The organism is Pseudonocardia aurantiaca, assembly GCF_039526725.1.
GTDB lineage: Bacteria > Actinomycetota > Actinomycetes > Mycobacteriales > Pseudonocardiaceae > Pseudonocardia > Pseudonocardia aurantiaca.
Window position 1 is genome coordinate 1 of the sequence record NZ_BAAAJG010000016.1, and the last position, 56652, is coordinate 56652.

Here is a 56652-nt window from a genome sequence, read left to right on the forward strand (position 1 = left end):
CTAGCGCCGGGCAGGGCCGGGCGCCGCCGTCGCGGCCGGACCGGAGCCCAGCACGGCGCCCCGGCGCCGGTCGAGAGCCCGCCCCCCGTCGCCGCGCCCGTGGCCCCCGAACCGCGGACCGAGTTGCCCCCGCCGGCCCCCGTGGCCGCGGCCGCAGCGCCCCCGCCCGGTGACGGCGGTCAGGCGGGCTCCGGATTCACCGAGGACACGATCGTGCGCGCCCGCACCGACCGCCCCGAGGGCGGCTGGCGGGGCCTGCTGTACACGGCCTCGAACGGGCTGATCAACCCGGGGATCGCGCCCGAGGAGCTCGCCCGCCGCGACATGGTGCGCCGGATCCGCCGGCCGCTGCCCGGCCCGCACCAGATCGCCGTCGGCTCGATCAACGGCGGCGTCGGCAAGACCACCGTCGCGGCGTGCCTCGGGCTCGTGCTGGCGGAGAGCCGCGGCGACCGGGTCGTCGCGCTCGATGCCGGCTCCCACGCGGGCACCCTCGCCGAGCGGCTCACCGGCGAGGTGCAGGTGACCGTGCGCGACCTCCTCGGTGACATCGACTCGTTGCGCTCGCTGGCGGACGTCGCCCGCTACACGAGCCTGGCCCGGCGACTGCAGGTGCTGGCGTCAGAGCAGGACCCGGCGATGAGCGCAGCGTTCGACCGTGACGAGTACGAGCGCGTCTGCGCGGTGCTCCGGCGGTTCTACGACATCGTGATCACCGACTCGGGCACCGGACTCGTGCACTCCGCGATGGAGGGCACGCTCGCGCAGTGCGACAGCCTCGTGATCGTCGGGACCCCCAACGCGGACGGGGCCGGGCGCGCGGACAAGACGCTCGACTGGCTCATCGTGCACGGCCACGCCGACCGGGTAGCGGACTCCGTCGTCGTGCTGAGCTGCGACCGCTCCACCAAGCACATCGACACCGAGGCGGTGCGCCGCCACTTCGAGGGGCGCTGCCGCGCGGTGGTCGAGGTGCCGCACGACCCGCACCTCGCCACGGGCGCGCGGATCGACCTCGAGCGCATCCGGCCCGCCACGCACGACGCCTTCCTCACGCTGGCTGCACTGCTGTCCGACCGGTTCGCGCAGCAGGCCGGAAGCCGGCAGACAGGCGCCCAGCCGCCGGCGCAGGCTCAGTCGAGCCGGTAGTCCGGCACCGGTTCCAGCGGGCGGTGCGGTGGCGCGAAGCGGGCGGCGGGCCGGGGTCGGTCCCGCTGGCACCGGCGTTCTCCGCTCCGGCGCCGGGAGGTCCCGCGGGCTTCGCCCCGTTCTACGGGGGGATGATCCCGCCCAGCCTGATGGGCAACAACCCGGCCGGCGCGCAGCTGCGGCAGCGCGCGGCTCAGAACCTCGCCCTGCGGGCCGAGACGGCGCAGCGGTTCAACGCGATCGCCTCGGGCAACCCGTCCGCGGCGCCGGCCGTAGGCGCGGCGTCCGGCCCGGCGGCTCCGGCTGCGGGGTACGGGTACCTGCCTCCGATGGGCGGCGGGATGGCGCCCATGGGCATGGGTGCGGCTGCCGGCGGGCGCGGTGGCAAGCGCGGTCGCAAGCGGATGGTCTCGGAGCCGGCGAGTGTCTGGGGCGCCACCGGACGGGGCACCCGTGGAAAGGCGAAGGAGCAGTCGACCGCCGGCACCGAGGTTGTGGAGGACGCCGACGTGTGGACCGGGGGGCCCACCGACCTCGGCCCCGGGGTGCTCGGCGGTCGCTGAGCAGCAGCAGTCCGGCGTCCGGGTGGGGTCGGTGATCGATGGGTCCCACCCGGACCCTCCTCTATAGCTCCGCGCGTACCCGCGCCAGGCGCTCGTGCCACCATGCGGCCCGCTGCGGGTCGGTGAGCTCGTACTTCTCGAGCAGCGTGGGATCGGGCGCCGGTGGCGTGCGTGGCACCCGCAGGTAACCGTCCACCGAGTGCAGCGCCGCCCCGTCGGCCACGACGTCGCCGTCGAGCAGCGTGAGCGTGCCGAGCCCGCAGGCGAAGTCGAGCTCGGGCAGCGCCCCCGCCAAGGCGAGCTGGGCAGCCAGGCCGACGCTCGTCTCCAGCGCCGACGAGACGACGCACGGCAGCCCGGCTGCCTCGGCCACCCGCAGCGCGCGCCGCACCCCGCCGAGCGGGGTGCACTTGATCACCGCGATGTCGGCGGCGCCGGCGACCGCCACCCGCAGCGGGTCCTCGGCACGCCGGATCGACTCGTCCGCGGCGATCCGCACGTCGACATGCCGGCGCACGGCGGCCAGCTCCTCGATCGTGCCGCAGGGCTGCTCGACGTACTCCAGCCCGCCCGCGGCCTTGTCGAGCAGGCGGATGTGGGTGACGGCCGTGTCGACGTCCCACACGGCGTTGGCGTCCACCCGGACCGCTCCCGCCGGCCCGAGGGCGTCCCGCACGGCCTCGACGCGGGCGAGGTCCTCGCTGAGCGACTCCGGGTGGTCGGCGACCTTGACCTTGGCGGCGCCGCACCCCGATGCGGTGACGATGTCGTGCGCGCGGTGCGGGTCGACCACCGGCACCGTGCAGTTGACCGGGATGCGATCACGCACCGGCTCCGGCCAGCCCACCGTGCACTGCTCCACAGCGGTCGCGAGCCACGCCGCGGATTCGGCGTCTCCGTACTCGGGGAACGGGCAGAACTCGCCCCACCCGGCCGGGCCCTCGATCAGCATCCCCTCGCGCACCGTGATGCCCCGGAACCGGGTGCGCATGGGGATGGCGTGTACGCGGGCGGCGGCGAAGTCGATGCCGCTGGTCGCACTGCTCATGCCGTCAGCGTGCCAGGAGCATCTCCCGCTCGGTGTCGGCGAGGATCGGGGTGGCCGCCACCACCCGGTGGCGGTCGAGAACGCCCAGCTCGCCGGGGCCGATCGAGTCCAGCTCGCCTGCGTCCGGGCGGCCGAGCACAGCGCCGAGCGGGCTCCCGTGGCCCTGGCCGGCGATGACCACGCCGTCGACGGCGGGCCAGAACTCCGACGCGGCGGGCACGCCCGCGGCGACGTGCACCACCGTGCACAGCGGGCGGTCGCCCAGCTCCACGGGAGGCGCCGCGGGCAGGTCCGAGCGGCGATGCGCTGGTCGCCGAGCACGCCCAGCCGGGTGACGGCCGGGCCGAGCGCCGGTAGCACCACCGGCGCCAGCTCGGCGTCGGCGCCGATGAGCACGCCTGCGGGCGGCACGGTGAGCACGGCGGTGACGTCCTCGGCCGCGCGCCATCGCACGGACGGCAGGGCATCGGTGGTGATCATGAGCGCACCTGGTTCACGAGGTCGGCGAGGGAGCGGGCGCCGCCGCCGAGGGGGAGGGTGGCCACCACACCGGCGCTCTGCTCCCCGGCCAGCGGGGTGGCGTGCCCGTCGCGCACCAGCGCGGCCGTGGCCTGCTCGACGAGCTCCCCGTTGGTGGCGACCACCCGCAGTGCGGCGCTCAGGGTGTGGTCGATCGCGTTGGCGGTGACGGACAGCCCGCAACGCGCTCGCCGTGGCTGCTCCCGGCCGGTCCCGCACTCGACCCCCAGGTGGCGGCCCGCGAGTTCACCGGGAGGTAGGAGAGCGGTGCGGATTTCGTGAGGCGCCTACTCTGGATGTCGTGAGTACGCACCACCCCACCCCCGGCCATCCCGACCCGGCGAGCCCGTGGGTCTTCGGTACGCGGGAGCTGGGCAGGCGCCCGGGGAGCATGCGGACCTACCAGCGCACCATCAGTGCTCCCGCCGAGCCCGCGCGGCTCGGGCTCGACACCATCGCGGTGCCTGCGGGCGAGCCGATCGAGCTGGACGTGCGGCTCGAGTCGGTCACCGAGGGCGTCTACATCTCGGGCACGGTGCAGGCAGCGCTGACCGGTGAGTGCGCGCGCTGCCTCGACGAGCTGACCGACGAGGTCGAGGTGGAGGTCTCCGAGCTCTTCGCCTACCCGGACAGCGTCACCGACGAGACCACCGACGAGGACGAGCTGCCCCGCGTGGTCGACGAGATGGTGGACGTCGAGCAGACAGTGCGTGACGCCGTCGTGCTGGCCCTCCCACTGGCTCCGCTGTGCCGCCCCGACTGCCCCGGTCTGTGCCCGGAATGCGGGGAGAAGCGGGCCGACCTCGCGCCCGACCACGGGCATGAGACACTTGACCCTCGATGGGCCGCTCTGCGTGAGCGCCTGTCCGCCGATTAGCGCCCCCCAGGGCCCCCGTACTGCTAGGAGATATGACGTGGCTGTTCCGAAGCGCCGGATGTCGCGGTCGAACACGCGCTCGCGCCGGGCGCAGTGGAAGGCCGCTGCCCCCACCCTCGTCACGTGCTCGAACCGCGCCTGCCGGGCCACCAAGCCGCCGCACATGGCTTGCCCCACCTGTGGCACCTACGACGGCCGCCAGGTCGTCACGCCGGCCTGATCCGCGCCGAATGGCGGATCGCGGCCCGCAGGGGCCCGTGGACGATCGCGGGCCCCTCGTCTCGTCCCTCGGGGTAGAGGTCTCCGAAGACCTGCTCACCCTTGCGTTGACCCACCGGTCCTACGCGTACGAGAACGGCGGGCTGCCCACCAACGAGCGGCTGGAGTTCCTCGGCGACTCGGTGCTGTCGATCGTCGTCACCGAGCGGCTCTACCGCGACCACCCGGAACTCCCCGAGGGGCAGCTGGCCAAGCTGCGCGCCAGCGTCGTCAACATGCACGCGCTGGCGGGTGTGGCTGCCGCACTCGGCGACGACGGCCTCGGTGCGCACCTGTACCTCGGTCGCGGCGAGGAGCTGACCGGCGGGCGCACGAAGGCGAGCATTCTCGCCGACGCCACCGAGGCCCTGATCGGTGCCGTGTACCTGGAGCACGGGCTGGAGACGGCCCGCTACCTGGTCCACCGGCTGTTCCACGCCCTGATGGAGGGTGCGCCGCTGCTCGGCGCCGGGCTCGACTGGAAGACGAGCCTGCAGGAACTGACGGCGTCGGCCGACCTCGGTGTGCCGGAGTACCGCATCACCGAGGACGGACCCGACCACCTCAAGACCTTCACCGCAACGGCCGTTGTGGCCGGCCGCGAGCTGGGCTCCGGCGACGGGCGCACGAAGAAGGAAGCCGAGCAGAAGGCCGCCGAGCTGGCGTGGCGCACGCTCACTGCCGAGGCCGCCGCAGGCGAGCACGCCTCGTCCGGCCCGGCCTGACCGGCTCTCGGATCCAGGCGACGTAGCCGTGCCCGAGCTCCCCGAGGTCGAGGTCGTCCGCCGCGGGCTGGCCGACCACGTGATCGACCGCAAGATCGCCGAGGTCCTCGTCGCGCATCCGCGCGCGGTGCGCAGGCACGTGGCGGGCGGCGCGGACTTCGCCGCGCGGCTGGCCGGCCGCACCATCACCGGTGCCCGCCGCCGCGGCAAGTACCTGTGGCTCGACCTCGACGGCGGCGCCCCGGGCGGCGTGGATGCGGGCTCCGCGTTCGGTCCGCCCGGTGACGCCGTGCTCGCGCATCTCGGCATGAGCGGCCAGATGCTGGTGGCCGACTCCTCGCGGCCTGACGAGAAGCACCTGCGCATCCGCGTCCGCTTCGCCGACGACGGGCCCGAGCTGCGGTTCGTCGACCAGCGGACGTTCGGCGGCCTGTCGGTGCACCCTCTGGTGCCCGCCGCGGGAGGTGGCCTGCTCCCCGAGCCGGTGGCCCACATCGCCCGCGACCCGATGGACCCCGCGTTCGACCTCGACGCCGCCGTCGCCGGCATCCGGCGCCGCCGCACCGGCCTCAAGCGTGCGCTCCTGGACCAGACCGTCGTGTCGGGCATCGGCAACATCTACGCCGACGAGGGCCTCTGGCGCGCCCGCCTGCACTGGGCCCGGCCCACCGAGTCGCTAACGCGCAAGCAGGGGCGGGAGGTGCTCGCGGCCGCCACCGAGGTGATGGCCGAGGCGCTCGCGGCGGGTGGCACGTCCTTCGACGCGCTGTACGTCAACGTGAACGGGGCGTCGGGGTACTTCGACCGCGCGCTCGCGGTATACGGCCAGGCCGACCGTCCCTGCCCGCGATGCGGCACGCCGGTCCGCCGCGACGCGTTCATGAACCGCAGCTCGTTCAGCTGCCCGCGCTGCCAGCCGAAGCCGCGTAACCCACACTCCTGACCAGCCGCACGGCCATTCAACCGGCATCGCGCAGCAGCAGGTCCTCGATCGTCTCCCGGCGCAGCATCGGCACGGCGGCGCCGCTCGCCACCGCGACCACCGGCGGCCGGCCCGTCTGGTTGTAGTTCGAGGCGAGCGAGCTGTGGTAGGCGCCGCTGCACGGCACCGCGAGCAGGTCACCGGCGGCGACGTCGGCGGGCAGGAGCACGTCCTCGGCCAGCACGTCCGAGGACTCGCAGTGCCGCCCGACCACCGTGACGGGCGCGGAGGGCAACCGCACCGGTCGCCCGAAGCGCCGCACCGGGTAGCGAGCGCCGTAGAGAGCGGGGCGCGGGTTGTCGCTCATCCCGCCGTCGACGGCCACGAACGTGCGCCGCAGCCCACGCTTCACCGCCGCCACCCGGTACACGGTCACGCCCGCCCTGGCGACGAGCGCACGCCCCGGCTCCACCGTCAGCCGTGGCACCTCCAGACCGGCGTCGCGGCACTCGGCGGCGACGATCGCAGGCACCGTGCGCCCGAAATAGGTCAGGTCGAACGCGTTCTCGCCCGCGGCGTACGGGACGGCGTGCCCGCCACCGATGTCGAGCTGCGGGAGCTCGACGCCGTGCTCGCGGGCGATCTCGGCGAGGAACGCGACCATCCGCCGCGCGGCTTCGGTGTACCGGCGCACTTCCCGCACCTGCGAGCCGAGGTGGCAGTGCAGCCCGACCAGCTCCAGCTCGGGGCGCGCGAGCACCCGGCGAACGGCGTCGGCGGCAGCTCCCGTGGCGATGGACAGCCCGAACTTCTGATCCTCGGTGCCGGTCGTGAGCCCGGCGTGCGTGCCCGCGTCGACGCCGGGTACGACCCGCAGCAACACCTGCTGGCGGGTGGGCGCGAGCGTCGCCAGCGCGGCGATCTCGTCGAGTGAGTCGATCACGATCCGCCCGACGCCGGCGGCGAACGCGATCTTGAGGTCCTCGTCGGTCTTCACGTTGCCGTGCAGCACCATCCGCGACGCGGGGAAGCCGCCTGCCGCGGCCACCGCGACCTCACCGCCGGAGCAGACGTCGAGCGCGAGTCCTTCCTGGTCGGCCAGCCGGGCCATGGCTTTGCAGAGGAATGCCTTGCCGGCGAAGGCGATCTCCACATCAGGCAGAGCCGCCCGGTAGGCGCGGCAGCGCGAGCGGACGTCGGTGACGTCGAACGCGATCACCGGGGTGCCGAACCGCGCCGCGAGGTGGGCGAGGTCGACGCCGCCGACGAGCAACTGTCCCTCGCACGTGGTGCGGGCCGTCTCCGGCCACAGGCCGGGCTCGAGCCTGCTGGAAAGGCTGGTGCGGAGGGACGGGATTAGATCGGCGAGAGTCACGCGTCTGTTGTGCTCCGCGCCGTGCCGTTCAGGCAGGGTGCTTCGCCGCACCTTGACGACCGCCGGGGCGCCCTTGACGGCGTCCTGATGCGGCTCCGAGGCGGCCGCTCAGAGCCAGCCGCGCCGCTTGAACACGGTGTAGAGCGCGAGGGCGAGCAGCACCATCAGCAGCAGCGCGAAGGGATAGCCGAACGGCCAGCTCAGCTCGGGCATGTTCTTGAAGTTCATCCCGTAGATCGACGCGACCAGGGTGGGGGCGAACAGGATCGCCGCCCACGAGGAGATGCGCTTGACCTGCTCGTTCTGGATGAAACCGGCCTCCGTGATGCGGGCCATCTCCTCGTTCTGACGCTGCGCGACGAGTGCGGCGTTGACCTGGAGGATGTTGGAGAGCAGCTCCCGGAACGCCTCGACGCGCTCCAGCACGCGGGTGGCGTGGTCGGCGACGTCGCGCAGCGCCCTGCGCAGCTCCAGGTCCGACTCGCTGGCCTGCCCCTTCAGGCGGGTCCGCAGCTCGTCGAAGATGTCGCGCAGCGGCTCCACCGCGCGCTGGAACTCGATGACCTCGCGACTGAGCTGGTAGATCCGTTTCGACACGCCCGGGTCGCCGCCGAAGACCTGCACCTCGATCTCGTCGATGTCGTCCTGCAGGCCGTCGAGCACGGGCCCGTAGTCGTCGACGACCTTGTCCAGCACGGCGTAGAGCACGGCCCACGGGCCGTCGTCGAGGAGCCGCGGGTCGGCCTCGAGGCGCTTGCGCACCTCCTTGAGGTCGGGTTCCTCGGCGTGCCGCACGGTGATGACGAAATCGGGGCCGAGGAACAGGTGGATCTCGCCGATCTCCACCACTTCGACGGGATCGACGTACCGCGCGGGGCGCAGCACCACGAAGAGCACGTCGCCGTAGCGCTCCAGCTTGGGCCGCTGGTGGGCGTTGACGGTGTCCTCGACGGCCAGCCCGTGCAGCTCGAACTCCTGGGCGACGGCCTGGATCTCGTCGGGAGTCGGGCGCAGGAGACCGATCCAGCAGAAGCTGTGCCCCTGGTCGGAGCAGGCGCGCAGCTCCTCGAAGGTGTGGTCGAGCGACTCGGGGACGGCGGCCCGGCGGCCATCGACGTAGATCGCGTTGTCGACGACGGACATGCCACCTCCTGCACTCGTGTACTGACCTCCGTGAAGCGTAGCCCGCAGGTTGGCACGCATCGCCGAACTCCTACAGTTGTCGCACTACCGCGCATCGCGTAGTACTGTGCACCGCACAGGAAGGGGGCCGGACATGGACACGAGCCAACTCCTCAAAGGAGTGCTCGACCTGGCGGTGCTGGCCGTGCTGGACCGCGCGGACGGCTACGGCTACGAGGTGGTGCGCGGGCTGCGCGCGGCCGGGCTGGAGGACGTGGGCGACGCGTCGGTCTACGGGACGCTGCGGCGGCTCTACAACGCGGGCCTGCTCACGTCATACGTGGTGCCGAGCGAGGAGGGCCCGCACCGGAAGTACTACAGCCTGAACAGCACCGGTCGCGAGCGGCTGCGGGATACCGCGAAGACATGGCGGGCGTTCGCCGAGACGATGGAAGGTCTGGTGGGGGCGGCATGACCGGCGCCGACGACAACCCGCAGGCGCCGACGGTGCAGGTCGCGCCCGGCCCGGTGGACGAGTACCTGGCAGGGGTGCGGGCCGCGCTGGCCGACCTGCCGGCGCACGAGGTGAGCGAGATCCTCGACGACGTCCGCGCGCACCTCGCCGACCTGACCGATGAGCTGGACGGCGACCCCGACTTCGCCGCGCTCACCGCCCGGCTCGGCACCCCCGCCACCTACGCGGCCGAGCTGCGCGCGGCGGCCGGATACCCCGCACCCCCGGCCGCGGCCGGGCCCGAGCGCCGCGGTGGCGGGACCGCCCGGCTGGCCGTGGCCGGCCTGGTGGCGTCCACGCTGTTCGTGACGTTCGGTGCGCTCGTCGGGCGGCCCGAGATCGTCCTGTTCGGCGCGCTGTTCACTCTGCTCGCGCTGCCGCTGCTGGGGCGCGACGGGCCGCAGGTGTCCAGCGTGGCCGCCCTGGCGCCGGTGCGTCGCTTCCGCGCGTTCCATCCCGGCGCCGGTACGGCCGCGGGATCCGTCGCCGACTTCCTGGCCTCGCTTCAACCGGCCTGGTGGCTGGCCAGGGCGTTCGCTGCTGCGGTGCTGTTGCTCGCCGTGTTCGGCTTCGGCGGGATCGCGGCCGCGCTGCTCACGCTGGTGGCCGCGCCGCTGTCGGTCTGGATCGGTCACCGCACCCGCCGTGACCGGCGCTGGCTGTGGGCGGTCGTGCCCCTCAACGGGCTCGCCGCGGCGGTGCTGCTCACCATGCTTTTCACGGTGGCGTTCGCGGCGGGCGGGTCGACGACCTACGCGTCGCCGTCGGCGTACCAGCCGGGGCTGTGGCAGGACTCCGAGCGGCAGATCCGCGACATCCGGCCCGTCGACTCGGCGGGCAACCCGCTCACGGGTGTGTACCTGTTCGACCAGGACGGCGTCTCGATCGACGTGTCGGGCGGCTCGATGTGTGGCAGCTACGACTCGAAGGGCCTGTTCTTCAGTGACCCGGCGGGGCCGCAGCACCCTTACCCGCGGGGCACGCTGGAATTCGACCCGACCACCGGAGGCTGCGTGCTAGTCCCGCCGGCGCCGCTGGTGGTGGCGGTGCCGTCAGCGGCGCCGACCCCGCGGTCGCAGGGGATTCCCGCCGCGCCTGCCCCGCCGCGCCTGCCGGCGCCCCCCGTCACGGACACACCGCCCCCGACGTCCGCGTCGCCTGCACCGGCCGTCACGGCCCCTGCGCCGCCCACGGGCTGACGACCTCGGCAGGCCCGTTGCGCCACAGCAGTGGCGCCCCGGACTGCTGTGCCGCGGGTCGTGCCGGCGTGCAGGGGGCCGCCGGCACGACCCGACATCGCCGGTCAGGCCCGGCCCTGGCGCCGTCCTCGCAGAACCGTCGCCACGGCGAACGCAAGGGTCGCGGCTCCCGCGACGACCGCGAGCGCGACGAGGTCGGAGCGGCCGCCGCCGAGCACACCGAACCGGTTGAGGACGAAGCCGTCCGCGCACGCCCAGCACAGCGCGGCAGCTCCCAGCGCGCCGGCCGCCGTGCCGAGGGCGGCGAGCGTCGCGGCGGCCGCCGCCGCGAAGACGACGCCCGCGACCGGGGATCCGCCGAACGCCCACGCGACGAGCGCCGCCACCGCGCCCGCGGGCAGGCCGAGCACAGCGCCGACGGGCCCGGGCACGACGAACGGCTTCTCGGCGTTGCAGAACGAGGAGGGAGCAGGTGCAAGCACACCCGCACCGTTGCTCGCCCCGAACGAGCCGCGCACCCGAGCTGACGGGACCCTGACACGCGGCATCGCAACCCTGACATCCCGCCTATCCGGCACCCCGCGGCCGCCACCCGAGCGGGTGAGACCTGCGGCGACGCCCGTAAAAACTGCGTCAGGATCAGCGCAGCGGGGCGTCAAGCCGCCGTCACGGCCGCCCACCGGTCCACCCGATCGAGCGCACGCTGGCGAGCCGATCCGCCGGACGGTCCGGCGGAACTGAGGAGCGCAAAGTGCCCGATCTTCTGTACGCGTTACTGCTGATCGGCGGCTTCGTGTTGCTGGTGCTGACGATGCGGGGGCTCGAACGCCTGTGAACACTGCAGCCATGATCGTCGGCGGGCTGATCGCACTCGGCCTGCTCGTGTACCTGTTCGTAGCCCTGTTGAGGCCGGAGCGCTTCTGATGTCCGACACCCTCGCCGGCCTGCTGCAGGTCGGCGCCCTCGTGCTGCTCCTCGCGCTCGTGTGGAAGCCCTTCGGCGACTACATGGCGCGCGTCTACAGCAGCGAGAAGCACTGGCGGGTGGAACGCGCGCTCTACCGCCTCGTCCGCGTGGATGCCTCCGCCGAGCAGCGGTGGAGCACGTACGCGGCAGGTGTGCTGGGCTTCTCCTTCGTCTCCATCGTGCTGGTCTACCTCCTGCAGCGGTTGCAGCCGTTCCTCCCGCTCGGCTTCGGCCGCGGCGTGAACGGCGACACCGTGCCGGCCGCGATGGCGTTCAACACGGCCGTCTCGTTCGTGACCAACACGAACTGGCAGTCCTACGTCCCGGAGACCGTGCTCGGCGACACCGTCCAGATGGCGGGGCTGACCGTGCAGAACTTCGTCTCCGCCGCCGTCGGCATGGCGGTCGCGATCGCTCTGGTGCGTGGGTTCGCCCGTTCGGGCACCGACCGGATCGGCAACTTCTGGGTCGACCTCACCCGGGGCACGGTCCGCATTCTGCTGCCGATCTCGTTCGTGTTCGCGATCGTCATGGTCGCGATGGGTGTGGTGATGTCGCTGCGCTCCGGCGTCAACATCACCGCCGTGGACGGAACGCAGCACACGCTGCCGCTCGCGCCCGCCGCGTCGCAGGAGGCGATCAAGGAGCTCGGCACGAACGGCGGCGGCATCTACAACGCCAACTCCGCCCACCCGTTCGAGAACCCGAACGCCCTGAGCAACTTCCTCGAGATCTTCCTGCTGCTGGTCATCCCGGTCAGCCTGACCAGAACGTTCGGCACGATGGTGCGCAACACCCGCCAGGGGCTCGTGCTGGTGTCGGTCATGGGCGTCATCTGGGCGGTCTTCGTGGCCCTCGCGTGGCTCTCCGAGAGGTTCCCCAACGGTGCGGCCGCACAGGCGGCAGGCGCGGCGATGGAGGGCAAGGAGGTCCGGCTCGGGATACCGAGCTCGATCCTCTTCGGCGTCTCCACCACCGGCACGTCCACCGGGGCGGTCAACTCCACGCTCGACAGCTACACCGGCGGGGCAGGCGGCATCGCGATGCTCAACATGCTCCTCGGCGAGGTCGCGCCAGGCGGTGTGGGCGCCGGGATCTACGGCATCCTCGTGCTCGCGATCATCGCCGTGTTCCTCGCCGGGCTGATGGTCGGGCGCACCCCGGAGTACCTCGGCAAGAAGCTCGGCCGCGTACAGATCACCACAGCCGCGATCTCCATCCTCGCGATGCCGACGCTCGTGCTGATCGGCGCCGGACTGGCGATCGCGCTCCCCAGCACGCTCAACGCACTGAACAACGGCGGCGAGCACGGCTTCTCCGAGGTGCTCTACGCCTACGCCTCGGCAGCGAACAACAACGGCAGCGCGTTCGCCGGCATCACCGTGACCAGCGACTTCTTCCAGTCGACCCTCGCCATCGCGATGCTGTTCGGCCGATTCGTGCCGATCCTCGCCTCGCTGGCACTGGCCGGTTCGCTCGCCAAGCAGCGCCGGGTCCCGGCCGGGGCGGGCACATTGCCCACCGACGGCGTCCTGTTCGGCGTGCTCGTCGGCGGCACCGTACTGCTGGTCGCGGCACTCACCTTCTTCCCGGCGCTCGCGCTGGGACCCATCGCAGAGGCTCTTTCATGACCATCGACCTGCAGGAACGTCCGACTCCTGCGGCCCCCGCGCCGGTCAGTGCGGGAGCGTTCAGCCCCCAGCAACTCGTCGCGTCCATCCCGGAGGCGCTGCGCAAGCTCGACCCGCGCGCGCAGCTGCGCAACCCGGTCATGTTCGTGGTCTGGGTCGGTTCCGTCGTTGTCACGGTCTTCGCGATCATCCAGCCGAGTGTCTTCTCATGGCTGATCGCGCTGTGGCTGTGGATCACGGTGCTGTTCGCCAACCTCGCCGAGGCCGTGGCCGAGGGCCGGGGCAAGGCGCAGGCCGAGTCGCTGCGACGCACGAAGAGGGAGACGGTGGCCCGCCGGCTGGACGGGTCCGGCGCCGAGGAGCGGGTGGCCGGCACCGATCTCCGGGTCGGCGACCTCGTGGTCGTCGAGGCGGGCGAGCCGATCCCCGGTGACGGCGACGTGGTCGAGGGCATCGCCACCGTCGACGAGTCGGCGATCACCGGCGAGTCGGCTCCGGTGATCCGGGAGGCAGGTGGCGACCGCAGCTCCGTCACCGGCGGCACCACGGTGCTGTCGGACCGGATCGTCGTGCGCATCACGACGAAGCCGGGGGAGACGTTCGTCGACCGGATGATCGCCCTGGTCGAGGGTGCGTCTCGGCAGAAGACGCCCAACGAGATCGCCCTGACGATCCTGCTGGCCGCGCTCACGATCATCTTCCTGCTCGCCGTGGTCGCGGTGGCGCCGATGAGCTCCTACGCAGGCCAGCAGCAGTCGCTGACCGTGCTGACGGCGCTGCTGGTGTGTCTCATCCCGACCACCATCGGCGCGCTGCTCTCGGCGATCGGCATCGCCGGCATGGACCGGCTCGTGCAGCGCAACGTGCTGGCGACGTCGGGCCGCGCCGTCGAGGCCGCCGGTGACATCGACACGCTCCTGCTCGACAAGACCGGCACCATCACGTTCGGCAACCGGCAGGCCACCGAGCTGCTCCCGGTGGGCGGCGCCTCGCTCCGCGAGCTGGCCGAGGCAGCGCGGCTGTCCAGCCTCGCCGACCAGACACCCGAGGGCCGCAGCATCGTGGCGCTGTGCGCGCGTGAGCACGGCCTGCCGGGCGAGGCCACGGCGGCCGAGGCCGTCGCGGAGTTCGTGGCGTTCACGGCCCAGACCCGCATGTCGGGTGTGGACCTCACCGCCAACCTGGGTGGGCTCTCCGTCCGCAAGGGCGCCGCGTCGGCGGTGGTCCGGTGGACGGGCGCGGAAAACCGCGAGGTCGACGCCATCGTCGACGAGATCTCCGACGGCGGCGGCACGCCGCTCGTCGTGGCGGAGGCGGCCTCGCCGCAAGGGGCGGACGCGCGGGTGCTCGGCGTGATCCGGCTCTCCGACGTGGTCAAGCCGGGCATGCGCGAGCGCTTCGCCGAGCTGCGGGCGATGGGCATCCGCACGGTGATGATCACCGGTGACAACCCGCGCACCGCCAAGGCGATCGCCGCCGAGGCCGGTGTGGACGACCACCTCGCCGAGGCCACGCCGGAAGACAAGATGGCGCTGATCAAGAAGGAGCAGGAGGGTGGCCGGCTGGTCGCGATGACCGGCGACGGCACCAACGACGCGCCCGCGCTCGCGCAGGCCGACGTCGGGGTGGCGATGAACACGGGGACGTCCGCGGCCAAGGAGGCCGGGAACATGGTCGACCTCGACTCCGACCCCACCAAGCTGATCGAGATCGTCGAGATCGGCAAGCAGTTGCTCATCACCCGCGGCGCGCTTACCACGTTCAGCATCGCGAACGACCTCGCGAAGTACTTCGCGATCCTGCCCGCCATGTTCGTGGCGATCTACCCGTCGCTCGGGGCGCTCAACATCATGCATCTGGCCACCCCGCAGTCCGCGATCCTCTCGGCGGTGATCTTCAACGCGCTGATCATCGTGGCGCTGATCCCGCTCGCCCTGCGCGGCGTCCGGTACCGGCCCACAACCGCGGCGAACCTGCTGCGGCGCAACCTCCTGATCTACGGCCTCGGCGGTGTGGTCACGCCGTTCATCGGGATCTTCCTCATCGACCTGCTCGTCCGACTCATCCCAGGGATCTGACCCATGACCACCATGCTGTGGCGGCAGACAGCCACCGCAATCCGCCTGCTGATCGCGTTCACGATCATCTGCGGGATCGCCTACCCGCTCCTGGTTTGGGGCGTCGCGCACATCCCGGGTCTCGCGAACCAGGCCGAGGGCTCGATCATCACGAGCGCGAACGGCACGCCGGTCGGATCGTCGCTGATCGGGGTGGACCCCGTCGCCGCCAACCCGGCCGCGGACCCGTACTTCCACACCCGGCCCTCGGCGTCGGCTTCGGACGTCCTCGGCCCGGCCGACACCACCACCTCGGGCGGGTCGAACAAGAGCACCGTCAACCCCGACCTGCTCGCCACGATCGACCAGCGCCGCGCGCTGATCGCCGAGCGGGAGGGCGTGGCCCCGGCGCTCGTGCCGCCGGACGCCGTGACGGCGTCGGGATCCGGGCTCGACCCCGACATCTCCCCGGCGTACGCGCAGCTGCAGGAGGCCCGGGTCGCGCGGGTGACGGGCCTGCCTCTCTCCACCGTCCAGCGCCTCGTCGCTGCGTCGAGCAGCGGACGCATGCTCGGCTTCCTCGGCGAGCCGACGGTCAACGTGACCGAGCTGAACCTCGCGGTGCAGCAGGCGACAGGCTGACGATGCCGACACCGGCCGGGCCGGTCCGTCTCCGGGACCGGTCCGGCCGGCCGCAGCTCCTCGGCGTCGAGCTGGACCTGACGAGGCTCTCAGCGCGAGAGCCTGGTGAGCGCGCGCCGGCTCAGGCCGATAACGTGCCCGGCGACGGCGGCCGGCGGGTGGTCGGGGAGACATCCGCCGTGTGGAGTCGGGCCGGGCCAACCCCCGCTGCCGCGAGGAAGATATGAGAGTGGCCGAGGTCGCGAGGTCACCGTTCGGTTCAGCAACTCGGGCACGTCCGCGACGACCGCCCGGGAGGAGATGGCGTGACCAGGCGCGGTGAGCTGCGGATATACCTCGGGGCCGCTCCCGGCGTCGGCAAGACCTTCGCGATGCTCGGGGAGGCCAGGCGGCGACTCGAACGCGGCACGGACGTCGTCGTCGGCCTCGTGGAGACGCACGGGCGGTCGAAGACCGCCGAGCTGCTCGACGGCCTGGAGGTCGTCCCGCGGCGCCCGCTCGGCACCCACCCCGGGCTCGACGAGATGGACCTCGACGCCGTCCTCGCCCGCAAACCAGAGGTCGTGCTGGTCGACGAGCTGGCCCACACCAACGCGCCCGGCTCGCGCCACCGCAAGCGGTGGAAGGACGTCGAGGAGCTGCTCGAGGCCGGGATCGACGTGCTGACCACCGTCAACGTGCAGCACCTCGAGTCGCTCAACGACGTGGTGGAGCGGATCACCGGCGTGCGCCAGCAGGAGACCGTGCCCGACGAGGTGGTGCGGCGGGCCGAGCAGCTCGAGCTGGTCGACATCACCCCGGAGGCCCTGCGCCGGCGTCTCGCGCACGGCAACGTCTACAACGCCGACAAGGTCGACGCGGCGCTGGCCAACTACTTCCAGCCGGGCAACCTGACCGCGCTGCGGGAGCTCGCCCTGCTGTGGGTGGCCGACGAGGTGGACGTGGCGCTGCAGCGGTACCGCACCGACAAGCGGATCAGCGAGGTGTGGGAGACCAGGGAGCGGGTGGTCGTCGCCCTGACCGGCGACCGGGAGAGCGAGACCGTGCTGCGCCGCGCCGCGCGCATCGCCAAGCGCTCCGGCGCCGCCGACCTGCTCGCCGTGCACGTCCTGCGGGGCGACGGGCTCTCCGGCCCACCTGCCGGGGCGCTGGTGCGGCTGCGGACCCTCGCCGACGACGTCGGAGCGAGCTTCCACACCGTCGTCGGCGACGACGTGCCCGCGGCCCTGCTCGACTTCGCCCGTGGCGCGAACGCCACCCAGCTCGTGATCGGCACGTCCCGGCGCTCCCGCATGGCGCGGCTGTTCGACGAGGGCATCGGAGCTCGGGTGATCCAGGAGTCGGGGACGATCGACGTACACATGGTCAGCCACGCCGAGGCGGGCCGCGGGGTGCGGCTCCCGGCGCTGCGCAGCGCGCTACCGGGAATGCGCCGGGTGCTGGGCTGGGTGCTCGCGCTCGCGCTGCCGACGGCGGCGACCCTGCTCGGGGTGCTCCTGCGCGATGTCATCGGCCTCTCCACCGACGTCGTGCTGTTCTTCCTCGCCACGGTGGTCACCGCGCTCGTCGGCGGGCTCGGGCCCGCGCTGCTGGCCGCGGCCGCGGGCGGCCTGCTGCTCAACTTCTTCCTCACCCCGCCGCTGTACTCCTTCACGATCGGCCAGACGGAGAACCTGATCACCGTGCTGGCCATGGCCCTGGTCGGGCTGCTCGTCGCGCTCGTCGTGGACCGGGCGGCGCGGCGGGCGCAGCAGGCCGCGCGCGCACAGGCGGAGGCGGCGCTGCTCGCCTCGTTCGCCCGTACGGTGCTCACCCGCACCGAGCCACTGCCGCGGCTGCTGGAGAAGGTGCGTGAGGCGTTCACGCTGCATTCGGTGGCGCTGCTCGAACGCCGGGACGGGCCGGCGACCGACGAGTGGGACTGCGTCACCTCCTCGGGACCGCTCGGCTGTGCCGCCCCCGAGGAAGCCGACGTCGACGTCGAGATCGAGGAGGACCTGCACCTCATCGGCAGCGGCCGGGCACTGCCGGCAGCCGACCGCCGGTTGCTGGAGGTCGTCGGCGGGCAGGCGCTGCTGGCACTGCGCAGCCAGCGTGCGGCCAGGGACGCCGACGAGTCGCGCCGCCGCGCGGAGGCCACCGAGATCCGCGGTGCCCTGCTCTCGGCGGTCGGTCACGACCTGCGCAGCCCGCTCACCTCGATCAAGGCCGCCGCCGGGAGCCTGCGCGACCCCAACCTGCGGCTCCCGCCCGCCGACCGCCTGGAGCTGACCGCCACCATCGAGGAGTCCGCCGACCGGCTCACCGCACTCGTCGACAACCTGCTCGACTCCTCCCGCCTCGCGGCCGGGGCCGTGACACCGCTGCTGGCACCGGTCGGCTACGACGAGGTGGCGCTCCGGGCGCTAGTGGGGCTGCGGGACGCCGAGCGCGTCAAGCTCGCGATCGACGAGTCGCTGCCCGACGTGCTCGCCGATGCCGGCTTGCTGGAACGGGTGGTCGCGAACGTCGTCGACAACGCGCTGCGGTACGCGGGCGGCGCTCCGGTGGTCCTCCGGGCGAGCGAGTACGCCGACCGCGTCGAGCTGCGGATCGTCGACTCCGGGCCCGGGGTTCCGCGGCACGCGCGGGAGGCTCTCTTCGCCCCGTTCCAGCGGCTCGGGGGGGTTAGCCCGAGCGATCGGGACGGCGCGTCGGGCGTCGGGCTCGGGCTGTCCGTGGCGCGCGGGTTCACGGAGGTGATGGGCGGCACTCTCGCCGCGGAGGACACGCCGGGAGGAGGCCTCACCGTGGTTGTATCCCTTCCGGCGGTGGTGATATGAGCGAGCTCGCGGGCGACGATCGGTACAACCGCCGGTCGAGCGAGCGGGGTTGGTAGGCACAGCGAAGGAATGTGATGAACACGCACCGGGTGCTGGTGGTGGACGACGACCAGCAGATCCTGCGGGCCCTGCGGATCAACCTGACCGCCCACGGGTACCACGTGCTGCTCGCCCCCGACGGCGGCTCCGCGCTGCGGACCGCCGCCAGCGGGCACCCCGACGTCGTCGTGCTCGACCTCGGCCTGCCCGACATGGACGGGGTGGACGTGATCGAGGGCCTGCGCGGCTGGACGACGGTGCCGATCATCGTGCTCTCGGCCCGCACAGGCGGCGCCGAGACGGTCCGGGCCCTTGACGCCGGTGCCGACGACTACGTGACCAAGCCGTTCGGGATGGCCGAGCTGCTCGCCCGGCTGCGGGCGGCCGTCCGGCGGGCCGCGGTCTCGGCCGTGGACGGCGAGTCGGTCGTCGACGCCGGCGACTTCAGCGTCGACCTCGCCGCGAAGCGAGTGGTGGGCGCGGACGGCGCGCAGATCCACCTCACCCCCACCGAGTGGGGTGTGCTGGAGCTGCTCGTGCGCCACCGCGGCAAGCTCGTGGGGCAGCGCGAGCTGCTGCGCGCGGTGTGGGGGCCGAACTACGGCAGCGAGACCAACTACCTACGGGTCTACCTCGCCCAGCTCCGCCGCAAGCTCGAACCGCAGCCCTCCCGCCCCAAGCACCTGATCACCGAGGCGGGGATGGGCTACCGATTCGAGGTCTGACCGGCCGTTCGAGAGCCCGGCGTCAGCGGCCGAAGTCCTGCACCCAGTAGTTGTCGTCGTAGCCGACGCCGATCGTCGTGAAGGCGCAGTTCTCGATGTTGCGGCGGTGCGGCGGCGAGGCCATCCACTCCCGCACCACCTGCTCGGCGCTGGTCTGGCCCTTCGCGATGTTCTCCCCGCCGGGCCGGGGGTGGCCCTCCTGGCGGATGCGGGTGTCGAACCGCGTGCCGTCCTCGCTCTCGTGAGCGAAGTAGTCGTTCTGGGCCATGTCAGTGGCGTGGTGCTGGGCGGACTGGGTGAGCCGGGAGTCCGGCGCGACGTCCGCGCAGCCGGCGTCGCGCCGCTCCTTGTTCGTCAGCTTGATCACGTTGGTGCTGAAGCGGGTCGCGGAGTCGTCGCGCCCCGCTGCATCCGACTCGTCGTCCGATATGTCGCCGGGATCGGTGTGCGCCACGAGCGCCCGCACCGGAACGGCCTCCGGCGTTGTTGTCGGAGGCAGCACCTCGGGGAGTGGGGGGTTCAGGATGGCCGGTGCCGGATCGGCGGGCACTGCCGCGGCGGTGGGGAGCGCCGCCGCGATCGGTGCCGCGGTCCGCCAGGGCGGCCGGGTGGTCGTGGGTGAGGTAGGTGGGGAGTCCTTCGCTTCGCCGAGGAGCGACTGCAACGACGACGGAACCACGGTGGCCGGGGCTGCGACCGCGACGGTGCCTATCAGCATGCTCCCAGTTGCGATGCCTAGGAGGAGCGCCCCGCCGCGTCGTCCAAAGGTGATCACGAGACGGAAACTTAACACCATCGTGCAGACCCGGGTTCACCCGATCGTGGATCTGGCACGCATTCCTCTGACCAGGTACAAAGATCGGATTCCGCAGGTAGAGGGCTCGGTGTCGGGGAGCGTCTACGTGAACGCGGAGGGTGATGGAGCCCCCCGATTGCCGCATCCTGTAGTCCAGCGGGGTGACGCGGCCGGGATCGTAGGTGAACACGTCGCCCACACGACCGGGCGGGTGCCGGGCTGCCTGCACGGATCGCCGGGTCCCGCAGGTAATCTTTCCCGATCCCCTGCCCCGTGGAGTTCCCCCCGTGCACCTCAAGAGCCTGACGTTGAAGGGCTTCAAGTCCTTCGCCTCGGCCACGACGCTGCGCCTGGAACCGGGGATCACGTGCGTCGTCGGCCCGAACGGCTCGGGCAAGTCCAACGTCGTCGACGCGATCAGCTGGGTGCTCGGGGAGCAGGGCGCCAAGGCGTTGCGCGGCGGCAAGATGGAGGACGTCATCTTCGCCGGCACGTCCGGCCGCGCGCCGCTCGGCCGCGCCGAGGTGACGCTCACGATCGACAACTCCGACGGCGCCCTGCCGATCGAGTACTCCGAGGTCTCGATCACGCGGCGGATGTTCCGCGACGGCGCAGGCGAGTACGAGATCAACGGCTCGTCCTGCCGCCTCCTCGACATCCAGGAGCTGCTCTCCGACTCCGGCATCGGACGCGAGATGCACGTGATCGTCGGGCAGGGCCAACTCGACTCGGTGCTGCAGTCCAAGCCGGAGGACCGCCGGGCCTACATCGAGGAGGCCGCGGGCGTCCTCAAGCACCGCAAGCGCAAGGAGAAGGCGCTCCGCAAGCTCGACGCGATGCAGGCCAACCTGACGCGGCTGACCGACCTGACGGCCGAGCTGCGCCGCCAGCTCAAGCCGCTGGGCAGGCAGGCGGAGATCGCGCGCCGCGCGCAGGCCGTGCAGTCCGAGCTGCGGGACGCGCGGCTCCGGCTGGCCGCCGACGACCTCGTGACCTTGCGCGACCAGCTCGCGCGCGAGGAGGCCGATGAGTCCTCCGCCCGCGCCCGCCGGGCCGAGGTGGAGGAGCAGCTCTCGGTGGCGCGCGTCGAGCAGGAGCGGCTGGAGGCCGCCCTCGCGCAGGACGCCCCGCGCCTGGCCGCGGCCCAGGACACCTGGTACCGGCTCTCGGCCCTGGCCGAGCGGCTCGCGGGCACCGTCCGGCTCGCGCAGGAGCGCACCCGCCACCTCGCCGACCCCCAGGAGCGCGCGCCCGGCCGCGACCCCGACCAGCTCGACGCCGAGGCCGACGCCATCGCGGAGCAGGAGGAGGAGCTGGTCGCGGCCGTGTCCGAGGCCCGGACCCGCCTCTCCGAGGTGCTGGAGGAGCGCACCGAGCACGAGCGGACGCTCGCCGCGGCCGAACGCGCCCACATGGCCGCGGTTCGCGCGCTCGCCGACCGCAGGGCCGGGCTCGCCACACTCGCCGGGCGCGCGGAGGCCCTGCGCAGCGGCGCCGCCGCCACCGCCGACGAGATCGACCGGCTGTCAGAGGCCCTCGCCGAGGCCCAGGAGCGCACCGCCGCCGCCGAGGCCGAGCTGGCGCATGCCCGCGACGACCTCGGCGCCCTCGACGACGGCGACACCGGCATCGAGCAGCGCTGCGCCGAGGCCGCCGACGCGCACGCGGGCGCCCGCGCCAGGGTCGCTGAGCTGGCCGGACGGGAGCGCGAGCTGGAGAAGCAGCGCGCGCACTGGCGCGCCCGCGTGGATGCGCTCTCGGTCGGCCTCGCGCGGAAGGACGGCTCCGGCGCGCTGCTGGCCGCCGACGCCCCCGACGGCGTGCTCGGCCCGGTGGCGGGGCTGCTCACGGTGGAGCCGGAGGCGCGCGCCGCGATCGCGGCAGCCCTGGGCGAGCTGGCCGACGCCGTGGCGGTGGAGTCGCCGGAGGCGGCGGTGGCGGCCCTGCGCGTGCTCCGCACCCGTGACGCCGGCCGTGCGGCCCTGGTGGTGGGCGGCTCCGCCGAGGTTCCTGAACCTGGACGGGCCCCCGCGGGGGAGTGGGCCCACACCTTCGTCTCCGGGGCGCTCGCCGGATCCGTGCGACGGCTGCTCGACCGCGTGGTCGTCGTCGACGATCTCGACGCCGCCCACGCCGTGGTCGCCGCGCACCCGGACCTCACCGCCGTCACGAGGGACGGCGACGTGCTCGGCGCCGCCCGGGCGTCCGGCGGGTCGGGCACGGCGGCCAGCTCGCTCGACGTGCAGGCGGCGGTCAACGAGGCCGTCGAGAGCCGGGAGGCGGTGGAGGAGGAGCTGTCGCGGCTGCGCCCGGCGCTGGACGGCGCCAGGGCGGAGGAGGCCGCCCGGCTCACCGACGTCGAGGCGGCGCAGAAGGCCCAGAACGCCGCCGAGTCCCGCCGCAGCGCCGCGTCCGCGCAGCTCAAGGGCTACGAGCAGGCCGTCAGGTCGGCCACCGCCGAGGCGCAACGCCTCCGGGAGCGCCGCGACGCCGTCGAGTCCCGCCGCTCCGACGCCCTGCTGGCGCTGGAGGCCGCCGAGCAGCAGCTCGCCGTGGCCGAGGACGAGCCGGTGGACGACGAGCCGGACACCGAGATCCGCGACGCCGCCGCCGAGTCGCTCGCCGTGGCCCGCGCGGAGGAGGTGGAGGCGCGGCTCACGCTGCGCACCGCGGAGGAGCGCGCCAGGGCGATCGCGGGGCGCGCCGATTCGCTTCGCCGCCAGGCCTCGTCGGAGCGGCAGGCCAGGGCCAGGGCCGCCGCCGCCCGGGAGGCCCGTGAGCGGAGTGCCGCGATCGCCCGGCTCGTCGTCACGGCGGGGGAGACGGCCACCGAGCGGATCGCGCAGTCGCTCGCGGCGGCCGCCCTCGAACGCGACGCCGCCGCGGCCGCCCGCGACTCCCGCGAGCGCGCCCTCGGCGAGGCCAGGACCACCACCGGGCGGCTCTCGGCGCTCATGGACAAGCTCACCGACGCCGTCCATCGCGACGAGGTCGTGCGCGCCCAGAACCGCCTGCGGCTGGAGCAGGTCACCGAGAAGGTCCTCGGCGACCACGGCCTCGCGGTGGAGGACCTGGTCGCCGAGTACGGCCCCGACTCGCCGGTACCGCCGTCCGCGGCCGAGACGGCCGAGTACGAGGCGGCGAAGGAGCGCGGCGAGGACGTCACGGTGCCGCCGCCGATGCCCTACGACCGCCCCACTCAGGAGCGGCGGGCCTCCCGCGCGGAGAAGGACCTCGCGCTGCTGGGCAAGGTCAACCCGCTCGCCCTGGAGGAGTTCGCGGCACTGGAGGAGCGCTACCGGTTCCTCTCCACGCAGCTGGAGGACCTCAAGAACACCCGCCGCGACCTGCTCACCGTGGTGCGCGAGGTGGACGACAAGATCCTCGAGGTCTTCGCCACCGCCTACGCCGACGTCGCCCGCGAGTTCGAGGTCGTGTTCTCCACGCTGTTCCCGGGTGGCGAGGGGCGACTCGTGCTGACCGACCCGGACGACATGCTCACCACCGGCGTCGAGGTCGAGGCGCGCCCGCCGGGCAAGAAGGTCAAGCGCCTGTCGCTGCTCTCCGGGGGCGAGCGGTCCCTGACGGCAATGGCGCTGCTGGTGGCGATCTTCCGCGCCCGGCCGTCGCCGTTCTACATCCTCGACGAGATCGAGGCCGCCCTCGACGACGTCAACCTGCGGCGGCTCATCTCGCTCATGGAGGAGCTGCGCGAGACGAGCCAGCTCATCGTCATCACCCACCAGAAGCCGACGATGGAGGTCGCCGACGCCCTCTACGGCGTCTCCATGCGCGGCGACGGCATCACCACCGTGATCAGCCAGCGGTTGCGCGCGGTGAGCTGAGCGCTGCCTGGCTGCAGGCACGGTCGAGTTCTTGTCACTCGTCGACGACGATTGAAGCAATGGGTGCATCGACGTCGAGTGGCCGAAGAACCACCCCAACCTGCGCGAGGCCGTGCAACTCGCCCAGGCTCACGGCATCCGCTTGGCCATCTCGCTTCCCAAAGGACAACCCCTCCTCGACGATGCACGAGTTTTTCGCCACCATCGAGCGCTGACGCCAGCACGGTGCCCGCGGGCCGGGCATGACAGGCTGGTGCGGTGACCACGGAAACCTTGTGGATCATCGTCGCCGTCGCGGTGGTGGTCCTGCTCGCCGCCGTCGCGCTCGGGCTCGTCCTGCAGCGCAGGCGCCGCATCAGCCTGCGCGAAGCGGAGGAGCGCGAGGGCATCACGGGGACGGCGCCGCGCGCCACCTACCGCACCGACACCGGGTTCGACTTCACGACCGGCGCGCCTCGGGACGACACGTCGCCCCCGCCCGCGCCTACGGCTTCGCCCGCGCCCACTCCCGCACCCCCGCCGGCTCCGGCGCCTGCGCCCGAGCCGGAGGTGGTCGCGCCCGAGTCGCCGCCCGCCGCCGCGGAGCCGTCGACGAACGGGTCCGCGCCGCCCCGCCCGGCACCCGTGACACCGCCGGCACCCGTGACACCGCCGGCACCCGTGACACCGCCGGCACCCGCGGCACCTGCGACGCCGCCGGCACCCGCGACGCCGCCGGCACCCGAGACACCACCCGCACCCGAGACGCCGGCATCTGCGGCGCCGCCCGCGCCTGCCGAGGAGATCGCGCCGGCGGAGGGCCGTCTCGAACGGCTGCGCGGCCGGCTCGCCCGGTCCCGTACCGGCTTCGGCCAGGGCCTGCTCGGCCTGCTCGGCGCCGGTGAGCTGGACGAGGAGTCCTGGGAGGACGTCGAGGCCATGCTCCTGCAGGCCGACCTCGGCCCCGAGATGACCGCCGAGCTGGTCGAGACCCTGCGCACCGAGCTGGCCCGCCGCGCCGTCCGCACCCCTGAGCAGGCGCGACAGCTGCTGCGTGAGGTGCTCACGGACGCGCTGCGCGTCGACGCGGAGCGCTCCGTGCGCGCGCTCCCGCACGGCGGCAGGCCTGCCGTGGTGCTGGTGGTCGGCGTCAACGGCACCGGCAAGACCACCACCACCGGCAAGCTCGCGCGGGTGCTCGTGGCGGGTGGGCGGCAGGTCGTGCTCGGTGCCGCCGACACCTTCCGTGCCGCCGCCGCCGAGCAGCTCGCCACCTGGGGAGAGCGCGCCGGGGCCACCGTAGTGCGCGGACCCGAGGGCGCCGACCCGGCCAGCGTGGCGTTCGACGCGGTCAAGCAGGCTGCCGAGGAGGGCGCCGACGCCGTGCTGCTCGACACCGCGGGCCGGCTGCACACCAAGACCGGGCTGATGGACGAGCTGGGCAAGGTCAAACGTGTGGTGGAGCGGCAGGCGGAAGTGGACGAGGTGCTTCTCGTGCTCGACGCCACCACCGGCCAGAACGGCCTGATCCAGGCCCGCGTGTTCGGCGACGTCGTCGCGATCACGGGTATTGCGCTGACGAAGCTCGACGGCACCGCGAAGGGCGGGATCGTCTTCCGGGTGCAGCGCGATCTGGGGGTGCCGGTGAAGCTGGTGGGACTCGGCGAGGGCCCCGATGACCTGGCGCCGTTCGACCCGGCCGCCTTCGTGGACGCGCTTCTCGGATAAACGCGAGGTCACGTCATGCGGATGTAACTCTGCTGCCCACCTCGTTCACGGCCCGGAAACAACAGTGGACGATGCCGGAAACACGCCGACCCGATGCTTCCCCCGCACCTGCCGCTGGACAGCGGCCGAGAGGGAGGGAGTTGGAGTGGACGCTTTCAACAGCGGCGATACCGCGTGGATGCTTGTTAGCACCGCGCTGGTGCTACTGATGACACCAGGGCTGGCGTTCTTCTACGGAGGAATGGTCCGTAGCAAGAGCGTGCTCAACATGATGATGATGAGCCTCAGCGCGACTGGCCTCGTCGGCGTGCTGTGGGTCCTCTACGGCTACTCCATGTCATTCGGCAACGACGTGGGCGGCGGCCTGCTCGGCGACCCGGGTCAGCACTTCGGGCTGGCCGGCCTCTTCGTCGGGAACTATCTCGCGACGGATTCGGCGCCGGACGTGACCTTCCCGCTCGTGGGCACGATCCCCGCGCTCGTGTTCGTGGCCTTCCAGGCTACGTTCGCGATCATCACGGTGGCGCTGATCTCGGGCGCTGTCGCCGACCGCATGAAGTTCGGTGCGTGGCTGCTGTTCGCCGGCCTGTGGGCGACGATCGTCTACTTCCCCGTGGCCCACTGGGTGTTCTCGTTCGACGGCGTCACCGCCGAGACCGGTGGCTGGATCGCCAACACCCTCAAGGCGATCGACTTCGCCGGTGGTACCGCGGTGCACATCAACGCCGGTGCGGCCGCGCTCGCGCTGGCCCTCGTGATCGGCAAGCGTCAGGGCTGGCCGCGCGAGCCCATGCGTCCGCACAACCTGACGCTGGTCATGCTGGGCGCGGGCCTCCTGTGGTTCGGCTGGTTCGGCTTCAACGCCGGTTCCGCCGTGGGCGCCTCCGGCATCGCCGGCTTCGCGATGATCAACACCCTCGCCGCCACCTGCGCCGCGATGCTCGCCTGGCTCGCGGTCGAGCGGGTGCGGGACGGCAAGCCCACGAGCCTCGGCGCCGCTTCCGGCATCGTCGCGGGCCTCGTCGCGATCACCCCGTCGTGTTCCTCGGTGTCGCCGCTCGGCGCGATCGCCATCGGCATCATCGCCGGTGCGCTCTGCGCGCTGGCCGTCGGCCTGAAGTTCCGCTTCGGCTACGACGACTCGCTCGACGTGGTGGGCGTCCACCTCGTCGGCGGTCTGGCCGGCACCCTGCTCATCGGCTTCTTCGCGGACCCGGGCTCCCCGGCCGCGGTCGCGGGCCTGTTCTACGGCGGCGGCGTCGACCAGCTCTGGCGTCAGGCCGTCGGTGCCTTCGCGGTGCTGATCTACTCGTTCGTCCTGTCGCTGATCCTGGCCCTGATCGTCAAGGCGATCATCGGTCTGCGGATCACCGAGGAGGAGGAGTCCACCGGTATCGACGAGACCGAGCATGCGGAGACCGGCTACGACTTCTCCAGCCACCGCGGCCTCTCGGGCCTCGGCGCTCCCCGTCCGGACGCGGCGACCAACTCGGCTGCCGCGCATGTCTCCGCCGGCGCAGGCAAGGAAGGCTGAGCGATGAAGCTGGTCACCGCGATTGTCAAGCCGTTCGTCCTCGAGGACGTCAAGGGCGCGCTCGAGCAGATCGGCGTCCTGGGCATGACCGTCAGCGAGGTACAGGGCTACGGCCGGCAGAAGGGCCACACCGAGGTCTACCGGGGTGCGGAGTACTCCGTGGACTTCGTGCCGAAGGTCCGGGTGGAGGTCGTCGCCGACGACCTCCTCGCGGACAAGGTGGTCGACGCCGTCGTCGAGGCGGCCCGCACGGGCAAGATCGGTGACGGAAAGGTCTGGGTCACCCCCGTCGAGACGGTGGTGCGCGTACGCACCGGTGAACGCGGAACCGATGCGATCTGAGTCGGCAGCCGCCTGACCGGCGGCTGAGAGGAGGCCCGTTGCACAGCTCGACCGTGCAGCGGGCCTCCCGCCGTCTCAAGTCCGTTCTGTACCTGGCTGTCCCGTTCGTCTTCGATCGGAGGAACGACTCATGATGCTCGTGACCGCCATCGTCAAACCGTTCGCGCTGGGCGACGTCCGCGCCGGCCTTGACAGGCTCGACATCACCGGGATGACTGTGAGCGAGGTCTCCGGGTACGGGAGACAGCGCGGGCACACGGAGATCTACCGAGGTGCGGACTACCACGTCGACCTCGTCCCCAAGGTGCGCGTCGAGCTCGTCGTCGACGACGACATCGTCGAGAAGGTGATCGACACGGTGATCCAGAACGCCCGCGCGGGCAAGATCGGTGACGGGAAGGTGTGGGTCACCCCCGTCGACACGGTGGTGCGGGTTCGCACCGGGGAACGGGGTGCCGACGCGCTGTGAGTGCGGTTTCTGTCTCGTCGGGGGACGCTGGGGACCTGGTGCGGGCCAAAGCGGTGCTGCTCGATCCCGGTGCGACAAAACGCAGGCTCGGACCGGAGCCCCTGCGCACTGCCCTGGTCGATCTCCATGACTTCTGGCTGTCCTCCCGGGCGGCGGCGATCGGGCTCACCGACCGCGCGGCGCTCATCGCCGTCGGCGCGCTTGGCCGTCGCGAGCTGGCGCCGTGGTCCGACCTCGACCTGGTGCTGCTGCACGACGGCCGCAGGGACGTCGAGCGGCTCGCCGAGCAGCTCTGGTATCCGCTGTGGGACGCCGGGATCGGCCTCGACCACTCCGTGCGGACGCCCGGACAGGCCGTGCAGGTGGCCGCCACCGACCTGCGCGCGGCGTTCGGGCTGCTGGAGGCCCGGCACATCGCTGGTGACCCGGCGCTCTCGGACAAGGTCAGGGTCGCGGTGCGCCAGGCCTGGCGGGCCGGGATCAGGGGCCGCTTCGACGAGCTCGCCGACACCGCCCGCGATCGCTGGGCCAAGGTCGGCGACGTCGCCCACCGCGTCGAGCCGGACCTCAAGAACGGGCACGGCGGGCTGCGCGACATCCAGCTCGTCGACGCCCTCGCCGCCGCACAGCTCGTCGACCGGCCCGCCGGGGACGTGCTGGAGGCGCGCCGCCTCCTGCTGGACGTCCGCACCGAGCTGCACCGGCTCGCCGGCCGGGCCCGCGACGTGCTGCGCGCCCAGGACGCCGACGAAGTGGCCGCCACTCTGGAGATCGCCGACCGCTTCGAGCTGGCGAGGGCCCTGTCGGGCGCGGCCCGGTCGGTCGCGTTCGCCGCCGAGGTCGGCCTGCGCTCGGCGCGCAACGCGCTGCCCCGCCGCGGGCTCGCGGCCCTGCGCCGCGCGCCCGTACGCCGCCCCCTTGACAGCGGGGTGGTCGAGCACGTGGGCGAGGTGGCGCTCGCCCGCGACGCCGCCGCGTCCCGCGACCCGGCGCTCGTCCTGCGGGTGGCGGCCACCGCGGCCCGCACCGGGCTGCCGATCGCGGCCGGCACCCTGCACCGGCTCGCCGACACGGCCCCAGAGCTGCGGGAACCGTGGCCGCGGCCGGCGCTCGGCGAGCTGCTGTCGCTGCTCGGCGCGGGCCGCCCGCTCATTGACGTGGTGGAGTCGCTGGACCGCACCGGGCTCTGGGGGCGGCTGTTTCCCGAATGGGGTGCGGTGCGCGACCTGCCACCGCGCGACCGGGCGCACGTGTGGACCGTGGACCGGCACCTCGTGGAAGCCACCGCCCAGGTCGCCCGGCTCACCACCAATGTCGCCCGGCCCGACCTCCTGCTCATCGGCACGCTCCTGCACGACATCGGCAAGGGCCGCAGCGGCGACCACTCCGAGGTGGGGGAGTCGCTCGCGCTCCAGGTGGGGCGCAGGCTCGGGTTCGCCGAGGCCGACGTCGCGGTGCTGGGCCAGGTGGTGCGCCACCACCTGCTGCTCCCGCACACGGCCACCCGCCGCGACCTCGACGACCCCGCCACGATCACGCGGGTGGTCGACACCCTCGACGGCAACGGGCTCGTCCTCGACCTGCTCGAAGCGCTCGCCGAGGCCGACGCGCTGGCCACCGGACCGGGCGTGTGGAGCCCGTGGAAGCAGGTGCTCATCCGCGACCTGGCCGCGCGCTGCCGCGCGCTCCTCGCCGGTGAGCCGCTGCCCGCCCCGGCCGAACCGAGCATCGCCGCGCAGAAGCTCGCGAGCTCCGTCACGGCCGACGGGCGGCCGGCAATCGAGCTCGACGCCAGCGGCGACCCGGCCACCGTCATCGTCGCGGCGCCGGACCGCTCCGGCGCGCTGGCAGCCGCGGCCGGAGTGCTCGCGCTGCACTCGCTCGAGGTGCACGCCGCCGAACTGAACACGGTGGACGGCGTCGCGGTCTTCACGTTCACGGTCTCGCCGCGGTTCGGCGGGCTGCCGGACCCGAAGCTCCTGCGCTCCGACATCGCCAGGGTGATCGACGGGACCCTGCGTCTCGCGGACGCGCTCGCCCGCAAGGAGCGCGACTACGCGCCGATCAGCCCGAGCGGCGAGCCCCCGGCCCCGCCCCGCGTGCTGTGGTTCGACGACGAGGCCACCGGCGCGGTCGTGCTGGAGCTGCGCGGTACCGACCGCATCGGGCTGCTGCATCGGGTGGCCGCGGCGCTGGAGGAGACCGGCGCCGACCTGCGGTGGGCCCGCGCGTCCACCTTGGGCGCCTCGGTGGTGGACGCGTTCTGCCTCGCGGCGGACGGCGGGAAGATCGGCACCAGCGATCGGCGGCGCATCGAGAAGGCGGTCCTGGCGGCGGCCCGGTAGGCGGGCACGGACCTGCACGGACCGGCACGGACGGAACGAACCACCCGTACCGGGCGTTGTTCCAAACGTGACCACCGCACCACGGATCGCCGTTCAGTGGGCCGGCCCGGCGCCGCCGCCGATGGCCGTCGCCCTGTCGGGACGCACGTTGCTCCTGGTGGCCGGGATGCCGGGCGCAGGCAAGTCCACTCTGCTCGCCGGGCTACCCTGCCGAGACGGGGTCGTCGTGCTCGACTCCGACGCGCAGCGGGAGACCGTGCGGCGTGTGCTCGGGTCCCGCTCGTTGCCCTACGGCTGGTACCGGCCGCTCGTGCACCTGCTGCACCGCATCGCGCTGCTCCTCGCCGCGATCTCAGCTGCCCCCACCGTGGTCGTCCACCTGCCCGCCACCGACGCCCGCACACGCGCGGTCGTGGCGTGGCTCGCGACCGTCACCGGACGCACGGCACACCTGCTATGGGTGCACGTCGACCCCGAGGACGCCCGCCGGGGGCAGATCGAGCGCGGCCGCGTCATCCGGGCCGCGTCGTTCGCCGGGCACGCCCGCCGCGCGGAGGCGAGCGTCGCCGAACTGCGCGCCGGGCCGCCGTACGGCTGGGCGAGCGCCACGGTGGTCGAACGCGCCGCGGCGCGCGGCGGCCTGCGGATCATCGACACCGCCACCCGGTAGTCGCCGGGCCCCAGTAGGCTCGGACGGGTGTTCGACACCCTCTCCGAGCGCCTCAGCGGCACCCTCGCCAACCTCCGCGGCAAGGGGCGCCTGTCCGAGGCCGACATCGACGCCACCGCGCGCGAGATCCGCATCGCGCTGCTGGAGGCCGACGTCGCGCTGCCGGTGGTCCGCGGCTTCATCGCGCGGATCAAGGAGCGGGCGAAGGGCGCGGAGGTCTCCGGTGCGCTGAACCCGGCCCAGCAGGTCGTCAAGATCGTCAACGACGAGCTCGTCGTGATCCTCGGCGGCGAGACCAGGCGCATCGCGCTGGCGAAGGAACCGCCGAGCGTGATCATGCTCGCCGGCCTGCAGGGCTCCGGTAAGACCACCCTCGCCGGCAAGCTCGCCAACTGGCTCAAGGGCCAGGGCCACACCCCGCTGCTCGTCGCGGCCGACCTCCAGCGCCCCAACGCGGTCAACCAGCTCCAGATCGTCGGCGAGCGCGCGGGCGTCACCACGTTCGCACCGCATCCGGGCGCGTCAGCGACCGGTCATCAGACACAGCCGGGTAGCGCGGAGCGGGACGGCGTGGGCGACCCGGTCGACGTCGCCCGCCGCGGCGTGCAGCACGCCCGCGACAAGATGTTCGACGTCGTCATCGTCGACACCGCCGGCCGGCTCGGCGTCGACGAGGAGCTGATGCGGCAGGCCGCGGACATCCGCGACGCCATCTCGCCCGACGAGACGCTGTTCGTCGTCGACGCCATGATCGGTCAGGACGCCGTGGCCACGGCCGAGGCGTTCCGCGACGGCGTCGGGTTCACCGGTGTCGTGCTCACCAAGCTCGACGGCGACGCCCGCGGTGGAGCCGCGCTGTCGGTCCGCGAGGTCACCGGCCAGCCGATCCTCTTCGCGTCCAACGGTGAGAAGCTCGCCGACTTCGACGTCTTCCACCCCGACCGGATGGCCAGCCGCATTCTCGGGATGGGCGACCTGCTCACGCTCATCGAGCAGGCCGAGCAGGCGTTCGACCAGGAGCAGACGGCCAAGGCCGCCGCAAAGATGGGCACCGGCGAGCTCACTCTGGAGGACTTCCTCGAGCAGATGCTCGCGGTCCGCAAGATGGGCCCGATCGGCAACATCATCGGCATGCTGCCCGGCGCTGCCCAGATGAAGGACGCGCTCGCGCAGGTCGACGACAAGCAGCTCGACCGCGTGCAGGCCATCATCCGCGGCATGACCCCGGCCGAGCGGGCCGATCCGAAGATCATCAACGGGTCGCGGCGGCTGCGCATCGCCAACGGCTCCGGGGTGTCGGTCAGCGAGGTCAACGACCTGGTCAACCGCTTCTTCGACGCCCGCAAGATGATGAAGCAGATGGCCGGGCAGTTCGGTTTCGGTAGCCGCAGCGCCACGAAGAAGCTCGCCAAGAGCCGCAAGGGCAAGAAGGGCGCCAAGGCGAAGGGCCGCGGCCCGTCGCCCGCCCGCGCGCTGCCACCCGGGATGGGCGGGGGCGGGATGCCCGACCTCTCCGGCCTGCCGCCGTCGCTGCAGCAGCTCCCTCCGGGGCTCGACCAGCTGCCGCCCGGGTTCGACCCGAGCAAGCTCAAGTTCCCCAAGGGGAAGTGACCCGGTGTACCGGCTGCGAGGAGTCCTCCTGCCGGACGAGCGCCACACCGAGCTGTTCGTCGACGCCGAAGGCGTGCTGGTCGACGACCTGCCCGGTGCAGAGACCCTCGTCGACGGCGGCTACATCGTCCCTGGCCTCGTCGACGCGCACTGCCACATCGGGCTCGGTGCCCAGGGTGTCGTCGAGCTGGAGGAGGCCGACGCGCAGGCCCGCACCGACCGCGACTCGGGCGCGCTGCTCCTGCGCGACTGCGGGTCGCCCACCGACACGTCGCCGCTCCAGGTCCGTGCCGACCTCCCGGAGATCATCCGCGCCGGCCGGCACATCGCCCGGCCCAAGCGCTACATCCCCGGTCTCGCCGTCGAGCTGGACGACCCCGCGCTGCTGCCCGAGGTCGTCGCGGAGCAGGCGGCGGCGGGCGACGGCTGGGTCAAACTGGTAGGGGACTGGATCGACCGCGGCGTCGGCGATCTGGCCCCCGTCTGGCCCGACGACGTGCTGGTCGCGGCGATCGAGGCAGCGCACGCGGCCGGTGCCCGGGTCACCGCGCACGTGTTCAGCGCCGACGCCGTCCCCGGGCTGGTGCGCGCCGGCATCGACTGCATCGAGCACGGCACCGGCCTCGGCGACGACATGATCGCGGAGATGGCCGAGCGCGGCACCGCGCTCGTGCCCACGCTCGTCAACGTCGAGACCTTCCCTGGCATCGCCGACGCGGCAGGCAAGTACCCCACCTACGCCGCGCACATGCGCAAGCTCCACGCGGGAGCCGCGGACGTCGTGCGCCGGGCCATCGAGGCCGGGGTGCCGGTCTACGCGGGCACGGACGCAGGCGGCGGCGTCGCGCACGGCCGCATCGCCGACGAGGTGCTCGCCCTGCACAGGGCGGGCATGACCCCATCTGCGGCCCTCGGCGCCGCGAGCTGGGCCGCCCGCCGGTGGCTCGGCCGGCCGGGGCTCCGCGTAGGCGACCGCGCCGACCTGGTGGTCTACCGCAGCGATCCGCGCGCCGACCTGGAGGTACTGCGCGAGCCCGCGCTCGTCATCCTGCGCGGCAGGCCGGTGCACGCGGGCCGCTGACCGGGCCATCTGTGCGACGTCGCGACCGCACGGCCGGTAGCGTCGTTCGGGTGGGAGCAGTACAGCGCGACGGCCTGCCGGACGGAGAACCGACGACGGCCGACGATCCTCCTGGCCTGCCGGGCGGGGAGGGCACCGCGGCGGCCCCGCCGGTGCCCGTCCTGGACGAGGACCGCGGTGATCGGGCGGAACGCCACGTCGACGCCCCGGCTGCGCACGCCGTTCCGCCTGGCCACCCCGCCAACGGGGTGCCCCCGGTGCAGAACGGGTACGCCCCGTTCGGACCCGCGACCACCTACCCGCCCGGCCCGCCGCCCGGCACCCGCCCGCCGCAGCGCTCGGGCGGGCTCCCACCCGTCCCGAAGCGGACGCACCGCTGGGGCCTGGGTGCCTACCTGCTGGCCGAGGCCGTCTTCCTCCTGTCATCGCTTGGGCTCGCCTTCCTCATCGGGCAGTTCGGGGGCCCGTCGGCGGGCGCGCTCGCGCTCGGGATCCTGGTGCCCACCGTGCTGGCGGCCGGAACTGCGCTGCTGATCACCTACCTGCGTGGCAACGGCCCGCGCGTCGACCTCGGCCTCGAGTGGTCCTGGCGCGACGTCGGGCTGGGCGTCGCGTTCGGCATCAGCGGGCTGGTCCTGACCATCCCCGCGTCGCTCGTCTACATCTCGATCGTCGGGCCGGACGCGACGTCCGCCGTCGGCGCGGCGTTCGGCAACGTGCAGGCGGGCCCGGTGCTCGCGCTCGTCGTGCTGCTCGCCGTCGCGGTGGTCGGCCCAGCATGCGAGGAGATCCTCTACCGCGGGCTGCTCTGGGGCGGCGTCGAGAAGCTCGGCGGCCGGTGGGTGGCGTTCGGCGTCTCCACCCTGCTGTTCGCGCTGGCGCACTTCGAGTTCCAGCGCACGCCGCTGCTCCTGGTGGTGGCGATCCCCATCGCGCTGGCCCGGCTCTACACGGGCAGATTGCTCGCCAGCATCGTCGCCCACCAGATCAACAACCTGCTCCCGGCGATCGTTCTGGCGCTCGGGTTGCTCGGCGTCGTGCCGATGGTGTGACGCCGGCCTGAGGGCCCCGTTCCCCGTGAGGGACGGCTCCGTGCACCGGCGAGAGCAGTCGTCTGGCAGAATGGCCGTTCGGCCCCGCGGCTGGCCCTCTACCGTGCCGCGGCCAGACACGTCGAGTGATGCGCAACCCGTAACCCCACGCGGGCCGCGCGGACTCACAAGAGCACACGATCCGCGAGGAGCAACGACCAGCGTGGCCGTCAAGATCAAGCTGATGAGACTGGGCAAGATCCGTCAGCCGTACTACCGCATCGTCGTCGCCGACGCCCGTTCCCGCCGCAGCGGGCGGGCCATCGAGACGATCGGCAAGTACCACCCCAAGAACGAGCCGAGCCTCATCGAGGTCGACTCGGATCGCGCGCAGTACTGGCTGGGTGTGGGCGCGCAGCCCACCGAGCCCGTGCAGCACCTTCTGGAGATCACCGGCGACTGGCAGAAGTTCAAGGGCCTGCCGGGCGCCGAGGGCACCCTGAAGCCGCAGAAGGAGAAGGAAGACAAGCTCGCCCGCTTCCAGGCGGCGCTTGCCGCAGCGGGGCAGGAGCCCACCACCGAGGCCACGACCCCGCGCAAGCGGGGCGACCGCCGCCCGAAGGCCGACGCGGCCGAGGGCGAGGCCGCCGAGGCTCCCGCCGAAGCGTGACCGGACCGGCGAGCGTCATCGAGGAGGTCTCGTGAGTGTCCTGTCAGACGCACTCGATCACCTCGTCCGGGGAATCGTCGACCACCCGGACGACGTGCAGGTCGAGCTCGTCACCACGCGCCGGGGTCGCACGCTGGAAGTGCGCGTGCACCCTGAGGACCTGGGCAAGGTGATCGGTCGCGGCGGTCGCACGGCCACCGCACTGCGCACCGTCGTTGGCGGCATCGGCGGCCGGGGCGTGCGGGTGGATGTCGTCGACACCGACCGGTAGCGGCACCGATCTCCTCGTCGGGATCGCTGTGCGCGCCCACGGGCTGCGCGGTGAGCTGGCCGTCGACGTGCACACGGACTCGCCGGACGAGCGTTTCGCGGTGGGTTCGGTGCTCACGGCCCGCACGGCGTCCGGTGCGCCTGCCGGGGAGCTGACCGTCGAGTCGGCGCGCACGCACTCCGGCCGGTTGCTCGTGCGCTTCGTCGAGGTTCCCGATCGCACGGCCGCCGAGGCTATGCGCGGTACCCGGTTGCTGATCGGCACGGGCGCGCTCCCGCCGCCGGACGACCCGGAGGAGTTCCACGTCCACCAGCTCGAAGGCCTGCGGGCCGAGCTGGAGGACGGCACCGCAGTGGGGACGGTCAGTGACGTAGTGCACGGGCCGGGCGGTGAGCTGCTCGTGCTGGCGCGTCCGGAGCTGCCCGATGCCCTCGTGCCGTTCGTGCGCGCGATCGTGCCCACCGTCGACCTCGACGGCGGCCGCGTCGTGCTGACTCCTCCGGAGGGCCTGCTCGACGCCGACTAGTGCGGTGGCCACGAACGTTGCCGTCGTTCTGGCCCGCGAGGACCCGGCGGACGTTTGTGGCCACCGCACTGGCCCTGTACACCTCCCGAAAAAGGGGCGGCCCTGCTCGACAGGACCGCCCCTTTTTCGTGCGTCTGCTGTCAACTCTGGTTGACAGCCACCGATTGTCAACGTAGGTTGACAGCATGAGTGATGCCACGAAGGTCGCGGCGGCGGCGTCCAGCAGGGACCCCGCCATCGGGCTGGCGGCGGTGGCGTCCCTGCGGGGGCTGCTCGAGTCGCTGGAGGAGCTGCAGGTCAGCAACGCGCGCGCGCAGGGCTGGTCATGGCAGCAGATCGCCGACGTCCTGCGCGTGAGCAGGCAGGCCGTGCACAAGAAGTACCGCCGGTACGGGTTCTGAGGGGACGGACATGTTCGAACGGTTCACTGACAAGGCGCGCGAGGTCGTCGTCGGCGCGCAGGCCGAGGCGCGGGAGCGGAAGGCGGACGAGATACGCACCGAGCACCTGCTCGCGGCGCTGTTCAGAGTGCCGGACAACCTGGCCGTGATCGTCCTCGGAGCGTTCAGCATCGACAAGGACGCGGTGACCGCCGAGATCGACCGGCTCCGGCCGGGCGGGCGGCCGGCCATCGACGCGGAGGCGCTCTCCACGCTCGGCATCGACCTCGACGAGGTGCGCCGCCAGGTGGAGGAGGCGTTCGGCCCGGGGGCGCTGGACCGCACGCGTTCGGCGCTCGGCGGTCGTGGCTGGCGCCTCGGCGGGCACATCCCGTTCGAGCGGACCAGCAAGAAGGCCCTCGAGCTGTCGCTGCGCGAGGCGATCAACCTCAAGCACAACTACATCGGCACCGAACACCTCCTGCTCGGCCTCATGCACGCCGACCCCGGAGCGGCGCACCACATCCTCGTCGGCCTCGGAATGCGACTCGACGCCGCCCGGGTCATCGTCGAGGAGCTGGTGCGGGGCCGGCGCGCCGGCTAGGGCCTTGCGGCAGGGCGGCGACCGCACGCGGCGGGGTGGCTGGCAGCATCGCCGCGTGCGGATCGACGTCGTCACGATCTTCCCGGCCTACCTCGCGCCGCTGCGCGAGGCGCTGCTGGGACGCGCGATCGAGACCGGGCGCATCGACCTCGCCGTGCACGACCTGCGCACCTGGACCCATGACGTCCACCAGGCCGTCGACGACTCCCCGTACGGGGGCGGGCCCGGCATGGTCATGCGCCCCCAGGTCTGGGGTGAGGCGCTCGACGCGGTGCTGGCCATGGACGAGCGCCCGGCCCGGCTCGTCGTCCCCACGCCTGCGGGCGCACCGTTCACGCAGGCCACCGCGCGAGCCTGGGCGGAGCAGCCACGGCTGGTCTTCGCGTGCGGCCGCTACGAGGGCATCGACCAGCGCGTCGTCGACGACGCGGAACGCGCGGGCATGCCCGTCGACGAGGTCAGCATCGGTGACTACGTGCTCGTCGGCGGCGAGGCCGCGGTGCTCGTGATGGTCGAGGCCGTGGTCCGGTTGCTGCCCGGCGTCCTGGGCAACCCGGCGTCGGCGGAGCAGGACTCGTTCTCCGACGGGCTGCTGGAGGGGCCGGCCTACACCCGCCCCGAGACCTGGCGCGGGCTCGCTGTCCCCGACGTCCTGCGCAGCGGCAACCACGCCGCCATCGCCCGCTGGCGGCGCGACCGCGCCCTGGAACGGACCGCGCGGCGCCGGCCCGACCTGCTCGAGGCGCTGCCCGAGGACGCCCTCGACGCGGCCGACCGCGCGTTCCTCGCGGCCCTCGGAGACGGGTGATTTCACCCCGCCGATCGGCATCTGGCACTATGGACGAGTTGCCAGCGCCCGGTACGGGCCTGCCCGGCGCCGAAACCTGACAGTACGAACCGGCGCCCCTGCACGACCGCTCACACGGACCGAGGACGGATCTTCGCGATGAACACCCTGGACGCCCTGGACGCACAGCTGCTGCGCTCCGACATCCCCGCCTTCCGGCCGGGCGACACGCTCAAGGTGCACGTGAAGGTCATCGAGGGCAACCGGTCCCGTGTCCAGGTGTTCCAGGGCGTCGTCATTCGCCGCCAGGGCTCCGGCGCACGCGAGACCTTCACGGTCCGCAAGGTGTCGTTCGGTGTCGGCGTCGAGCGCACCTTCCCGGTGCACTCCCCGAACATCGACAAGATCGAGGTCTTCACCCGCGGCGACGTCCGCCGGGCGAAGCTCTACTACCTCCGTGACCTCCGTGGCAAGGCCGCGAAGATCAAGGAGAAGCGCGAGACCACGCCCGCGTCCTGACCGGCGGAGCGCGGTTGCCGTAGCCTCGTGGGCGTGGCCCCACCCGAGTTCCCCGACGACCGGCAGGGCCGGCCGAGGCGGTACTCACCGGTCGACGGCCGGGAGCTCGCCTCGAACCAGGCCCCGGTCCCGCCGGGTCGGCGTCCGGGCGATCCTGTCAACGGCGGGTTCCCCGACGGTCCGCGTCCCGCTGATCCATTTCCCCCTCAGGAGCGTCGTGCTCCCGACGGCCGTCCCCTGAACGACGAGCGTCCCTACGGCGGGGCGCCCGTCAACGGGGCCGCCCCCATCAGCGCGGCCGCACCGCCCAACGGGATCCCGCCGGGCCGGCAGCAGCCCCTCGCCGGCGGCCCGGGTGCCCGGCCGGGGCAGCCCGGTCGCGTCCCGCCGCGCCATCCCGGCCCGCCGCCCGCCAACGGCCACCGCGTCAACGGCGTTCCGCCTCAGGCCCGGCGGCCGGACCCTGCCGACGACGAGCCGACCGTGGAGCACGGCCGGCTGATCGGCGACGACATCGATGCAGGTCGCGCGTCCGGCGCCCCTGCGTCCGGTGCCCCTGCCTCCGGTGCCCCTGCCTCCGGTGCCCCGGCCTCCGAGGCCGGCGGAGAGGCCCCCGGCCGCCACCGCAGGCGCTTGGGCGCGTCCCCCGACGAACGCCCGGCCGCCGACTACCGCGAGGCCGAGGGGAGCGGGCGCAAGGGCCGCCCCGGCAAGCGCGGGCGCCCGACGTTCTGGAAGGAACTGCCGCTGCTCATCGTGGTGGCGCTGCTCCTGACGTTCCTGATCCAGACGTTCCTCGCGAAGGTCTACGTCATCCCGTCCGGGTCGATGGAGACCACGCTGCACGGCTGCACCGGCTGCAACAACGACCGCGTGCTCGTCGACAAGATCACCTACCGGTTCACCGACCCCGCCCCGGGTGACGTCGTGGTGTTCCGCGGCCCGGACAGTTGGAGCAGCGAGGTCCAGGTACCGCAGCCGACCAACGCGTTCGTGCGGGGTCTGCAGCAGCTCGGCTCGCTCATCGGCCTCGCCCCACCCGACGAGAAGGACTTCGTCAAACGGGTGATCGCCGTGGGCGGCCAGACCGTCTCGTGCTGCGACTCACGCAACCGCGTCATGGTGGACGGCCAGCCGCTCAACGAGCCCTACGTCTACTACCTACCCGAGGCGGGCCCAGCCCGGCAGGCCACGTTCGGGCCCATCACCGTGCCCGCGGGCCAGCTATGGATGATGGGCGACAGCCGTAACAACTCCGCGGACTCCCGCGTGCCCGACCACGGGCCGGTGCCGGTAGCGAACGTGATCGGCAAGGCCAGGTTGATCGTGCTCCCGTTCGACCGGTTCGGCTTGATCCAGACGGTCGACCCGCAGACCACGGCCGTCGGGATGGGCGGGGCCGGGGCGGGAGCCCCGCTCGCGCTCGGACTGCTCGGCACGCTGCCGCTCGCATTCGGCAGGCGGAGGTCGCAGCTACGGGACGCCGCGCTGCAAGAGTTCCTGCCGGAGCCACCACGCCAACGGCCGCTGCGGCAGTGGCCCCGCCGCCGCACCTGACCCGCCCCTCGCACCCCCTGCGCGCACGCCCGCGGCGCGTCTGCCGGAGACTTCTACCTTGATGGCTGCACGACCCGTCCCCCGCCGCGTGCGGGCCCGCCGCCCGGCGCGCCCCACGCTCCCGCCCGAGCTGCGCCCGTCCCGGGCGGTGGTGCGGCGCTCCGCGGGTACCTGGACCCTGCAGAGCACCCTCCACCGACACGGGCTCGGGCCCGTCGCGGGCGTCGACGAGGCCGGTCGCGGTGCCTGCGCGGGCCCGCTCGTCGTCGCGGCGTGCGTGCTGCGGCCGGGCGACGCGAAGCGGCTCGACGGCCTCACCGACTCGAAACTGCTCACCGCGGCCGCCCGCGAGCAGTACTTCGCGCTGGTCACGCGGTGGGCGCAGGACCACGCAATCGTGGTCATCCCGCCGGCGGAGGTCGACCGGCGCGGCGTGCACGTCGCCAACATCGAGGGCATGCGCCGGGCGGTGGCCGGGCTGGCCGCCCGGCCCGGCTACGTGCTCACCGACGGGTTCGCGGTGCGCGGCTTCGGCAGCCCTGCGCTCGCCGTGCCGAAGGGCGACCAGGTCGCGGCGTGCGTGGCGGCGGCGTCGGTGCTGGCCAAGGTCACCAGGGACCGGATCATGGTCGGCCTCGACGCCGAGTTCCCCGAGTACGGCTTCGCCGAGCACAAGGGCTACTGCACGCCGGTGCACGACGAGGCGTTGATCGCGCACGGCCCCAGCCCGGTCCACCGGTTCTCGTTCGTCAACGTCCGCGCCGCCCGCGACGGAACCCTCGTCCGTGGCACAACCGTTACCGATGTGGGTGACGACAACGCCCTGGTTCAGAATGAGGCGTTCGACAATGGGGCGCTCGCCGTCGGGATGTCCGAGGTGAGCAGTGGAGGAGGGGAGATTTCGTGAGCGAGCTTGCGAGCTCACTATTGGGCGCAGCAGCCCCGCGAACGCGGCCGACGAGCGTCAGCGAGGAGGTTTCGTGAGCGCCGAGGATCTCGAGAAGTACGAGACCGAGATGGAGCTCACGCTCTACAAGGAGTACCGGGATATCGTCGCCCAGTTCTCCTACGTCGTGGAGACGGAGCGCCGCTTCTACCTCGCCAATTCGGTCGACGTCGCGGCCCGCAACGCCGACGGGGAGATCTACTTCGAGGTGCGGATGTCCGACGCGTGGGTGTGGGACATGTACCGGCCTGCGCGGTTCGTCAAGAACGTGCGGGTCCTGACGTTCAAGGACGTCAACGTGGAGGAGCTGGACAAGCCCGACCTGCGGCTGCCGGAAGGCAACCAGTTCGGCTCCTGACCCGGACCCCGCTACACCCCCTGACCGACGGTTCCGCCCCCTCTACGCGCCGATCCATCCCCACCGGCCCCCAGCTGTCCACAACTTCGCGATCCGCCCTCCACGAGCCCCCCCGATCGCCGATCGTGGACGCATGGCAGCGAAGGACGTGCTCGGCCGCCGGGGTGAGGACCTCGCGGTGCGGTACCTGGAGCAGCGGGGGCTCCTGATCCTCTCCCGCAACTGGCGGTGCCGGCACGGCGAGCTCGATGTCGTCGCGACCGATGCCAGGCGCCTCGTGGTGTGCGAGGTCAAGACCCGTACGGGCACCGGATTCGGCGAGCCGGCCGAGGCGGTCGACCGGCGCAAGTCGGCCCGCATCCGCCGCGTCACCCAGGTCTGGCTGGCCACCCATCAGGTGCGCTGGTGCGAGGTCCGGTTCGACGTCCTCGCGGTCACCGTGCAGGCTGACCGGCCGGCCGCGGTGAAGCACTACGAGGCGGCGTTCTGATGCCGCTCGCACGGGCGTACTCGGTGGCGCTGCTCGGCGTCGACGGCCACGTCGTGGAGATTGAGGCCGACGTCGGGGGCGGGCTGCCCGGCTTTCATCTCGTCGGGCTGCCCGACGCCGCGCTCCACGAGTCCAAGGACCGCGTGCGTGCGGCAGTGGTCAACTCCGAGCAGGAGTGGCCCAACGAGCGGATCGTGCTGGCGCTGTCGCCTGCCACCCTGCGCAAGGCGGGCAGCGGCTTCGATCTGGCGCTGGCCTGCGCCGTCCTCGGCACGAGCGGGGTGATCGGGCAGGAGGCACTGCACCGCACCGCCCTGCTGGGCGAGCTTGCCCTCGACGGGCGGCTGCGGCCCGTGCGGGGGTTGCTGCCGTGCCTGCTCGCGGCACGGGCAGCCGGGATGCGCCGCGCCGTCGTCCCGGCCGCCATGCTGGCCGAGGCGGCGCTCGTCGACGGCATCGAGGTCCACGGCGCCGCGAGCCTCTCCGACACACTGGCGTTTCTCCACGGCGAGCGGCAGCTGCGCCGCCCCGAGCCGCCGGTGGACGGGCCCGGGCCGGAGCCGCCGGACCTCGCCGACGTCGTCGGGCAGGAGGACGCTCGGCACGCTCTGGAGATCGCGGCGGCGGGCGGCCACCACGTCCTGCTGGTGGGCCCGCCCGGCACGGGCAAGACGATGCTCGCCCAGCGGTTCGCCGGGCTGTTGCCCCGGCTGGCCCCCGGGGAGGCGCTCGCGCTCGCGGCCATCCGGTCGGTGGCCGGGCGGCTGCCGGCGGGCGGGGCACTCAGCACGCTGCCGCCGTTCGTCGCGCCCCACCACTCCAGCTCGATGGCCGCGCTCGTCGGGGGCGGCAGCGGCATGGCCCGTCCGGGCGCCGTCTCGCTCGCACACAGAGGGGTGTTGTTCATCGACGAGGCTCCCGAGTGGGGAGCGAAGATGCTCGACGCCCTGCGGACCCCGCTGGAGGAAGGCGAGGTCAGGCTCTCGCGGGCCGAGGGCACGGTGCACTACCCGGCGCGGTTCCAGCTCGTGCTCGCCGCCAACCCGTGCCCCTGCGCACCCGCGCACGACCGTGACTGCATCTGCCCGTCGATGGCCCGGCGGCGCTACCTCGGACGGATGTCGGGACCACTGCTCGACCGCGTCGACCTGCGGGCCCGGATGTTCCCGGTCATGGCCCTCACCGCCACCTCCGACGGCGCCGAGAGCACCGCGGCGGTGCGGGCCAGGGTGCTCGCAGCGCGCGCCGCCGCCGCGGAGAGGTGGGCCGAGCGGGGCTGGCGCACCAACGCCGAGGTGCCGGGGCCGGTCCTGCGCACGCGCTTCGCTCTGCCCCGCAAAGCGCTGCGGCCGCTCGACGCCGGTCTGCGGGCGGGCGAGCTCACGGCTCGCGGCGCCGACCGCGCGCTCCGGGTGGCCTGGACGCTGGCCGACCTCGCCGGCCGCGACAGTCCCGACGAGGACCTCGTGGCGGCCGCGCTCTATTTCCGTGACCGGAGGGCGGCGTGAACGCCGTCGGCGAGGACGTGCTCATCGCTCGCGCGTACCTCTCGCGGGTGGCCGAGCCACCGGCCCCCGCGCTCGCCCGGCTGGTCGCCGAGGTGGGCCCGCTGGAGGCGGCCGAGCGGGTGCACTCCGGTCACGTCGACGAGCAGGTCGCCGGGGAGACGCGCGCCCGCCGCACCGTCCACCACGAGGTCGCGGATCTCGCCGCCGCGGCGGCCGCGGGGGCGCGGCTTCTCACACCCGAGCATGCCGAGTGGCCCGAGTGGCCTCTGGTCGCCTGCGCGATGAGCGGCCGTCACGAGCTGGCGGCGCCGGTGGCGCTGTGGGTCCGCGGGGCGGGGCGGCTGGGAGAGCTGTGCGAGCAGGCCGTCGCGGTGGTCGGGGCGCGGGCGGCCACGGGTTACGGCGTCCACGTGGCCGGTGAGCTGGGGGCGGGGCTCGCCGACCGCGGCTACACGGTCGTGTCGGGTGCCGCGATCGGGATCGACGGCGCAGCGCACCGGGGCGCACTGGCCGTCCATGGCCCCACCGTGGCCGTGCTCGCCTGCGGCGTGGAGCGCGCCTACCCGGTGGCGCACCAGGCGCTGCTGGAACGGATCGCCGCGGGCGGCCTGGTCGTCAGCGAGTACCCGCCGGGCAGTGTGCCGGGCCGCCACCGATTCCTGGTGCGCAACCGCCTGATCGCGGCGTTGTCGGCCGGCACCGTCGTCGTGGAAGCGGGGCTTCGCAGCGGCGCCCAGCGCACCGCGAGCGACGCCACCGGTCTCGGGCGGCTCGTGATGGCGGTTCCCGGTCCGGTCACCTCGGGCCTGTCGGCAGGGTCCCACCAACTCGTCCGCGACGGAGCCCTGCTGGTCACGCGCACCGAGGAGGTGCTGGAGGCGGTCGGCCGGATCGGCGTCGACCTGGCCGACCGGCACCCGTCCGGGCCCCGGCGGCCGACCGACGATCTCGACCCGGTGTCGGTCCTGGTGCACGACGCCCTCCCGGCCAGAGCCGCCCGGGAAGCGCGCTGGCTCGCGATGGAGGCGGGGGTGCCGATCGGCGCGGTGCGCGCGGCGCTGGTCACCCTGGAGCGGCGGGCGCTCGTCGAGCACCGCGACGGCCGGTGGCGCCGCCGGGCGGCGGCCGGCGCCGACACGCCCGGCGAAACTTGACCGGAGCAGGCGGGCGGCCCACCGTCGAGGGATGTCTCCAGCCCCGGAGCTCGCACCCTCCGTCGCAGTGGTGCTCGCCGAGTTCCTGCGGCACCTGGAACTGGAGCGCGGCCGCTCCCCGCACACCGTCCGCGCCTACCGGAGCGACCTCACCGGGCTCCTGGCCGGGCTCACCGACCTCGGCGAGCTCGACCTGCCCGCGCTGCGTCGCTGGCTCGCGGCGGGGCACGCGGCCGGAGCCGGGCGCTCCACGCTCGCCCGGCGGGCAGCCGCGGCCCGCACCTTCACCGCATGGGCCCGGCGCACCGCCCACACGGAGAGCGACCCCGGTGCCCGGCTGTCGTCACCGCGGCCGCACCACGCCATTCCGGAGGTGCCCACCGCGGCGGAGACGGCCGAGTTGCTGGATGCGGCCACCAGCGGGGCGGCCGAGAGCGAGCCGCTGGCACTGCGCGACCTGCTGATCCTCGAGCTGCTCTACGCCACTGGGGTGCGGGTGGCCGAGCTGTGCGGCCTCGACGTCGACGACATCGACGCGGGCAGGCGGGCGCTGCGCGTCGTCGGCAAGGGCGATCGTGAGCGCACGGTCGTTTACGGGGTGCCGGCCGCGGAGGCGCTGCGCCGGTGGCTCGACACGGGCCGCCCGGTGCTGGCCCGCCCCGGGTCGCCGCCCGCCCTGCTGCTCGGGGCCCGCGGCGGCCGCATCGACCCCAGAGTCGTGCGCGTGGTGGTCCACCGGGCGCTCGCCGCCGTGCCCGGCGCGCCCGACGTCGGCCCGCACGGCCTGCGACACGCCGCCGCGACGCACATGGTCGAGGGCGGCGCAGACCTACGCTACGTACAGGAGTTGCTCGGTCACGCTAAGCTAGCGACCACGCAGCTCTACACGCATGTGACGGTCGATCGTTTGAAGGTGGTACATGAGCAGGCGCACCCCAGGGCCTGACGTCGTAGTGGTCCAGCCTGCGCAGCTCAGAACGCCTTGCGGTACCTCTATCCGCCTTACGACCTGCTCGGCAGCGCCGAGCGCCGCGCCGCGCGTGCGTCCGCTGCGGGCCGCCGTCCGGCACGCGGCAGTCCTCGTTGAACCGCCCGCCGAGATCCCCGCAGCGCCCCAGATCCCCGCGCCCGAGATCCCCGCGCCCGAGATTCGTGAGACCGCCGAGGCCCCCGAGGCAGCGGCTCCCGCGGGTGAGCGTGAGATCGACGGGCTCTGGCGCGCCTACCTGGCCGATCCACGCCGCCCGCTACGCGACCGCCTGGTGGTGCATTACGCCCCGTTGCTTCGAGCCGTCGCCCAGCGTGTGGGCAGCGGCCTGCCCTCCTACGTCGAGCTGGCCGACCTCGTGCAATGCGGCGTCTTCGGCCTCGTCGACGCGGTGGAGCGCTTCGACCCGGCCCGTTGCCCCCGGTTCGAGAGCTACGCCGCCCAGCGCATCCGCGGCGCCATCCTCGACGAGCTGCGGGCCCAGGACTGGGTGCCTCGTAGCGTCCGGGGGCGGGTCCGCGAGCTGGACCGAGCGCAGGAGCGGCTCGAAGGCCGCCTGCTCCGCGCGGCCACCGACCGCGAGCTGGCAGAGGAGCTGGACGTCCCGCTGCACGAGGTGCGCACGCTCGCCCGGCAGCTGCAGATGGTCAGTGTCGAGGCTCTCGACGAGCAGAGCGGCGGCGACTCCGAGCTCCTCGCGGCTGACCCGGACGCCGACCCGATGGACGTGCTGCAGGGGCGCGAGACTCTGCGGCTGCTGGCGGTGGCCGTGGAGCAGCTCGGCGAGCGCGACCGCATGGTGGTGCAGCTCTACTACTACGAGAACCGCACGCTCGCGGAGATCGGCAGGCTCCTCGGCGTGACCGAGTCGCGGGTCTGCCAGCTGCACACGCGGCTGGTCGGACGGCTGCGCGGCCGGATGGAGGAGCTGGCCGCCGGCTGAGCGACTCGGCCACCGGATGACAGGGATCCAGTGTCCCGCGCCGCAAGTCCACCACATATCACATATCTCGACGGCCCAGCTCCCCGCTGGGCGCACCGGCGAACGGCCCGAGTACGCCCGGTACGAGGGCCGCACCCCGGCACACCCAGCGGAAACCTGGATCCGCCGATATACGCACCGGACTTCCGGCGCGGGACACTAGGCCGGTTCAGGGTGCGCCGGCCGCGAGCGGCCACGGATCGGGTACCGGCAGCAGCCGCACCTGCGCCGGCCGAAGCAGCACGAGCGGGTCGAGATACTCGGTGCGGTCCCGGCGCACGCCCCAGTGCAGGCACGTGCCCGGCGCACAGCTCGGGTGGCCCGGTTCGAGCAAGCCGATCACGTCGCCGGCCCGCACGAGGGCACCCGCCGCCACCACCGGGCGCACCGGCTCGTAGGTGCTGCGCAACCCGTCGTCGTGCTGCACCGACACGACACCGCGACCGCCCACCGGACCGGCGAACACGACACTCCCCGCGCGCGCCGCCAGCACCGCCTGCTCGGCCGAGCCTGCGAGATCGGCGCCGCGGTGGCCCGGCCCGTAGGCGTGCGCAGGCCGGCGGAACGGCGCCAGCACAGCGGGCGCGGGCAGGAGCGGCCACGCGTACCGGGCACCCGGCGCAGGCACCCCGGCGCCCGGTGGCGGCGCTGGGCGGCCGAGGTCCGGCGGCTGGTTCGGCAACACAGGCGCCGGCCCGGGTGCTGCTCGGGGCGCCTCCTCTGCCGCCGTGGAGGCGAGACGTGCTGGCGCTTCACGGGCGCCCGCACTCCCTGGTACCGGCAATGCCCACCCAGAGACTGGACCGAGTGCGCTCCCGCCTGGCCCGCTCGCGAGCGCCGCCACCTGCACCACCGTGGGTGTCCCCGCCACAGCCGCCGCCGGGCTGCGCGGCGCGGGCCGGCTGCGAGGGCGATCCGCCGTGGCGGCGCCCGGCGCCGGTGCCACCACGTGGATCGCCTTCTGCTCGTCCGCCCCCGCCCCCGCCCCACCCCCTCCCACCGCCGCCACCAACGCGCACACGAGCCCGGCCACCAGCGCGCCCAGCCCGGCCGCCGACGTCGGCCGCGCGGCTGTTCCGGGCGCCGGCAACAGCGCCCGCCGCCCCGGCCCGGCTGCCGGTAGCTGCCGTGCTGGTGCCGGCCTCGTTGCCGGTGCGCGCCCCTCCCGATGCGCCGGCCGGGGTGGGTGCGCGTCCATGGGTTGAAGAATGCCGGGGGGAGGGGTGGTGGGGCGGGGGAATGCCGAGGCTGTGGATGGGGGAGGGGTGGTGTGGACAGGTGGGGACGCGGCGGCGGGGGGTCCGGGGGTTCGGCGTACACTCGACCTGCGCCTCGGCAGTTGCCGGGGTGACTTCGCGCGCTCGCGTACCCCGCTGGGCACGGCCGGTTTCCGGCTGTGGGGCGGGAACGGTGGACGGGCGGTCCCGCGCAGCAGGTTCCCGCCGCTGCCGGGTCCGGACACCGGCGCGACGCCAGGGCGGTGGCGCCGACCGGCGCTCCGCGAAACCGCGCGCGTGGCCGCCGAGCGTCCACGCCCGAACGAGAGGTGAGCTCCGGCCGTGGCCGTCGTCACCATGAAGCAGTTGCTGGACTCCGGTGTGCACTTCGGGCACCAGACCCGCCGCTGGAACCCGAAGATGAAGCGCTACATCCTCACCGAGCGCAACGGCATCTACATCATCGACCTGCAGCAGACCCTGTCCTACATCGACCGGGCCTACGAGTTCGTCCGCGAGACCGTCGCCCATGGCGGCACGATCATGTTCGTCGGCACGAAGAAGCAGGCGCAGGAGGCCATCGCAGACGAGGCCGGCCGCGTCAACATGCCGTACGTCAACCAGCGCTGGCTGGGCGGAATGCTCACCAACTTCCAGACCGTGCACAAGCGGCTTCAGCGCCTCAAGGAGCTGGAGTCGATGGAGCAGACGGGTGGCTTCGAGGGTCGCACCAAGAAGGAGATCCTCATGCTCACCCGTGAGAAGGACAAGCTCGAGAAGACCCTGGGCGGCATCCGCGACATGTCCAAGGTCCCGAGCGCCGTCTGGGTGGTCGACACCAAGAAGGAGCACATCGCCGTCGGCGAGGCCCGCAAGCTGGGCATCCCGGTCGTGTCGATCCTCGACACCAACTGCGACCCGGACGAGGTCGACTACCCGATCCCGGGCAACGACGACGCCATCCGCTCGGCCGCGCTGCTCACCAAGGTGATCGCGCGCGCCGCCGCCGATGGCCTCATGGCGCGCTCGTCCCGCGGTCGTGGCGACGGCGACGAGAAGCCGGAGGCCGGCGTGGCCACCGACGAGCCGCTGGCCGAGTGGGAGCAGAACCTGCTCGCCAATGGCGCAGGCTCCGACGGTGCCAGCCTCACGGCCGCCGGTGTCCCGAGCGAGGCGCCCAACCCGGCCGCCGAGCCCGCGCCGGCCACCACGAGCAACGGCACCCAGCAGACCGCAGGCTGATCCGCGGCCGCCGGGGACCGGTCTCCCATCGGCCCCCGGCGGCGCTCGCCCGAAACCGCCTGAAGAGAAACGGACGAAAAGGCACCAGCATGGCGAACTACACCGCCGCCGACGTCAAGAAGCTCCGGGAGCTGACCGGGGCCGGGATGATGGACTGCAAGAAGGCGCTCGATGCGTCCGATGGCAACATCGAGGAGGCCGTCGAGGCGCTGCATGAGAAGAGCGCGAAGTCGGTTGACAAGCGCACCGAGCGCACCACCGCCAACGGCCTGGTCGCAGCGTCCGGTGGCACGATGATCGAGCTCAACAGCGAGACCGATTTCGTGGCGAAGAGCCCCGACTTCCAGAAGCTCGCCGACTCCATCCTGCAGGTGGCGATCGACCAGCAGCCCGCCGACCTGGAGGCGCTGAAGGCAGCCCCGCTGGGCGGCGGCACGGTGTCCGACGCGGTGCAGGCGCTCGCCGGGCGGATCGGCGAGAAGCTCGTGATCAAGCAGTACGTGCACATCGACGGGCCCGTGGTGCTCTACCTGCACCGCCGCGCCACCGACCTGCCCCCGGCCATCGGCACGCTCGTCTCTTACGACGGCGCCGACGTCGACGCTGCCCGCAGCGTCGCGATGCACATCGCCGCCGCCGGCCCGCAGTTCACGACCCGCGACGAGGTGCCCGCCGAGGTGGTGGAGGCCACACGCCGGGAGGCGGAGGCCGCTGCCAAGGCGGAGGGCAAGCCCGACGCGATCGTGCCGCGCATCGTCGAGGGCAAGGTCAACAAGTTGTACGCCGACTCGGTGCTGCTCGAGCAGGTCTCGGTACTCGACGAGTCCAAGACGAAGGTGAGGCAGCTGCTCGACGAGGCCGGCATCACGGTGAAGCGGTTCGCCCGCTTCGAGGTCGGCCACGCCTGAGCCTGGCCGGCGGACGGGACGACGACGATATGACCACCCCAGGGATCGGATCCAACGGCCCCCGCCCCGGCTTCCGCCGCGTGCTCCTGAAGCTCGGCGGTGAGATGTTCGGCGGCGGGGGCGTCGGCGTCGATCCGGGGGTCGTCGAGACCGTCGCACGCCAGATCGCCGCGATCGTCGCCACCGGCACTCAGGTGGCGGTGGTGATCGGCGGCGGCAACTTCTTCCGCGGCGAGGAGCTGCAGCAGCGCGGCATGGACCGGGCCCGGGCCGACTACATCGGCATGCTCGGCACCGTCATGAACTGCCTCGCGCTGCAGGACTTCCTCGAACGCGAGCACCACATCGAGACCCGCGTGCAGACCGCCATCACGATGGGCCAGGTCGCCGAGGCCTACATCCCGCGCCGGGCCATCCGGCACCTGGAGAAGGGCCGCGTCGTCATATTCGGCGCCGGTGTGGGTATGCCCTACTTCTCCACCGACACCGCAGGCGCCCAGCGTGCGCTGGAGATCGGCGCCGAGGTGCTGCTGCTCGCGAAGGGAGTCGACGGCGTGTTCACCGCCGATCCCAAGCTCGACCCCGGCGCCAAGCTCTACGACGAGATCACCCACCGCGAGGTGCTGGAGCAGGGGCTCAAGGTGGCCGATGCCACCGCGTTCAGCCTCTGCATGGACAACCGGATGCCCATCATCGTGTTCAACCTCCTGGTGGAGGGCAACATCGCGCGGGCCGTGCGGGGTGAGAGGATCGGCACGCTCGTCAGCACGCCCGACTGGACTGACGAGTCAGGGCAAGGACGAAGGGACAAGCCGTGATCGACGAGACGCTCTTCGACGCCGAGGAGAAGATGGAGAAGGCCGTCGCCGTCGCGAAGGACGATCTCGCCAGCGTCCGCACCGGCCGGGCCACGCCCAACATGTTCGCCCGCGTCGCCGTCGACTACTACGGCGCGATGACGCCCATCAACCAGCTCGCCTCGATCAACGTCCCCGAGGCGCGGATGGCCGTCATCAAGCCCTACGACACCAGCCAGCTCAGGGCGCTCGAAAAGGCCATCCGCGACTCCGACCTGGGTCTCAACCCCAGCAACGACGGCCAGATCATCCGTGTGATCATCCCGCAGCTCTCCGAGGAGCGCCGCCGGGAGATGGTCAAGGTCGCCCGCGGCAAGGGTGAGGACGCCCGCGTCACGATCCGCAACATCCGCCGCAAGGCCATGGAAGAGTTGCACCGCATCGTCCGCGACGGTGAGGCGGGTGAGGACGAGGTCGGGCGCGCGGAGAAGGAGCTCCAGAGCACCACCGACCGCTACGTCCATCAGGTCGACGACCTGGTGAGGCACAAGGAATCCGAGCTCCTCGAAGTCTGAGCCCGGTGACCGCCTCCTCCTCTCCGCACGCCACGGCGATGGCGCCCCCCGCCCGCCGGCAGTCGCGTGCAGGCCGCGACCTCGTCGCCGCCATCTCGGTCGGCGTCGCGATGGCCGCCGTGATCCTCGCGTCGCTGCTCGTCGACCGGTACTTCTTCATCTGCGTGCTCTCGGTGTCCACCCTGGTCGCTACGTGGGAGCTCGCGGGAGCGCTGCGCCGCGGAGCCGATATCAAGGTCCCGCTGGGTGTGCTGCTCGTGGGCGGCCAGGCCATGGTGTGGCTCGCCTGGCCGTTCGGCACGGGCGGCTTGGCCATCGCGTTCGCCGGCACCGCCCTCGCGGTGCTGCTCTGGCGGATGCGCGCCGGTGCCGCCCACTACGTCCGCGACGTCACCGCGGGCCTGTTCGCGGCCGCGTACGTGCCGCTGTTCTGCTCGTTCGCCACGCTCATGGTCGTGGAACCCGACGGCCTCGGGCGGGTGCTCACCTTCCTCATCTGCGGCGTCGCCTCCGACGTCGGCGGTTACGCCGCCGGCGTGCTCCTGGGCCGCCACCCCATGGCCCCCACGATCAGCCCCAAGAAGTCCTGGGAAGGCTTCGGCGGGTCGCAGATCGCGGGCATGCTGGCCGGCGCGCTGTCGGTCTACCTCCTGCTCGGGGGGGCCTGGTGGGCGGGCGCCATCACGGGCGCGGTCCTCGTCGTGTGCGCCACGCTCGGCGACCTCATCGAGTCGATGGTCAAGCGCGACCTCGGCATCAAGGACATGGGCAACCTCCTGCCGGGCCACGGCGGGCTGCTCGACCGGATGGATTCTCTGCTGCCGACCGCCGTCGTCGCCTGGGCCCTGCTCAGCATCGTCGTCCCGTGACGCGGGCGTTCCGCCGCGCCGTCTCCGCCCTCCCGCGGCCCGGCGCTCCCGCGGCTGTCATCCCCAGCCCCAACATCTGGAACTGGCCCGACGTCTACGAGCAGGAGAACCGCGCGCAGGACGCCGACGGCGCCATCTGGGCCGCCCTGCGCGAGGCCGTGCCGTGGGCGGGCGCCGACGTGCTCGACGTCGGCTGCGGCGACGCGTTCCACCTGCCCGTGTTCGCCGCAGAGGCCGCGTCGGTGGTCGGGGTCGAGCCGTACGCGCCGCTCGTCGCGCGGGCCCGCGAACGCATGGGCGACCGCGCCACGGTGATCCGGGCCGGCGCCACCGCGCTGCCCCTCCCGGACACGAGCGTCGACCTCGTCCACGCCCGCACCGCCTACTTCTTCGGCCCCGGCTGCGAACCCGGACTCGCGGAGGCCCAGCGCGTGCTGCGGGCCGGCGGCGCCATCGCGATCGTCGACCTGGACGCGTCCGTGCCTCCCTACGGCCGGTGGATGCGCGCCGACCTGCCCCGATACGACCCCGCCCGGGTTGAGGCCTTCTTCGCCGAGCAGGGCTTCTCGATGCTGCGGCTGCCGACGGTGTGGCGGTTCCCCGACCGCGCGAGCCTCGAGGCGGTGCTGCGCATCGAGTTCTCCCGCGAGGTCGCCGAACGCGCCGTCGCCGAGACCAGCGGGCTCACCGTGCCCGTCGGGTACCGGCTGCACGTGCGGCGCAAGCAGCGCTTCACATCGGTGTGATCAGGACAGCGTGATCAGGACAGCGTGATCTCGCCGTTCGCCACCGTGATCGGCCGGCTGTCCAGGCCCCTCGGGGCCGGCCCGGTCGTCACGTTCCCGTCGAGGGCGAACCTGCTCCCGTGGCACGGGCAGACGATGCTCGTGCCCTCCACGGCGCTCACCGCACAGCCCTGATGCGGGCACGTGGTGGAGAACGCTGCAAAGCTCCCCGGCGTGGCCTGCGAGACAACCACGCCGACCGCGTCGAAGATCCGGGCGCTGCCCACCGGCACGTCGGACACCTGACCCACCGGGGTGCCGGCCGGGTCGTCCGAGCTCACCGGCGTGCCGCCCGGCGTCTCGACGGTCGAGCACCCCGCCACGAGCGCCCCCACCCCGACGGCGGCGGCGCCCGCGCCGAGGACGACGGCCCGGCGGCTCACGGGGACGGAATCGGAAGCGGACATCGGGGATCTCCTGGACGGTGGGGGAGCAGGTGTAACGGACGATCATCGCGAATCCTGGCACGTCACATGTGGGACGGACGTGGGGCGCGGCCGCCCGCACAACATGGATACCGTTGAGGCATGCGTGCGCCGCACCCCTACGTGCCCTACCTCGAACCGCTCGTCGGCGCGGCCTGGTGGACGGTCGGCGCCGCGGCGCTCGATCCCGGCATCGGCACCGTCGTCCTGGCAGGTGGCCTCGGCATCGCCGGGGCGCTCGTGATGGCGCTGCGCAAGCGGTTCGGCTCGGGCGCCCCCCTTCCGCCCGGCGGGCGCACCCGCCTGCTCGTGCTCATCGGCGTCACGACCGCGCTGGTCGCCGGCATCGGCACCGCGCTCGGCTACTTCTCCCAGGGTGAGCTCGGGGTGCCGGTGGCGTGCGCCGTCATCGGCCTGGCGCTCGTGCCGCTCTCCTCCCAGCTCGACGTGAGGGCGTTCGTCGCGCTCGGTGGCGCGCTCATGGTGCTGGGAGCAGCCGGGGTCCTGCTCGCGCTCAACTCCGCAGGCCGGCTCTACCCGCAGGGCGTTGTCGGCCTGATCGCCGGCGCGCTGTTCTGGCTCGCGGGCGCGCACCGCACCGGACTGCTCGCCGAAGCCAGGGGCCACGCCCGCCGCTGACGGCCGACGCCGAATCCCTCCGCCGGGGGAGACGGTTCCCTCCCGACCGGGAAGGCGTGAGCGCGGATCCGGCGGATCGTTCCCGCCGTGGACACCTCGTCAACCAGACCCGCAGCGTCACCACCATCCGCCCGCACCTCCGTCATCCCCGCGCTGGCCGCGATCTGGTCAGCCCTGACCATCGCGCTCGGGCTCTGGTGGTGGGCTGTGCCGGACGCCTACCCGTTTGTCCCCGGCAACCCCGACCCTTTGGGCAGCGCGTTCGACCTCGTACCCGCCGCCGTCGTACCGCCCGCACTCGTGGCGGCGGGCGCGTGGGGCCTGGTAGTTGCCGGACCCGCCCGCCGCGGCGCCGCGCTCGTGATCGTGACGGGCGTCGGTTACGCCCTCCTCTTCGGCCTCGCCGTGCCGGGGCTGCAGCCGGTCACCCTCGCCGGCTACGTGATGGCCATGTTCGGGCCGATCGTGCTGGCGGCAGCGATCGTCGCCGGGGCGTGGCGCCGGCGGGGCGGGCTCACCGCGGTGGCCGTGCTCGTGCTGATCGGCGCCGTAGCCTGGATCAGCGGAATCGCCGACGCCGGCGTGCTCGCCCGCTACGCCGGCGTCGTCATCACCAGCGTGGGCAAGTTCGGCCCGCCCAGCGCGCTGCTCTTCCTCCTGGCCGGGGGCCTGCTCTGGGGCGTTCTCGCGGTCCGGACCGCGCTGGCGCAGCGCGCCGGACGTCCCGCGCCCGCGTGGACGCGCCCCGAGTCGGCGGCCCGCTGGGGGCGGGTCGCGACCCTGGTCGCCGCCGCCTGCGCGCTGCCCTACGGCCTGCAGCGCCTCACTTGGCTGACCCCGTGGCCCGTCGCCGTGAGCGCCGACGAGCTCGCCGCGCAGCCCGAGCTACGGCTGCACGGTCTGCTCCTCGGGCTCGCCGCCCTCGCGGGGGCCCTGCTCACCATCGGGCTGATCTCCCGCTGGGGTGAGGTGTGGCCGCGCTGGGTGCCCGTGGTCCGCGGCCGCCCCGTCCCGGTCGCCGCCGCCGTTGTGCCCGGTGCGATCGTCGCCGCGCTCTTCACCGCAGCGGCGCTTCCCATGACGCTGATGTGGTTCGACGCCGGCGCGCCCTGGGTCGCCGTGTTCTTCCCCTTCCCCGTCTGGGGGCCTGCCCTGGGGGCCGCGGTCCTGGCATACGCGCTGCGCAGGCGGACAGCCCACCTGCCTGAAGTGGGACCTCGCAGGGAGGGGCGTGGCGGTTCACGAGCATGATCCAGGCCGGCTGGGGTGACGTGCTGAAGCAGTTCGCGCAACCGCTGGCACAATCGAAGGGTCATGACCTCCCTTCCTCTCGTCTTCGACGCGCCGAAGCGCGCCACACCGCCGCGCCACCTCGCCGACCTCGACCCGGCCGACCGCCGGGCCGCGGTCGGCGAGCTCGGCCTGCCCGGCTTCCGCGCCGACCAGCTCGCCCGCCACTACTTCGGCCGCCTCACCGCCGACGTCGACGCGATGACGGACCTGCCCGCCGGAGCGCGGGCCACGCTGGGCTCGCTGTTGCCGCCGCTCGTCACCCCCGTGCTCGAGCAGGCCTGCGACAGCGGCACCACCCGCAAGACGCTCTGGAAGGGCCACGACGGCACCCGCGCCGAGTCCGTGCTGATGGGCTACCCGGACCGCGCCACGGTCTGTGTCTCCAGCCAGGCCGGATGCGGCATGGCCTGCCCGTTCTGCGCCACCGGCCAGGGCGGGCTGCAGCGCAACCTCTCCACCGGCGAGATCGTCGAGCAGGTCCGCCAGGCCGCCGCCGCGGCCCGCGACGGGGCGCTCGGCGAGCCCATGCGGCTGTCCAACGTGGTGTTCATGGGCATGGGGGAGCCGCTCGCCAACTACAAGCGTGTGGTCGCCGCGGTCCGCCGGATCACCGCCCCCGCCCCGGACGGGCTCGGCATCTCCGCCCGCGGCGTCACCGTCTCCACGGTCGGGCTCGTGCCCGCGATCGACAAGCTCACCGCCGAGGGCCTGCCCGTCACCCTCGCCGTCTCGCTCCACACGCCCGACGACGAGCTGCGCGACACCCTCGTTCCCGTCAACAACCGGTGGAAGGTCGCGGAGGTGCTCGCCGCCGCGCGCCGCTACGCCCAGGCCACCGGGCGGCGCGTCTCCATCGAGTACGCGCTCATCCGCGACGTCAACGACCAACCGTGGCGGGCCGACCTGCTCGGCACGCTGCTGCGCCAGCAGGTCGGCGCCAAGCGCGTGCACGTCAACCTCATCCCGCTCAACCCCACCCCGGGCAGCGAGTGGGACGCCTCGCCGCGGCGCGTGCAGGACGAGTTCGTGGCGCGCGTCCAGGCCGCAGGCATCGCATGCACCGTGCGCGACACCCGCGGCCGTGAGATCGCCGCCGCCTGCGGGCAGCTCGCGGCGACCCAGGTCTGATCTCCTCTGCGCAGCCTCAGCCGCTGGTCAGCACGTCGGCGATCTTGAAGCTGACCGGCCGCTCCAGCTGCTCGTAGGTGCACGACGCCGGCTCGCGGTCCGGGCGCCAGCGCACGAACTGCGCGGTGTGGCGGAACCGGTTGCCCTCCATGTAGTCGTAGCGCACCTCGACCACGCGCTCCGGGCGCAGCGGCACGAACGACAGGTCCTTGCCCGCGTTCCACCGGCTCGTCTCGTTCTTCCGGGGGGTCCGCTCGCCCTGTTCGTGCGCCGCCCAGTTCCACGGGTGGCCCTCGAACGTCGTGACCAGCGGCTGGAGCTCGGTGAACAACGCCCGCCGCGTCGCCATCGGGAGCGCGCCGACCACACCCACCGAGTTCAGCACACCACGCTCGTCGTAGAGGCCGAGGAGCAACGAGCCGAGCGCGTCGGGGCCCGACTTGTGCACCC

58 protein-coding genes (1 of these 58 only partly in view) are annotated in these 56652 nt (G+C 73.1%); 48 read left to right on the forward strand and 10 right to left on the reverse strand.

Annotation, left to right across the window (positions count from 1 at the left end; all coding sequences use genetic code 11):
- On the forward strand, positions 1–1149 hold a 1149-nt coding region (locus tag ABD143_RS24480), incomplete at its 5' end, for a MinD/ParA family ATP-binding protein (protein ID WP_343982880.1).
- Between the two features lie 23 nt (positions 1150–1172).
- Positions 1173–1712: a hypothetical protein gene (locus ABD143_RS24485; protein WP_343982883.1), complete on the forward strand. Its 540-nt coding sequence runs from the start codon at positions 1173–1175 to the stop codon at positions 1710–1712.
- A 61-nt stretch (positions 1713–1773) separates the two neighbouring features.
- On the opposite strand, the gene ABD143_RS24490 is transcribed toward ABD143_RS24485, so the two are convergent.
- From ABD143_RS24490 to ABD143_RS24500, 3 genes are all read right to left on the reverse strand, one after another.
- Positions 1774–2760: an o-succinylbenzoate synthase gene (locus tag ABD143_RS24490; RefSeq protein ID WP_343982886.1), complete on the reverse strand. Its 987-nt coding sequence runs from the start codon at positions 2758–2760 to the stop codon at positions 1774–1776.
- Between the two features lie 4 nt (positions 2761–2764).
- Complete coding sequence (locus tag ABD143_RS24495; RefSeq protein WP_343982888.1) at positions 2765–3031, reverse strand: hypothetical protein; 267 nt, start codon at positions 3029–3031, stop codon at positions 2765–2767.
- Positions 3032–3236: 205 nt separating this feature from the next.
- The gene (locus ABD143_RS24500; protein WP_343982891.1) at positions 3237–3404 is read right to left on the reverse strand and encodes a hypothetical protein; all 168 of its coding nucleotides are present in this window, start codon (positions 3402–3404) and stop codon (positions 3237–3239) included.
- Between the two features lie 176 nt (positions 3405–3580).
- Between ABD143_RS24500 and ABD143_RS24505 the strand changes: the two genes are divergently transcribed.
- The 4 genes from ABD143_RS24505 to mutM are packed head-to-tail and all read left to right on the forward strand — an operon-like array spanning position 3581 to position 6082.
- On the forward strand, positions 3581–4156 hold the full coding sequence (locus tag ABD143_RS24505; protein ID WP_379659996.1) for a YceD family protein: 576 nt from the start codon (positions 3581–3583) through the stop codon (positions 4154–4156).
- Positions 4157–4193: 37 nt separating this feature from the next.
- Positions 4194–4376: a 50S ribosomal protein L32 gene (gene rpmF / locus ABD143_RS24510; protein ID WP_343982894.1), complete on the forward strand. Its 183-nt coding sequence runs from the start codon at positions 4194–4196 to the stop codon at positions 4374–4376.
- A 10-nt stretch (positions 4377–4386) separates the two neighbouring features.
- A complete protein-coding gene (rnc, locus tag ABD143_RS24515; protein ID WP_343982897.1) occupies positions 4387–5139 on the forward strand; it encodes a ribonuclease III in 753 nt (250 codons plus the stop codon).
- Positions 5140–5167: 28 nt separating this feature from the next.
- Entirely contained in the window at positions 5168–6082 is a 915-nt protein-coding gene (gene mutM, locus ABD143_RS24520; RefSeq protein ID WP_343982900.1) for a bifunctional DNA-formamidopyrimidine glycosylase/DNA-(apurinic or apyrimidinic site) lyase, read from the forward strand.
- Between the two features lie 16 nt (positions 6083–6098).
- On the opposite strand, the gene lysA is transcribed toward mutM, so the two are convergent.
- The gene (gene lysA / locus ABD143_RS24525; RefSeq protein WP_343982903.1) at positions 6099–7436 is read right to left on the reverse strand and encodes a diaminopimelate decarboxylase; all 1338 of its coding nucleotides are present in this window, start codon (positions 7434–7436) and stop codon (positions 6099–6101) included.
- A 108-nt stretch (positions 7437–7544) separates the two neighbouring features.
- Complete coding sequence (corA, locus tag ABD143_RS24530; RefSeq protein WP_343982906.1) at positions 7545–8579, reverse strand: magnesium/cobalt transporter CorA; 1035 nt, start codon at positions 8577–8579, stop codon at positions 7545–7547.
- 133 nt (positions 8580–8712) lie between these two features.
- Here corA and ABD143_RS24535 point away from each other — a divergent pair, with 133 nt between their 5' ends.
- Positions 8713–9033, forward strand: coding sequence for a PadR family transcriptional regulator (locus tag ABD143_RS24535; RefSeq protein ID WP_343982909.1), 321 nt, complete (start codon positions 8713–8715; stop codon positions 9031–9033).
- Positions 9030–10271 carry an HAAS signaling domain-containing protein gene (locus ABD143_RS24540; RefSeq protein WP_343982912.1) on the forward strand — a complete coding sequence of 414 codons (1242 nt, stop codon included), beginning with the start codon at positions 9030–9032 and terminating at the stop codon, positions 10269–10271. Before ABD143_RS24535 ends, ABD143_RS24540 begins: the two co-directional genes overlap by 4 nt.
- Positions 10272–10375: 104 nt before the next feature.
- Here ABD143_RS24540 and ABD143_RS24545 read toward each other — a convergent pair whose 3' ends face one another.
- Positions 10376–10789, reverse strand: coding sequence for a hypothetical protein (locus ABD143_RS24545; protein WP_343982915.1), 414 nt, complete (start codon positions 10787–10789; stop codon positions 10376–10378).
- Positions 10790–11117: 328 nt separating this feature from the next.
- On the opposite strand from ABD143_RS24545, the gene kdpF reads away from it, so the two are divergent.
- The 6 genes from kdpF to ABD143_RS24575 all read left to right on the forward strand — a co-directional run bounded on the left by kdpF (position 11118) and on the right by ABD143_RS24575 (position 19153).
- Positions 11118–11195, forward strand: coding sequence for a K(+)-transporting ATPase subunit F (gene kdpF / locus ABD143_RS24550; RefSeq protein ID WP_343983955.1), 78 nt, complete (start codon positions 11118–11120; stop codon positions 11193–11195).
- Positions 11195–12868: a potassium-transporting ATPase subunit KdpA gene (gene kdpA, locus ABD143_RS24555; protein ID WP_343982917.1), complete on the forward strand. Its 1674-nt coding sequence runs from the start codon at positions 11195–11197 to the stop codon at positions 12866–12868. The genes kdpF and kdpA overlap by 1 nt, the downstream gene beginning before the upstream one ends.
- A complete protein-coding gene (kdpB, locus tag ABD143_RS24560) occupies positions 12865–14946 on the forward strand; it encodes a potassium-transporting ATPase subunit KdpB (RefSeq protein ID WP_343982921.1) in 2082 nt (693 codons plus the stop codon). The genes kdpA and kdpB overlap by 4 nt, the downstream gene beginning before the upstream one ends.
- A 3-nt stretch (positions 14947–14949) precedes the next feature.
- Positions 14950–15567 carry a K(+)-transporting ATPase subunit C gene (gene kdpC / locus ABD143_RS24565; RefSeq protein ID WP_343982924.1) on the forward strand — a complete coding sequence of 206 codons (618 nt, stop codon included), beginning with the start codon at positions 14950–14952 and terminating at the stop codon, positions 15565–15567.
- Positions 15568–15872: 305 nt separating this feature from the next.
- Positions 15873–18389 (forward strand): sensor histidine kinase, encoded by a 2517-nt coding sequence (locus ABD143_RS24570; protein ID WP_343982927.1) that lies wholly within the window; start codon positions 15873–15875, stop codon positions 18387–18389.
- 74 nt (positions 18390–18463) lie between these two features.
- On the forward strand, positions 18464–19153 hold the full coding sequence (locus tag ABD143_RS24575) for a response regulator (RefSeq protein ID WP_343982930.1): 690 nt from the start codon (positions 18464–18466) through the stop codon (positions 19151–19153).
- Between the two features lie 22 nt (positions 19154–19175).
- On the opposite strand, the gene ABD143_RS24580 is transcribed toward ABD143_RS24575, so the two are convergent.
- On the reverse strand, positions 19176–19871 hold the full coding sequence (locus tag ABD143_RS24580) for a CAP domain-containing protein (protein ID WP_343982933.1): 696 nt from the start codon (positions 19869–19871) through the stop codon (positions 19176–19178).
- Between the two features lie 365 nt (positions 19872–20236).
- On the opposite strand from ABD143_RS24580, the gene smc reads away from it, so the two are divergent.
- The 25 genes from smc to ABD143_RS24710 all read left to right on the forward strand — a co-directional run bounded on the left by smc (position 20237) and on the right by ABD143_RS24710 (position 46285).
- Positions 20237–23794, forward strand: a complete 3558-nt coding sequence (gene smc, locus ABD143_RS24585) for a chromosome segregation protein SMC (protein ID WP_343982936.1) — start codon at positions 20237–20239, stop codon at positions 23792–23794.
- A 258-nt stretch (positions 23795–24052) separates the two neighbouring features.
- Positions 24053–25501: a signal recognition particle-docking protein FtsY gene (ftsY, locus tag ABD143_RS24590; protein ID WP_343982939.1), complete on the forward strand. Its 1449-nt coding sequence runs from the start codon at positions 24053–24055 to the stop codon at positions 25499–25501.
- Positions 25502–25679: 178 nt separating this feature from the next.
- Positions 25680–27035, forward strand: coding sequence for an ammonium transporter (locus tag ABD143_RS24595; protein WP_343983957.1), 1356 nt, complete (start codon positions 25680–25682; stop codon positions 27033–27035).
- A 3-nt stretch (positions 27036–27038) separates the two neighbouring features.
- Positions 27039–27377, forward strand: coding sequence for a P-II family nitrogen regulator (locus tag ABD143_RS24600; protein WP_343982942.1), 339 nt, complete (start codon positions 27039–27041; stop codon positions 27375–27377).
- A gap of 130 nt (positions 27378–27507) precedes the next feature.
- Positions 27508–27846, forward strand: a complete 339-nt coding sequence (locus ABD143_RS24605; RefSeq protein ID WP_343982945.1) for a P-II family nitrogen regulator — start codon at positions 27508–27510, stop codon at positions 27844–27846.
- Positions 27843–30191, forward strand: coding sequence for a [protein-PII] uridylyltransferase (locus tag ABD143_RS24610; RefSeq protein WP_343982948.1), 2349 nt, complete (start codon positions 27843–27845; stop codon positions 30189–30191). The genes ABD143_RS24605 and ABD143_RS24610 overlap by 4 nt, the downstream gene beginning before the upstream one ends.
- 67 nt (positions 30192–30258) lie before the next feature.
- Complete coding sequence (locus ABD143_RS24615) at positions 30259–30861, forward strand: AAA family ATPase (RefSeq protein WP_343982951.1); 603 nt, start codon at positions 30259–30261, stop codon at positions 30859–30861.
- Between the two features lie 27 nt (positions 30862–30888).
- Complete coding sequence (ffh, locus tag ABD143_RS24620; protein WP_343982954.1) at positions 30889–32472, forward strand: signal recognition particle protein; 1584 nt, start codon at positions 30889–30891, stop codon at positions 32470–32472.
- A 4-nt stretch (positions 32473–32476) separates the two neighbouring features.
- Positions 32477–33553, forward strand: a complete 1077-nt coding sequence (locus ABD143_RS24625) for an amidohydrolase family protein (protein WP_343982956.1) — start codon at positions 32477–32479, stop codon at positions 33551–33553.
- Between the two features lie 50 nt (positions 33554–33603).
- Positions 33604–34605, forward strand: a complete 1002-nt coding sequence (locus ABD143_RS24630; RefSeq protein ID WP_343982959.1) for a CPBP family intramembrane glutamic endopeptidase — start codon at positions 33604–33606, stop codon at positions 34603–34605.
- A gap of 202 nt (positions 34606–34807) precedes the next feature.
- Positions 34808–35254: a 30S ribosomal protein S16 gene (rpsP, locus tag ABD143_RS24635; RefSeq protein WP_343982962.1), complete on the forward strand. Its 447-nt coding sequence runs from the start codon at positions 34808–34810 to the stop codon at positions 35252–35254.
- Positions 35255–35285: 31 nt separating this feature from the next.
- Positions 35286–35525, forward strand: coding sequence for an RNA-binding protein (locus ABD143_RS24640; RefSeq protein ID WP_343982966.1), 240 nt, complete (start codon positions 35286–35288; stop codon positions 35523–35525).
- Positions 35503–36051 (forward strand): ribosome maturation factor RimM, encoded by a 549-nt coding sequence (rimM, locus tag ABD143_RS24645; protein WP_343982969.1) that lies wholly within the window; start codon positions 35503–35505, stop codon positions 36049–36051. Before ABD143_RS24640 ends, rimM begins: the two co-directional genes overlap by 23 nt.
- A gap of 185 nt (positions 36052–36236) precedes the next feature.
- Positions 36237–36452: a helix-turn-helix domain-containing protein gene (locus ABD143_RS24650; RefSeq protein WP_343982972.1), complete on the forward strand. Its 216-nt coding sequence runs from the start codon at positions 36237–36239 to the stop codon at positions 36450–36452.
- Positions 36453–36462: 10 nt separating this feature from the next.
- On the forward strand, positions 36463–37035 hold the full coding sequence (locus tag ABD143_RS38340; RefSeq protein ID WP_379659993.1) for a Clp protease N-terminal domain-containing protein: 573 nt from the start codon (positions 36463–36465) through the stop codon (positions 37033–37035).
- Between the two features lie 55 nt (positions 37036–37090).
- Positions 37091–37843 (forward strand): tRNA (guanosine(37)-N1)-methyltransferase TrmD, encoded by a 753-nt coding sequence (trmD, locus tag ABD143_RS24665; RefSeq protein WP_343982975.1) that lies wholly within the window; start codon positions 37091–37093, stop codon positions 37841–37843.
- Between the two features lie 138 nt (positions 37844–37981).
- The gene (gene rplS / locus ABD143_RS24670) at positions 37982–38341 is read left to right on the forward strand and encodes a 50S ribosomal protein L19 (RefSeq protein WP_343982978.1); all 360 of its coding nucleotides are present in this window, start codon (positions 37982–37984) and stop codon (positions 38339–38341) included.
- A gap of 633 nt (positions 38342–38974) precedes the next feature.
- Positions 38975–39898, forward strand: coding sequence for a signal peptidase I (gene lepB, locus ABD143_RS24675; RefSeq protein WP_343983961.1), 924 nt, complete (start codon positions 38975–38977; stop codon positions 39896–39898).
- Between the two features lie 61 nt (positions 39899–39959).
- Positions 39960–40805 (forward strand): ribonuclease HII, encoded by an 846-nt coding sequence (locus tag ABD143_RS24680; protein ID WP_343982982.1) that lies wholly within the window; start codon positions 39960–39962, stop codon positions 40803–40805.
- Between the two features lie 73 nt (positions 40806–40878).
- Positions 40879–41202: a DUF2469 domain-containing protein gene (locus tag ABD143_RS24685; protein WP_075954633.1), complete on the forward strand. Its 324-nt coding sequence runs from the start codon at positions 40879–40881 to the stop codon at positions 41200–41202.
- Between the two features lie 133 nt (positions 41203–41335).
- A complete protein-coding gene (locus ABD143_RS24690; RefSeq protein WP_343982987.1) occupies positions 41336–41692 on the forward strand; it encodes a YraN family protein in 357 nt (118 codons plus the stop codon).
- Positions 41692–43200: a YifB family Mg chelatase-like AAA ATPase gene (locus ABD143_RS24695; RefSeq protein ID WP_343982991.1), complete on the forward strand. Its 1509-nt coding sequence runs from the start codon at positions 41692–41694 to the stop codon at positions 43198–43200. Before ABD143_RS24690 ends, ABD143_RS24695 begins: the two co-directional genes overlap by 1 nt.
- On the forward strand, positions 43197–44354 hold the full coding sequence (gene dprA / locus ABD143_RS24700) for a DNA-processing protein DprA (protein WP_343982994.1): 1158 nt from the start codon (positions 43197–43199) through the stop codon (positions 44352–44354). The genes ABD143_RS24695 and dprA overlap by 4 nt, the downstream gene beginning before the upstream one ends.
- A 31-nt stretch (positions 44355–44385) precedes the next feature.
- Entirely contained in the window at positions 44386–45300 is a 915-nt protein-coding gene (locus tag ABD143_RS24705; protein ID WP_343982996.1) for a tyrosine-type recombinase/integrase, read from the forward strand.
- Between the two features lie 94 nt (positions 45301–45394).
- Complete coding sequence (locus ABD143_RS24710; protein ID WP_343982999.1) at positions 45395–46285, forward strand: FliA/WhiG family RNA polymerase sigma factor; 891 nt, start codon at positions 45395–45397, stop codon at positions 46283–46285.
- Positions 46286–46493: 208 nt separating this feature from the next.
- Here ABD143_RS24710 and ABD143_RS24715 read toward each other — a convergent pair whose 3' ends face one another.
- Positions 46494–46952 carry a M23 family metallopeptidase gene (locus tag ABD143_RS24715; RefSeq protein WP_343983002.1) on the reverse strand — a complete coding sequence of 153 codons (459 nt, stop codon included), beginning with the start codon at positions 46950–46952 and terminating at the stop codon, positions 46494–46496.
- A gap of 931 nt (positions 46953–47883) precedes the next feature.
- Between ABD143_RS24715 and rpsB the strand changes: the two genes are divergently transcribed.
- The 6 genes from rpsB (at position 47884) to ABD143_RS24745 (ending at position 52678) form a co-directional block, all read left to right on the forward strand.
- Complete coding sequence (rpsB, locus tag ABD143_RS24720; protein WP_343983004.1) at positions 47884–48783, forward strand: 30S ribosomal protein S2; 900 nt, start codon at positions 47884–47886, stop codon at positions 48781–48783.
- 89 nt (positions 48784–48872) lie between these two features.
- Positions 48873–49691: a translation elongation factor Ts gene (gene tsf / locus ABD143_RS24725; protein ID WP_343983006.1), complete on the forward strand. Its 819-nt coding sequence runs from the start codon at positions 48873–48875 to the stop codon at positions 49689–49691.
- A gap of 29 nt (positions 49692–49720) precedes the next feature.
- Positions 49721–50509 (forward strand): UMP kinase, encoded by a 789-nt coding sequence (gene pyrH / locus ABD143_RS24730; protein ID WP_379659934.1) that lies wholly within the window; start codon positions 49721–49723, stop codon positions 50507–50509.
- On the forward strand, positions 50506–51063 hold the full coding sequence (frr, locus tag ABD143_RS24735) for a ribosome recycling factor (protein ID WP_343983008.1): 558 nt from the start codon (positions 50506–50508) through the stop codon (positions 51061–51063). Before pyrH ends, frr begins: the two co-directional genes overlap by 4 nt.
- Before the next feature lie 38 nt (positions 51064–51101).
- A complete protein-coding gene (locus ABD143_RS24740) occupies positions 51102–51932 on the forward strand; it encodes a phosphatidate cytidylyltransferase (protein WP_343983965.1) in 831 nt (276 codons plus the stop codon).
- Positions 51929–52678 carry a class I SAM-dependent methyltransferase gene (locus ABD143_RS24745; RefSeq protein WP_343983011.1) on the forward strand — a complete coding sequence of 250 codons (750 nt, stop codon included), beginning with the start codon at positions 51929–51931 and terminating at the stop codon, positions 52676–52678. The genes ABD143_RS24740 and ABD143_RS24745 overlap by 4 nt, the downstream gene beginning before the upstream one ends.
- A gap of 14 nt (positions 52679–52692) precedes the next feature.
- Here ABD143_RS24745 and ABD143_RS24750 read toward each other — a convergent pair whose 3' ends face one another.
- Entirely contained in the window at positions 52693–53124 is a 432-nt protein-coding gene (locus tag ABD143_RS24750; protein WP_343983014.1) for a QcrA and Rieske domain-containing protein, read from the reverse strand.
- A gap of 120 nt (positions 53125–53244) precedes the next feature.
- On the opposite strand from ABD143_RS24750, the gene ABD143_RS24755 reads away from it, so the two are divergent.
- The 3 genes from ABD143_RS24755 (at position 53245) to rlmN (ending at position 56202) form a co-directional block, all read left to right on the forward strand.
- Entirely contained in the window at positions 53245–53781 is a 537-nt protein-coding gene (locus ABD143_RS24755) for a hypothetical protein (RefSeq protein WP_343983016.1), read from the forward strand.
- 87 nt (positions 53782–53868) lie between these two features.
- Positions 53869–55032, forward strand: a complete 1164-nt coding sequence (locus tag ABD143_RS24760) for a hypothetical protein (RefSeq protein WP_343983019.1) — start codon at positions 53869–53871, stop codon at positions 55030–55032.
- Positions 55033–55095: 63 nt separating this feature from the next.
- Complete coding sequence (rlmN, locus tag ABD143_RS24765; RefSeq protein ID WP_343983021.1) at positions 55096–56202, forward strand: dual-specificity RNA methyltransferase RlmN; 1107 nt, start codon at positions 55096–55098, stop codon at positions 56200–56202.
- 16 nt (positions 56203–56218) lie between these two features.
- Here the strand turns inward: rlmN and ABD143_RS24770 are convergent, their stop codons facing one another.
- On the reverse strand, positions 56219–56652 hold the 3' portion of the coding sequence (locus ABD143_RS24770) for an ATP-dependent DNA ligase (RefSeq protein WP_343983024.1). It continues 634 nt past the right edge of the window; only the last 434 of its 1068 coding nucleotides appear in the window; its start codon lies beyond the right edge, outside the window — the gene reads right to left on this strand; the stop codon is at positions 56219–56221.

Bases quoted from the DNA above. Each gene is read 5' to 3' on its own strand.
- ABD143_RS24595 (WP_343983957.1), top strand. From the start codon at position 25,680: ATGCTTGTTAGCACCGCGCTGGTGCTACTGATGACACCAGGGCTGGCG.
- ABD143_RS24695 (WP_343982991.1), top strand. From the start codon at position 41,692: ATGCCGCTCGCACGGGCGTACTCGGTGGCGCTGCTCGGCGTCGACGGC.
- rplS (WP_343982978.1), top strand. From the start codon at position 37,982: ATGAACACCCTGGACGCCCTGGACGCACAGCTGCTGCGCTCCGACATC.
- kdpB (WP_343982921.1), top strand. From the start codon at position 12,865: ATGACCATCGACCTGCAGGAACGTCCGACTCCTGCGGCCCCCGCGCCG.
- ABD143_RS24580 (WP_343982933.1), bottom strand. From the start codon at position 19,871: ATGCTGATAGGCACCGTCGCGGTCGCAGCCCCGGCCACCGTGGTTCCG.
- ABD143_RS24680 (WP_343982982.1), top strand. From the start codon at position 39,960: ATGGCTGCACGACCCGTCCCCCGCCGCGTGCGGGCCCGCCGCCCGGCG.
- kdpC (WP_343982924.1), top strand. From the start codon at position 14,950: ATGACCACCATGCTGTGGCGGCAGACAGCCACCGCAATCCGCCTGCTG.
- ABD143_RS24575 (WP_343982930.1), top strand. From the start codon at position 18,464: ATGAACACGCACCGGGTGCTGGTGGTGGACGACGACCAGCAGATCCTG.
- ABD143_RS24535 (WP_343982909.1), top strand. From the start codon at position 8,713: ATGGACACGAGCCAACTCCTCAAAGGAGTGCTCGACCTGGCGGTGCTG.
- kdpF (WP_343983955.1), top strand. From the start codon at position 11,118: ATGATCGTCGGCGGGCTGATCGCACTCGGCCTGCTCGTGTACCTGTTC.
- ABD143_RS38340 (WP_379659993.1), top strand. From the start codon at position 36,463: ATGTTCGAACGGTTCACTGACAAGGCGCGCGAGGTCGTCGTCGGCGCG.
- rimM (WP_343982969.1), top strand. From the start codon at position 35,503: ATGTCGTCGACACCGACCGGTAGCGGCACCGATCTCCTCGTCGGGATC.
- pyrH (WP_379659934.1), top strand. From the start codon at position 49,721: ATGACCACCCCAGGGATCGGATCCAACGGCCCCCGCCCCGGCTTCCGC.
- ABD143_RS24490 (WP_343982886.1), bottom strand. From the start codon at position 2,760: ATGAGCAGTGCGACCAGCGGCATCGACTTCGCCGCCGCCCGCGTACAC.
- ABD143_RS24605 (WP_343982945.1), top strand. From the start codon at position 27,508: ATGATGCTCGTGACCGCCATCGTCAAACCGTTCGCGCTGGGCGACGTC.
- ABD143_RS24690 (WP_343982987.1), top strand. From the start codon at position 41,336: ATGGCAGCGAAGGACGTGCTCGGCCGCCGGGGTGAGGACCTCGCGGTG.
- ABD143_RS24540 (WP_343982912.1), top strand. From the start codon at position 9,030: ATGACCGGCGCCGACGACAACCCGCAGGCGCCGACGGTGCAGGTCGCG.
- rlmN (WP_343983021.1), top strand. From the start codon at position 55,096: ATGACCTCCCTTCCTCTCGTCTTCGACGCGCCGAAGCGCGCCACACCG.
- ABD143_RS24740 (WP_343983965.1), top strand. From the start codon at position 51,102: ATGGCGCCCCCCGCCCGCCGGCAGTCGCGTGCAGGCCGCGACCTCGTC.
- tsf (WP_343983006.1), top strand. From the start codon at position 48,873: ATGGCGAACTACACCGCCGCCGACGTCAAGAAGCTCCGGGAGCTGACC.
- corA (WP_343982906.1), bottom strand. From the start codon at position 8,579: ATGTCCGTCGTCGACAACGCGATCTACGTCGATGGCCGCCGGGCCGCC.
- ABD143_RS24755 (WP_343983016.1), top strand. From the start codon at position 53,245: ATGCGTGCGCCGCACCCCTACGTGCCCTACCTCGAACCGCTCGTCGGC.
- ABD143_RS24750 (WP_343983014.1), bottom strand. From the start codon at position 53,124: ATGTCCGCTTCCGATTCCGTCCCCGTGAGCCGCCGGGCCGTCGTCCTC.
- ABD143_RS24600 (WP_343982942.1), top strand. From the start codon at position 27,039: ATGAAGCTGGTCACCGCGATTGTCAAGCCGTTCGTCCTCGAGGACGTC.
- kdpA (WP_343982917.1), top strand. From the start codon at position 11,195: ATGTCCGACACCCTCGCCGGCCTGCTGCAGGTCGGCGCCCTCGTGCTG.
- rnc (WP_343982897.1), top strand. From the start codon at position 4,387: ATGGCGGATCGCGGCCCGCAGGGGCCCGTGGACGATCGCGGGCCCCTC.
- ABD143_RS24705 (WP_343982996.1), top strand. From the start codon at position 44,386: ATGTCTCCAGCCCCGGAGCTCGCACCCTCCGTCGCAGTGGTGCTCGCC.
- ABD143_RS24650 (WP_343982972.1), top strand. From the start codon at position 36,237: ATGAGTGATGCCACGAAGGTCGCGGCGGCGGCGTCCAGCAGGGACCCC.